Source organism: Undibacterium sp. TC9W (genome assembly GCF_049339865.1).
GTDB lineage: Bacteria > Pseudomonadota > Gammaproteobacteria > Burkholderiales > Burkholderiaceae_D > Undibacterium.
In genome coordinates, this window is record NZ_JBMPPJ010000027.1 from 1 (window position 1) to 56,656 (window position 56,656).

60 protein-coding genes, 1 tRNA gene and 1 pseudogene (1 of these 62 cut by a window edge) are annotated in these 56,656 nt (G+C 50.0%); 41 read left to right on the plus strand and 21 right to left on the minus strand.

The window, feature by feature from the left end; translation table 11 throughout:
- Nucleotides 1-128: 128 nt before the first annotated feature.
- The 9 genes and pseudogenes from ACO0LN_RS25975 to paoA form a co-directional block, all read right to left on the minus strand.
- Nucleotides 129-745 (minus strand): annotated as a pseudogene (locus ACO0LN_RS25975) (transposase); the annotation flags it as partial.
- A gap of 310 nt (nt 746-1,055) precedes the next feature.
- On the minus strand, nt 1,056-2,816 hold the full coding sequence (locus ACO0LN_RS25980; RefSeq protein ID WP_422978938.1) for an AAA family ATPase: 1,761 nt from the start codon (nt 2,814-2,816) through the stop codon (nt 1,056-1,058).
- On the minus strand, nt 2,813-3,289 hold the full coding sequence (locus ACO0LN_RS25985; protein ID WP_422978940.1) for a hypothetical protein: 477 nt from the start codon (nt 3,287-3,289) through the stop codon (nt 2,813-2,815). The genes ACO0LN_RS25980 and ACO0LN_RS25985 overlap by 4 nt, the downstream gene beginning before the upstream one ends.
- Nucleotides 3,286-4,464 carry a dsDNA nuclease domain-containing protein gene (locus tag ACO0LN_RS25990; RefSeq protein WP_422978942.1) on the minus strand — a complete coding sequence of 393 codons (1,179 nt, stop codon included), beginning with the start codon at nt 4,462-4,464 and terminating at the stop codon, nt 3,286-3,288. Before ACO0LN_RS25990 ends, ACO0LN_RS25985 begins: the two co-directional genes overlap by 4 nt.
- 503 nt (nt 4,465-4,967) lie before the next feature.
- Entirely contained in the window at nt 4,968-6,665 is a 1,698-nt protein-coding gene (pgm, locus tag ACO0LN_RS25995; protein ID WP_422978944.1) for a phosphoglucomutase (alpha-D-glucose-1,6-bisphosphate-dependent), read from the minus strand.
- 155 nt (nt 6,666-6,820) lie between these two features.
- Entirely contained in the window at nt 6,821-7,069 is a 249-nt protein-coding gene (locus tag ACO0LN_RS26000) for a hypothetical protein (RefSeq protein ID WP_422978946.1), read from the minus strand.
- A gap of 46 nt (nt 7,070-7,115) precedes the next feature.
- Nucleotides 7,116-9,314 (minus strand): aldehyde oxidoreductase molybdenum-binding subunit PaoC, encoded by a 2,199-nt coding sequence (gene paoC, locus ACO0LN_RS26005; RefSeq protein WP_422978948.1) that lies wholly within the window; start codon nt 9,312-9,314, stop codon nt 7,116-7,118.
- Nucleotides 9,315-9,318: 4 nt separating this feature from the next.
- Nucleotides 9,319-10,272 carry an FAD binding domain-containing protein gene (locus ACO0LN_RS26010; RefSeq protein WP_422978950.1) on the minus strand — a complete coding sequence of 318 codons (954 nt, stop codon included), beginning with the start codon at nt 10,270-10,272 and terminating at the stop codon, nt 9,319-9,321.
- A complete protein-coding gene (gene paoA / locus ACO0LN_RS26015) occupies nt 10,269-10,925 on the minus strand; it encodes an aldehyde dehydrogenase iron-sulfur subunit PaoA (protein WP_422978952.1) in 657 nt (218 codons plus the stop codon). Before paoA ends, ACO0LN_RS26010 begins: the two co-directional genes overlap by 4 nt.
- Before the next feature lie 452 nt (nt 10,926-11,377).
- On the opposite strand from paoA, the gene ACO0LN_RS26020 reads away from it, so the two are divergent.
- Nucleotides 11,378-11,614: a type II toxin-antitoxin system Phd/YefM family antitoxin gene (locus ACO0LN_RS26020; protein WP_422978954.1), complete on the plus strand. Its 237-nt coding sequence runs from the start codon at nt 11,378-11,380 to the stop codon at nt 11,612-11,614.
- Between the two features lie 161 nt (nt 11,615-11,775).
- On the opposite strand, the gene ACO0LN_RS26025 is transcribed toward ACO0LN_RS26020, so the two are convergent.
- The 5 genes from ACO0LN_RS26025 to ACO0LN_RS26045 all read right to left on the minus strand — a co-directional run bounded on the left by ACO0LN_RS26025 (nt 11,776) and on the right by ACO0LN_RS26045 (nt 14,819).
- Nucleotides 11,776-12,333, minus strand: a complete 558-nt coding sequence (locus ACO0LN_RS26025; protein WP_422978956.1) for a DUF4142 domain-containing protein — start codon at nt 12,331-12,333, stop codon at nt 11,776-11,778.
- A gap of 73 nt (nt 12,334-12,406) precedes the next feature.
- Nucleotides 12,407-12,832: a YciI family protein gene (locus ACO0LN_RS26030; protein WP_422978958.1), complete on the minus strand. Its 426-nt coding sequence runs from the start codon at nt 12,830-12,832 to the stop codon at nt 12,407-12,409.
- A gap of 89 nt (nt 12,833-12,921) precedes the next feature.
- The gene (locus ACO0LN_RS26035) at nt 12,922-13,626 is read right to left on the minus strand and encodes a DUF899 family protein (protein ID WP_422978960.1); all 705 of its coding nucleotides are present in this window, start codon (nt 13,624-13,626) and stop codon (nt 12,922-12,924) included.
- 35 nt (nt 13,627-13,661) lie between these two features.
- Nucleotides 13,662-14,081, minus strand: a complete 420-nt coding sequence (locus tag ACO0LN_RS26040; protein WP_422978962.1) for a VOC family protein — start codon at nt 14,079-14,081, stop codon at nt 13,662-13,664.
- Between the two features lie 210 nt (nt 14,082-14,291).
- Nucleotides 14,292-14,819: a GNAT family N-acetyltransferase gene (locus tag ACO0LN_RS26045; protein ID WP_422978964.1), complete on the minus strand. Its 528-nt coding sequence runs from the start codon at nt 14,817-14,819 to the stop codon at nt 14,292-14,294.
- A gap of 199 nt (nt 14,820-15,018) precedes the next feature.
- Here ACO0LN_RS26045 and ACO0LN_RS26050 point away from each other — a divergent pair, with 199 nt between their 5' ends.
- Nucleotides 15,019-16,290: a DEAD/DEAH box helicase gene (locus tag ACO0LN_RS26050; RefSeq protein WP_422978966.1), complete on the plus strand. Its 1,272-nt coding sequence runs from the start codon at nt 15,019-15,021 to the stop codon at nt 16,288-16,290.
- An 18-nt stretch (nt 16,291-16,308) separates the two neighbouring features.
- Here ACO0LN_RS26050 and ACO0LN_RS26055 read toward each other — a convergent pair whose 3' ends face one another.
- Nucleotides 16,309-17,049 (minus strand): hypothetical protein, encoded by a 741-nt coding sequence (locus tag ACO0LN_RS26055; protein WP_422978968.1) that lies wholly within the window; start codon nt 17,047-17,049, stop codon nt 16,309-16,311.
- Between ACO0LN_RS26055 and ACO0LN_RS26060 the strand changes: the two genes are divergently transcribed.
- The 4 genes from ACO0LN_RS26060 to ACO0LN_RS26075 all read left to right on the plus strand — a co-directional run bounded on the left by ACO0LN_RS26060 (nt 17,014) and on the right by ACO0LN_RS26075 (nt 20,634).
- The gene (locus ACO0LN_RS26060; RefSeq protein ID WP_422979053.1) at nt 17,014-17,541 is read left to right on the plus strand and encodes a hypothetical protein; all 528 of its coding nucleotides are present in this window, start codon (nt 17,014-17,016) and stop codon (nt 17,539-17,541) included. The two genes, ACO0LN_RS26055 and ACO0LN_RS26060, sit on opposite strands and share 36 nt — an antisense overlap.
- 579 nt (nt 17,542-18,120) lie before the next feature.
- Nucleotides 18,121-19,098, plus strand: coding sequence for a phosphate/phosphite/phosphonate ABC transporter substrate-binding protein (gene phnD / locus ACO0LN_RS26065; protein ID WP_422978970.1), 978 nt, complete (start codon nt 18,121-18,123; stop codon nt 19,096-19,098).
- A gap of 229 nt (nt 19,099-19,327) precedes the next feature.
- Nucleotides 19,328-19,669, plus strand: a complete 342-nt coding sequence (locus ACO0LN_RS26070) for a hypothetical protein (RefSeq protein ID WP_422950303.1) — start codon at nt 19,328-19,330, stop codon at nt 19,667-19,669.
- Nucleotides 19,670-19,935: 266 nt separating this feature from the next.
- The gene (locus ACO0LN_RS26075) at nt 19,936-20,634 is read left to right on the plus strand and encodes a transposase (protein WP_422978972.1); all 699 of its coding nucleotides are present in this window, start codon (nt 19,936-19,938) and stop codon (nt 20,632-20,634) included.
- 242 nt (nt 20,635-20,876) lie between these two features.
- Here the strand turns inward: ACO0LN_RS26075 and ACO0LN_RS26080 are convergent, their stop codons facing one another.
- Nucleotides 20,877-21,029, minus strand: coding sequence for a hypothetical protein (locus tag ACO0LN_RS26080; RefSeq protein WP_422978974.1), 153 nt, complete (start codon nt 21,027-21,029; stop codon nt 20,877-20,879).
- A gap of 56 nt (nt 21,030-21,085) precedes the next feature.
- Between ACO0LN_RS26080 and ACO0LN_RS26085 the strand changes: the two genes are divergently transcribed.
- From ACO0LN_RS26085 to tatC, 26 genes are all read left to right on the plus strand, one after another.
- On the plus strand, nt 21,086-25,774 hold the full coding sequence (locus ACO0LN_RS26085) for a glutamate synthase-related protein (protein ID WP_422978976.1): 4,689 nt from the start codon (nt 21,086-21,088) through the stop codon (nt 25,772-25,774).
- A gap of 152 nt (nt 25,775-25,926) precedes the next feature.
- A complete protein-coding gene (locus tag ACO0LN_RS26090) occupies nt 25,927-27,390 on the plus strand; it encodes a glutamate synthase subunit beta (RefSeq protein ID WP_422978978.1) in 1,464 nt (487 codons plus the stop codon).
- A gap of 377 nt (nt 27,391-27,767) precedes the next feature.
- Nucleotides 27,768-28,571 (plus strand): ABC transporter ATP-binding protein, encoded by an 804-nt coding sequence (locus ACO0LN_RS26095; RefSeq protein WP_422978980.1) that lies wholly within the window; start codon nt 27,768-27,770, stop codon nt 28,569-28,571.
- Nucleotides 28,568-29,338 (plus strand): lipid asymmetry maintenance ABC transporter permease subunit MlaE, encoded by a 771-nt coding sequence (mlaE, locus tag ACO0LN_RS26100; protein WP_422978982.1) that lies wholly within the window; start codon nt 28,568-28,570, stop codon nt 29,336-29,338. Before ACO0LN_RS26095 ends, mlaE begins: the two co-directional genes overlap by 4 nt.
- A gap of 123 nt (nt 29,339-29,461) precedes the next feature.
- Nucleotides 29,462-29,950 carry an outer membrane lipid asymmetry maintenance protein MlaD gene (gene mlaD / locus ACO0LN_RS26105; RefSeq protein WP_422978984.1) on the plus strand — a complete coding sequence of 163 codons (489 nt, stop codon included), beginning with the start codon at nt 29,462-29,464 and terminating at the stop codon, nt 29,948-29,950.
- Nucleotides 29,934-30,710 carry an MlaA family lipoprotein gene (locus ACO0LN_RS26110; protein ID WP_422978986.1) on the plus strand — a complete coding sequence of 259 codons (777 nt, stop codon included), beginning with the start codon at nt 29,934-29,936 and terminating at the stop codon, nt 30,708-30,710. Before mlaD ends, ACO0LN_RS26110 begins: the two co-directional genes overlap by 17 nt.
- 135 nt (nt 30,711-30,845) lie before the next feature.
- Entirely contained in the window at nt 30,846-31,499 is a 654-nt protein-coding gene (locus ACO0LN_RS26115) for an MlaC/ttg2D family ABC transporter substrate-binding protein (RefSeq protein WP_422978988.1), read from the plus strand.
- A 27-nt stretch (nt 31,500-31,526) separates the two neighbouring features.
- A complete protein-coding gene (locus tag ACO0LN_RS26120) occupies nt 31,527-31,802 on the plus strand; it encodes an STAS domain-containing protein (RefSeq protein WP_422978990.1) in 276 nt (91 codons plus the stop codon).
- A gap of 193 nt (nt 31,803-31,995) precedes the next feature.
- The gene (locus ACO0LN_RS26125; RefSeq protein ID WP_422979055.1) at nt 31,996-32,916 is read left to right on the plus strand and encodes an ABC transporter ATP-binding protein; all 921 of its coding nucleotides are present in this window, start codon (nt 31,996-31,998) and stop codon (nt 32,914-32,916) included.
- Between the two features lie 5 nt (nt 32,917-32,921).
- The gene (locus ACO0LN_RS26130; RefSeq protein WP_422979057.1) at nt 32,922-33,677 is read left to right on the plus strand and encodes an ABC transporter permease; all 756 of its coding nucleotides are present in this window, start codon (nt 32,922-32,924) and stop codon (nt 33,675-33,677) included.
- A gap of 81 nt (nt 33,678-33,758) precedes the next feature.
- Nucleotides 33,759-33,995 carry a BolA family protein gene (locus tag ACO0LN_RS26135; protein ID WP_162043501.1) on the plus strand — a complete coding sequence of 79 codons (237 nt, stop codon included), beginning with the start codon at nt 33,759-33,761 and terminating at the stop codon, nt 33,993-33,995.
- Complete coding sequence (murA, locus tag ACO0LN_RS26140) at nt 33,995-35,245, plus strand: UDP-N-acetylglucosamine 1-carboxyvinyltransferase (RefSeq protein WP_422950314.1); 1,251 nt, start codon at nt 33,995-33,997, stop codon at nt 35,243-35,245. Before ACO0LN_RS26135 ends, murA begins: the two co-directional genes overlap by 1 nt.
- Nucleotides 35,245-35,910: an ATP phosphoribosyltransferase gene (hisG, locus tag ACO0LN_RS26145; RefSeq protein WP_422978992.1), complete on the plus strand. Its 666-nt coding sequence runs from the start codon at nt 35,245-35,247 to the stop codon at nt 35,908-35,910. The genes murA and hisG overlap by 1 nt, the downstream gene beginning before the upstream one ends.
- A gap of 17 nt (nt 35,911-35,927) precedes the next feature.
- The gene (gene hisD / locus ACO0LN_RS26150; protein ID WP_422978994.1) at nt 35,928-37,244 is read left to right on the plus strand and encodes a histidinol dehydrogenase; all 1,317 of its coding nucleotides are present in this window, start codon (nt 35,928-35,930) and stop codon (nt 37,242-37,244) included.
- Between the two features lie 37 nt (nt 37,245-37,281).
- A complete protein-coding gene (locus tag ACO0LN_RS26155) occupies nt 37,282-38,055 on the plus strand; it encodes a DNA-methyltransferase (protein ID WP_422978996.1) in 774 nt (257 codons plus the stop codon).
- A 60-nt stretch (nt 38,056-38,115) separates the two neighbouring features.
- Nucleotides 38,116-39,192, plus strand: a complete 1,077-nt coding sequence (gene hisC / locus ACO0LN_RS26160) for a histidinol-phosphate transaminase (protein WP_422978997.1) — start codon at nt 38,116-38,118, stop codon at nt 39,190-39,192.
- A complete protein-coding gene (gene hisB / locus ACO0LN_RS26165; protein ID WP_110256500.1) occupies nt 39,189-39,791 on the plus strand; it encodes an imidazoleglycerol-phosphate dehydratase HisB in 603 nt (200 codons plus the stop codon). The genes hisC and hisB overlap by 4 nt, the downstream gene beginning before the upstream one ends.
- 67 nt (nt 39,792-39,858) lie before the next feature.
- Nucleotides 39,859-40,497: an imidazole glycerol phosphate synthase subunit HisH gene (gene hisH / locus ACO0LN_RS26170; protein WP_422978999.1), complete on the plus strand. Its 639-nt coding sequence runs from the start codon at nt 39,859-39,861 to the stop codon at nt 40,495-40,497.
- A 120-nt stretch (nt 40,498-40,617) separates the two neighbouring features.
- Nucleotides 40,618-41,409, plus strand: coding sequence for a 1-(5-phosphoribosyl)-5-[(5-phosphoribosylamino)methylideneamino]imidazole-4-carboxamide isomerase (gene hisA / locus ACO0LN_RS26175; protein WP_422979001.1), 792 nt, complete (start codon nt 40,618-40,620; stop codon nt 41,407-41,409).
- Nucleotides 41,406-42,170: an imidazole glycerol phosphate synthase subunit HisF gene (gene hisF / locus ACO0LN_RS26180; protein ID WP_110256503.1), complete on the plus strand. Its 765-nt coding sequence runs from the start codon at nt 41,406-41,408 to the stop codon at nt 42,168-42,170. Before hisA ends, hisF begins: the two co-directional genes overlap by 4 nt.
- Nucleotides 42,167-42,568: a phosphoribosyl-AMP cyclohydrolase gene (gene hisI, locus ACO0LN_RS26185; RefSeq protein ID WP_422979003.1), complete on the plus strand. Its 402-nt coding sequence runs from the start codon at nt 42,167-42,169 to the stop codon at nt 42,566-42,568. The genes hisF and hisI overlap by 4 nt, the downstream gene beginning before the upstream one ends.
- The gene (locus ACO0LN_RS26190) at nt 42,565-42,918 is read left to right on the plus strand and encodes a phosphoribosyl-ATP diphosphatase (protein ID WP_422979004.1); all 354 of its coding nucleotides are present in this window, start codon (nt 42,565-42,567) and stop codon (nt 42,916-42,918) included. Before hisI ends, ACO0LN_RS26190 begins: the two co-directional genes overlap by 4 nt.
- A 47-nt stretch (nt 42,919-42,965) precedes the next feature.
- Entirely contained in the window at nt 42,966-43,337 is a 372-nt protein-coding gene (locus ACO0LN_RS26195; RefSeq protein ID WP_422979006.1) for a histidine triad nucleotide-binding protein, read from the plus strand.
- Nucleotides 43,338-43,455: 118 nt separating this feature from the next.
- A complete protein-coding gene (gene tatA, locus ACO0LN_RS26200; RefSeq protein WP_422950322.1) occupies nt 43,456-43,677 on the plus strand; it encodes a Sec-independent protein translocase subunit TatA in 222 nt (73 codons plus the stop codon).
- Between the two features lie 46 nt (nt 43,678-43,723).
- Nucleotides 43,724-44,209, plus strand: a complete 486-nt coding sequence (gene tatB, locus ACO0LN_RS26205) for a Sec-independent protein translocase protein TatB (protein ID WP_422979008.1) — start codon at nt 43,724-43,726, stop codon at nt 44,207-44,209.
- A gap of 44 nt (nt 44,210-44,253) precedes the next feature.
- Nucleotides 44,254-45,039: a twin-arginine translocase subunit TatC gene (gene tatC / locus ACO0LN_RS26210; RefSeq protein ID WP_422979010.1), complete on the plus strand. Its 786-nt coding sequence runs from the start codon at nt 44,254-44,256 to the stop codon at nt 45,037-45,039.
- Here tatC and ACO0LN_RS26215 read toward each other — a convergent pair.
- Both ACO0LN_RS26215 and ACO0LN_RS26220 read right to left on the minus strand, forming a co-directional pair.
- Complete coding sequence (locus ACO0LN_RS26215; RefSeq protein ID WP_422979012.1) at nt 45,025-45,699, minus strand: DUF2461 domain-containing protein; 675 nt, start codon at nt 45,697-45,699, stop codon at nt 45,025-45,027. The genes tatC and ACO0LN_RS26215 overlap by 15 nt on opposite strands.
- 6 nt (nt 45,700-45,705) lie before the next feature.
- Nucleotides 45,706-46,881: a Do family serine endopeptidase gene (locus ACO0LN_RS26220; RefSeq protein ID WP_422979014.1), complete on the minus strand. Its 1,176-nt coding sequence runs from the start codon at nt 46,879-46,881 to the stop codon at nt 45,706-45,708.
- A gap of 13 nt (nt 46,882-46,894) precedes the next feature.
- On the opposite strand from ACO0LN_RS26220, the gene ACO0LN_RS26225 reads away from it, so the two are divergent.
- On the plus strand, nt 46,895-47,596 hold the full coding sequence (locus ACO0LN_RS26225) for a Nif3-like dinuclear metal center hexameric protein (RefSeq protein WP_422979016.1): 702 nt from the start codon (nt 46,895-46,897) through the stop codon (nt 47,594-47,596).
- A gap of 220 nt (nt 47,597-47,816) precedes the next feature.
- Here the strand turns inward: ACO0LN_RS26225 and mscL are convergent, their stop codons facing one another.
- Complete coding sequence (gene mscL / locus ACO0LN_RS26230; protein WP_162043482.1) at nt 47,817-48,236, minus strand: large conductance mechanosensitive channel protein MscL; 420 nt, start codon at nt 48,234-48,236, stop codon at nt 47,817-47,819.
- Nucleotides 48,237-48,636: 400 nt separating this feature from the next.
- Between mscL and petA the strand changes: the two genes are divergently transcribed.
- The 7 genes from petA (at nt 48,637) to ACO0LN_RS26265 (ending at nt 55,372) form a co-directional block, all read left to right on the plus strand.
- Nucleotides 48,637-49,251, plus strand: a complete 615-nt coding sequence (gene petA / locus ACO0LN_RS26235) for a ubiquinol-cytochrome c reductase iron-sulfur subunit (protein ID WP_162060918.1) — start codon at nt 48,637-48,639, stop codon at nt 49,249-49,251.
- Nucleotides 49,251-50,663, plus strand: coding sequence for a cytochrome b (locus ACO0LN_RS26240; RefSeq protein ID WP_422979059.1), 1,413 nt, complete (start codon nt 49,251-49,253; stop codon nt 50,661-50,663). The genes petA and ACO0LN_RS26240 overlap by 1 nt, the downstream gene beginning before the upstream one ends.
- Before the next feature lie 22 nt (nt 50,664-50,685).
- On the plus strand, nt 50,686-51,450 hold the full coding sequence (locus ACO0LN_RS26245; protein WP_422979018.1) for a cytochrome c1: 765 nt from the start codon (nt 50,686-50,688) through the stop codon (nt 51,448-51,450).
- A gap of 151 nt (nt 51,451-51,601) precedes the next feature.
- Entirely contained in the window at nt 51,602-52,213 is a 612-nt protein-coding gene (locus ACO0LN_RS26250) for a glutathione S-transferase N-terminal domain-containing protein (protein ID WP_110256517.1), read from the plus strand.
- 155 nt (nt 52,214-52,368) lie between these two features.
- Nucleotides 52,369-52,860: a ClpXP protease specificity-enhancing factor gene (locus tag ACO0LN_RS26255; protein ID WP_422979020.1), complete on the plus strand. Its 492-nt coding sequence runs from the start codon at nt 52,369-52,371 to the stop codon at nt 52,858-52,860.
- Between the two features lie 58 nt (nt 52,861-52,918).
- Nucleotides 52,919-52,994 (plus strand) — tRNA-Thr (locus tag ACO0LN_RS26260).
- Nucleotides 52,995-53,185: 191 nt separating this feature from the next.
- Complete coding sequence (locus tag ACO0LN_RS26265; RefSeq protein ID WP_422979022.1) at nt 53,186-55,372, plus strand: S9 family peptidase; 2,187 nt, start codon at nt 53,186-53,188, stop codon at nt 55,370-55,372.
- Between the two features lie 60 nt (nt 55,373-55,432).
- Here the strand turns inward: ACO0LN_RS26265 and ACO0LN_RS26270 are convergent, their stop codons facing one another.
- Both ACO0LN_RS26270 and ACO0LN_RS26275 read right to left on the minus strand, forming a co-directional pair.
- Nucleotides 55,433-56,095, minus strand: coding sequence for a glutathione S-transferase family protein (locus ACO0LN_RS26270; RefSeq protein WP_422979024.1), 663 nt, complete (start codon nt 56,093-56,095; stop codon nt 55,433-55,435).
- A gap of 14 nt (nt 56,096-56,109) precedes the next feature.
- Nucleotides 56,110-56,538 (minus strand): DoxX family protein, encoded by a 429-nt coding sequence (locus ACO0LN_RS26275; protein ID WP_162060913.1) that lies wholly within the window; start codon nt 56,536-56,538, stop codon nt 56,110-56,112.
- Between the two features lie 78 nt (nt 56,539-56,616).
- Between ACO0LN_RS26275 and ACO0LN_RS26280 the strand changes: the two genes are divergently transcribed.
- Nucleotides 56,617-56,656 carry the start of a LysR family transcriptional regulator gene (locus ACO0LN_RS26280; RefSeq protein WP_422979027.1) on the plus strand. It continues 845 nt past the right edge of the window, so the window shows 40 of its 885 coding nt (coding positions 1-40); its start codon is at nt 56,617-56,619; the stop codon falls past the right edge of the window.

The following is a 56,656-nucleotide window of genomic DNA, read 5'->3' on the forward strand; positions in this document are numbered from 1 at the left end:
ACTGGAAAGACTACCGTTACAGCCATTCAGCCGCATCAACGAATTACTTCCTCATCACTGGCAACCAGCTCCATAATTTCCAGCATCACTAATGTGCTAGGTCAAGGTGTGACGGCCGGGCGCTTACGGTTCATTGCTGCAGGCTGCACCAGAGCCTGTGGCTTTTCTCTGCTAAGCCGCTTTTTGGGTTTGATTCGTAAATTCAACTCCAACTGACGATAGATGCGATATATCCGCTTGTGGTTCCAGGTGTGACCCTGAACATTGCGCAGGTACAGGTAGCACAGGCCAAAGCCCCAATTGCGCTGATTGTGCGTCAGGCGTATCAGCCAGTCTTCGATCTGCTTGTTTTTTGAAGACAGTCGGGCTTCGTACCTATAGCAGACCTGGCTGACGGCAAACGCCGCGCAGGCTGTACGTATGCTGACAGCATGTTGTTGAACCGCCCATCGTGCCATCTCGCGCCGCTGAGATGGCTTTACCACTTTTTTTGCATGGCCTCCGCGATGATCTCCGCCTTGAGTTTCTCTTCGGCATACATCTTTTTGAGCCGACGGTTCTCGTCTTCCAGTTCCTTCATTCTGGCCATTAGGGAGGCATCCATACCGCCAAATTTGGACCTCCACTTATAGAATGTGGCGCCACTGATGCCATGCTCCCTGCATAGTTCCGGTACTGGTGAGCCTGCTTCTGCCTGTTTCAATATGGCGATAATTTGGCTATCGCTGAATCTCGATGTCTTCATGTAAAACTTCCTCAAAATCTCAATTAAGAAAATTCTACTTTTAAATGCGATTAATTTCCGGGGGGATTACCGAATCTCAGCGTCATATACTTCTACTAGAGCTACAACGTCGGAATGGTCGTCGGGAGAGTATACTCGTTCGCCCACCGTATACTTGCCAAGCATTTCTTGAAAATGATCGGCAGCCTCGCCTTTCTTGCTCCACTCGCGACCATTTGAAAGACGCACTGGTTTTGCCTTACCCATATGAACCTCTCTAATGATAGAAGAGAAATAAGTATCAATCCTCTCGAAATTCTATCAAACTGATTTAGTTGCCGACACGGAAAAACATATTTTGTTCTTCGCCTGGCTCACTTGGAACCCACTCTTCATCTTGGTCCTGAACCTTGTAATGATATTCGGTCGTAGAGAAGATAATCTGAATGCCGGATTTTTTTGAAATTTCTTTCAACGCAAGCATATATCGATTTAAGTCATCACTAGCAATTTCGTGTTGCTTAGGAGTATCTAAAACGAGAATCTTAAGTACTGATTCACTTCGACTTGCTAACAATTCTAAGACTGCAGCATGATAAGCTAAAACAACGCGGACTTTCGTACTGCCTTTTAACTGACCCACGGTTTCCGGCCCTAGTACCGGCGTAAAATCGTCTTTATAAGTTATATCAAGACTAATATTCTTGGTGCCTAATATGGTAAGCCAACGAATGAATGCAGCACGTAAGTCAGAACGAATTTTTATTAATGATGGATTGGAACTTTTATCATTCGAAAATGACTCATATTTATCTAGAGCAGCATCACGCTTAACGATCGTGTCAAAGTATCTTTTTTCAAGTGCAGCTATTTTCTTTCTGTCGGCCAACTTAATTTGCAGTGCAAAGATTTGATTTTTTAAAGTAGAAATCGTCTCAACAATTGATGATGCATCAGAACCTTTATTGGATTCTGCTTGCGCTTTTTCTAGGTCAAAATTTTGTTGAAGAAGGTCATTTCTTCGAGCCTTTAATAGTGCTTTCCTATTGCTTTCGATCTGCGAATTGCGCTCTAAATCTTTGATTTGGTCGCGCAGATAAAGCAAGTTTTTGCCATAAGATTCCGAAGTGGTGGCAAAAAGAGCGCACGAAGGAGATTTGCAAATCTCTTCAAAAGATAAAAATACTCGCCTTGCATCTTCATTTAAACTAAGAGTGTTGATTTCGATATTGATTTCGTCAATAATTTTTGTCTTACTTCTGATTCTGAAATCGGTCTCTTTCAACTCCGCATCGATATCATAAATTTTCCGAAAATTCGCATTTACCAGTCTTTGAATAGCATCGTTCGCATCATCTTTCTTGATGTCAGAATTTTTATATGACTGCAATTGTGACTCTAAGATCGATAACTCTCGCTCCGTACTCTCAACCTCCTCCTCGGATAGTCCAGATTCGGCTTTTGCTAACGATAGCTCACGCGAACGCTCATTAACTAGCTTGTCGACAAAATCAAGCGCTTCTTTGGCTAAAATTTTATCTTTTTTCTCATCAAAGAAATTTTTAATAGGCAAGCCAAATGCCATTCGCATCATTTCAGAAAATTGATCTTTGATGAAGCGATCCGGCGGTACGTAAAAATCGCTATAACCTGCATCCTGATCCAAGTAATAAATTGGTAGTAAGCTAGCCATGTAAGCGGCCCCTAACTTACTAGAAGTGGTAACTAAATTTCCTGTCCTTATATTAAATAGTTCAAACAGATAATCGGAATAATCTCTCTCATTATAGAAACGTTGATGCACACCAGATGGATCAATAACCGTTATATCCGTATCTCGGCTAAAAATTCGCGAGATATTATATTTCCCCCCATGAAGTTCCAATTTCATCGTCACATGGTTGCAGCGATGATAAATCTCGTCGCGAAAAATACTAGGAAAACCGAGGCAAAAAACTACGGATTGAATAAGTGGAGTTTTTCCACAACCATTAGGGCCAAATAGTTGAGTGACTTCAGCACCAAAATGAAATTCGTCGGAACCCCACCCATTTATTCCCTTTGAAAATATCTGTAATGAGATAAGCTTCATTCCAACTCCAAATCTAACTGTCGAGAAACGCAAATATTCCTATACGCCCTACTTATATTGGCTAAGTTGTAACTTAAGTCATTATCATCTTTCATGACTCTATTAATAACTTTTTTTCCTAGCTCCGTGATAGCTATGCGCCCCATTCTATTGTGAACTTCAGTCAGATTGGTCTGCTCCAAAAACCTCAAAGCTGCAACCGTTCGAACTCGTAGATTCGCAGACCACCCGAGCGTCTGCGAAGAACCCTTAAAACCACCTAAACTTGCTTCAATGCTTTCGCCAACAAACTGCCCAAGCTCTGGTACGCGAGGTTTTCGACGGCTACCTGACATCACTAGTATGATTAACGCGATCAACGGTATTTGAAATAGCGCTTCGTTATTTATATCTCGGTTGTTTGAATCATCTTGTCCCACGCTTAAAGCAAGATCATTTTGTTCTAATGAATCAAAGAAAAGTTCAAAATTCATGATCTCCCCTTAATTAGTTCGGAAAAAAAACCGCCTAGAATGGTATCCGTATCTAGATCGAATAGAATGTCCTCTGACTCTAGGCGAGTAATGAGAGACTTGATTGGTTTCCGTAAATTTGAGAGAAGTACAATTCCATCATAACGTACATTCTCAATGAGTAACTCAGAGACAAGTTGTGTAATAGAATTCATGTCAAGAGGCGGGATATGTAGTCGGTTTTTTCGAACCCATGTGTCCCATTTTATTTTGCATCTGGAGCAATATTCCACGCTTTCTGCCTGTCCGCCAGCTTTAGTTAAAGCACGTTGAATCATTGAAACAGATTTAATAGCTTTGGCATCCTCACCCTGTATTAATAAATCATATGCTTGTCTAGAAATGGAAAGAATCTCTAGTAAATCAGAAACTGAAATAGAGGCAAGTAGCTCAAAAGATTCTTCAGATATCTCAGTAATAATGCCTGCAGATTTTTTTTCGACTAGATCAAGCAATTTCAACAGCAGTTGATCAAGCTCGGACGGTAGTAAATCAACCTCACTAAACTCATATATTTTTTTTCGAACTGTCTCGTCAAAATTGGTGTTTTGGCCTTTCAAATGCTGAATATCTGTTTCAAAAACGATTTTACGTAAACAACTCTTTATATCGTCTATTGAAAGTGTCTTGCATTTAAGTTCATTTGAAAAACATTCGTTGAATCGATTAATCAGAACAGTCGCATATTTTGAACTAAAATTATCTACGGACATTTCATCGAATAAATCAATGACAGCGTCGTCAAGGTTTGCATTCGTTTGAAAAACTACCTCTTGGCATGACTCACCAAATACAACCGTGTGCGCCAGCAACTTTCCTACAAAACTGTCTTTGATCTTGGCGGTATCCTGCTTGCTCTGATCTTTTATTTTTACGCTAAGACCTATCAGATCATTGATAGTCCAATTCTGATTCTGCTTAGCTCTGGTTTTGACTTGGGTAAACACATATGTTGTTTTCGTCGGAGTTGTCTTACGTATGACAAAATCGTCGTGAAGATCGCAATAAACTCTGTCGATTTCTTTCGCTTCTAATATCGCTAAAGCAGCTATCGCGGCTGACCGGACCTGGGCCTTGTACCTTGCAAACGAATCTCTTCCATTTTGCTCTCGTGGCGAATTTTCGTGTAGCTTCAAAGTCTTCTTTCTGGGAACGAGGATTAATTTCCGTTAGCAAAATGATTCCCAGATGATATACACCAATGATGCATTAATGTCAAGAAATGACACCTCGACATTTAAGACGTTAACAAATCGCGACTTATTTTTTATTTTTTAAATTAACTGTATTTATATACAGTATTGTATGAAATAAGAACATAGTCAATAGGGCCCTGCCTTAACGGTAATTTGGGGGTGCCGACAAGTTGTGTATCGTCATCTCTTTGGCGATCCAGAAGAAACTCACAATTAAAAATGGAGAGAGCTTTGCAATTTAAGAGTTCTAATCTTGGATAACGCCTGATCCTGAAATGCGTGCGCGGGCTAGTTGAGACAAGCTCCGCTCGCGGATAATAAGGGAGCATTTGATACGATCAAGAAAATTGCTATTTGAAATGTATAGAAAATGATTTCTATATTCATTGAGGACGTAGCATCATTAACGAATAAGTTTTATTTAACAGTATAAAGAAAATTTTTTAAAAAACCAGCTTGTGACTTGAGGACAAAGCCAAATCCACAATACCCCGCGCCTCCGCCACAATCTCGTTCAAATGCTGTGCACCCTTGAAGCTCTCTGCATAGATCTTGTAGATTTCCTCGGTACCCGAAGGGCGGGCAGCGAACCAGCCGTTGTCGGTGATGACTTTCACGCCGCCTATGGGCTTCATGTTGCCAGGGGCGGTGGTGAGGATGTCTGTGATGTTGTCGCCAGCCAGCAATGTGCTGGTGATCTGTTGTGGGGACAGGTTGGACAGGGCTTTTTTCTGTGCGGGAGTGGCTGCGGCTTCTACGCGTATGCTGACGGGCTTGCCAAATTCTTGCGTGAGCTTTTCATATAGCTGGCCGGGGTCGCGGCCGGTTTTTGCTTTTATTTCACCGGCCAGCAGGGCGGCGACTATGCCGTCCTTGTCTGTTGTCCATGCGCTGCCGTCCATGCGTACAAAGCTGGCGCCTGCACTTTCTTCACCGCCAAAACCCAGGCTGCCATCAAACAGGCCGGGGGCGAACCATTTGAAGCCGACGGGCATGTCGTATAGTTTGCGGCCGAGTCGTTTGCTCACATGCTCTATCATGCGGCTGCTGACCACGGTTTTGCCTATACCGGGTTTGCTGCCCCAGTCCGGGCGATGCTGGAAGAGGTAGTCGATGGCGACGGCCAGATAGTGGTCTGGCGTCATCAGGCCAGCGCCGGGTGTGACGATGCCATGGCGGTCATGGTCGGTGTCGCAGGCAAAGGCGATATCAAAATCGGACTGTATGTCCAGCAGCCGTCGCATGGCGTAGGGCGATGAAGGGTCCATGCGTATCTTGCCGTCCCAGTCCAGCGGCATGAAGCGGAAGGTAGGATCAACTACATCACTGACTACCGTCAGGTCTATCTGATATTTTTCGGCGATGCGGCCCCAGTAATGGACACCAGCACCACCTAGCGGATCAACGCCCAGGCGTATGCCAGATTGGCGTATCGCAGCCAGATCGATGATCTGTTCAAGCTCGCTGACGTAGGTGTTCATGAAGTCGTAGCGATGCATCGTGTCAGCGTGTATCGCCCGCTCAAAGGGCATGCGTTTTACGTCCTGCAAATTGGCTGCCATGAGTTCATTGGCGCGTTTGCCTATCCAGTCGGTAGTGGACGTATCTGCCGGGCCACCATTGACTGCATTGTATTTAAAGCCACCATTGTCGGGTGGATTGTGAGAAGGGGTAATGACGATGCCATCAGCCAGGCCAGTGTTTTGCTCAATGCCACTAGCAATAGCAGTAGCATAACGGCGATCGCGGTTATACATCAGGATAGCCAGCGATACAGCAGGTGTGGGCGTGTATTCGTCACCGGCTGACAACATGACGTTAACGCCATTGGCCGCAAGCACTTCTATCGCGCTGATGCGTGCCGGTTCTGACAAGGCATGGGTGTCAATACCCAGGAACAAGGGCCCGTTGATACCCTGCTGCTGACGATATTCGCAAATCGCCTGGGTGATGGCGAGAACATGATGTTCATTGAAGCTGGTCTGGAACGAGGATCCGCGGTGGCCAGAGGTGCCAAATGCCACCCTTTGCGCAGCGACTTGTGCATCAGGGATTTGTTTGTAATAAGCGGCGATGAGCTGGTTAACATCGACCAGTGGAGAATCTGGTGACAGTTGACCTGCAAGCGGATGGATATGCATGGAATTCTTTCTGCGTGTTTCAACAAACGCATGGTTCTGTAAAGTTCCAGAAATTATCGGTTGTTCCCCCGGTCTGGTCTGTTCGATGACGAACACGAATTAGGTTGCCGGGCAAGCGTGAAGGTTACGGCGACAGACAATTCAGGATAGATAATTCAACCGTCTTCATTTTTCATGACACCGCGGATGTTCATTGCCGCCAGGCAGAATTGCAGGCATATCAGGGCGTAAGCATGGGCCGTCCAGCCCCAGATAATCCAGAGCAGGTTACTCACCAGGAAAATCCAGAAACCTGCCTTGCGTTTATTGACATTGCGAGAGGCAACACACCACGAGGCAACAACGGTTACTACCATGGCGGGCCATTGCAGCAAATCAAAGATGTCTGGCCAGTTCATGTGCATGGTTGTCCCTTAGTTCCTTAACTGGCCCAGACCATGTTGATGAAAGCTACACGAGCACAGGCATGCCTGGCAGCAGCTTATCCAGCGTAATTGGATAATCGCGCACGCGCACGCCCGTGGCGTTGTAGACGGCATTGGCAATTGCTGCAGCTACACCACAAATACCCAGCTCACCTACACCCTTGGCTTTCATCGGCGAGGACATTGGATCGGTTTCATCCAGGAAGATCACTTCCTGATGCGGAATGTCCGCGTGTATGGGTACTTCATAGCCTGCCAGGTCATGGTTGACAAAAAATCCAGCACGCTTATCGACCACCAGTTCTTCCATCAATGCTGCGCCAACGCCCATGGTCATGGCACCAATGACCTGGCTGCGTGCCGCTTTGGGATTGAGTATGCGTCCCGCGGCACAGACGGCCAGCATACGCCTTACCCGTATTTCTCCGGTGTGCATATCAACGCCGACTTCAACGAAGTGGGCACCGAAGGTTGATTGCTGGTATTTTTTATCCAGGTCGCCGTATTCCATTGCATCTTCTGCGGTGATGTCGCCTGCTTCAGCGGCCTGGCGCAGTGGCAGGGATTTTCCGCCAGCGCGCACCATGCCATCCGAGAACTCAGCGTCACTGCCTTCTAGTTGAAGCTTCTGCATGACCGCTTCGCGCAACTTGACGCAAGCGGCGTAGACGCCTGCAGTCGAACTATTGCCGCCCCACTGACCACCAGAACCGGCAGAAACCGGGAAGCTGGAGTCACCCAGCTTGACGACTACCTTGTCCAGTGAAACACCCATCATTTCTGCAGCGGTCTGGGCAATGATGGTGTAACTGCCGGTGCCTATATCTGTCATGTCGGTTTCGACCGTGATGATGCCATTGCGGTCCAGCCTGACCCTGGCAGCTGATTTCATGACGAGATTATTCCGGAAAGCCGCTGCCACGCCCATGCCTATACGCCATTGGCCGACCGTGGTTTTTGCAGGTTGCGGGTTGCGCTTGTTCCAGCCAAAGCGTTCCGCACCTGTGCGCAGGCAATCAATCAGGCGGCGCTGAGAAAACGGGCGGTCTGGTTTTTCCGGATCAACTTTGGTGTCATTGAGAATGCGGAACATGACAGGATCAAGCTGCAGCTTTTCTGCCATTTCATCCATGGCGATTTCCAGCGCCATCAGGCCTGGTGCTTCGCCCGGTGCACGCATGGCATTGCCTTCTGGCAGGTCCAGCACTGCGAGCCGCGTCGTGGTCATGCGGTTTGCACCTGCATACAACAAGCGTGTTTGCTGGATTGCGGTTTCGGGTTTGCCACCGGGCAGATCACCAGACCAGGTTTCATGCCCTATTGCAGTGATCTTGCCATCCCTGCCTGCACCTATGCGTATGCGCTGCATGGTCGCCGGCCTGTGCGTGGTGTTGTTAAACATCATAGTACGGGTGAGGGTGACCTTGACTGGCCGCCTGGCTGCGCGCGCACCCAGGGCAGCAAGGAGTGCATCCGCACGCACGAATAGTTTGCCGCCAAAGCCGCCGCCTATGTAGGGGGAGATCAAGCGCACATTTTCTTTGGGTATGCCCAGTGTTTTGGCGACATCGCCCTTGCCCCAGTCTATCATCTGGTTGGCTGTCCAAAGCGTCAGCTTGTCGCCTTCCCATGAGGCCAGCGTCGCATGTGGTTCCATCATGGCATGTGCCTGATCGGGCGTACTGTAGCTGGCGTCCAGACGCACCGGCGCATCTGCATAAGCACCGGCAAAATCCCCGACTTTTGAGTCAGGTTTGTCGTCCTTGGGCACGGTGGCAGTATCCTTGGCCGCCGCCAGGTCGTAAGCACCTTTTTCTTTGGTGTACTTGACGTGTATCAATTGCGCGGCTGAGCGTGCCTGTTCAAAGGTTTCAGCCACCACGAGGGCAATTGCCTGGTGATAATGCTGTATCTCCGGCCCTGCCAGCAGTTTTGCCGTGTTCATCTTGCCCTTGCCGAGTTTGCCTGCGGTGTCGGCAGTAACAATGGTGATCACTCCGGGAGAGCGTTTTGCTTCTTTCAGATCGATAGCGCTGATACGGCCCTTGGCGATAGCAGCACCTACGACATAGCCGTAGGCAGCATTTGGTGCCGCTTCATATTGTTCATAGGCGTAGGGTGCTGCGCCTGTGGTTTTCAAGGGGCCGTCAATGCGGTCGGTAGGTCGGCCAATGACTTTCAATCGGTCAATGGGGTTTGTGGTGGCGGGCGTAGTGAATTTCATGATCTTAAGCTCTCTTCGCTTCTGCCATCACTGCTTGCAAGGTGCGCTGGACCAGGGTGATTTTGTACGCATTGTCCGGGGTAGGCTTGGCGCTTGCGAGTAACTGGTCAGCAATGGATTTGGCATCGCCAGGCAGCTTTTGCTCTACCGCTTCTATCCTCCAGGGCTTGTGCGCCACCCCGCCCAGCGCCAGGCGGGCTTTGCCGTCTGGCTGTATGACGGCAGCGACTGATACCAACGCAAAGGCATAGGATGAACGGTCACGCACCTTGCGGTAGATGTGCAGGCCACCAACTGGTTTGGGCAGCGTGACTGAGGTAATCAGTTCGCCAGGCAGCAAGACAGTTTCTATGTGCGGCGTTTGCCCTGGCAGCCTGTGCAGATCAGCAATCGGTATAATGCGGGTCTTGCCATCTGGCTGTACGGTTTCCACAGTGGCATCCAGTACGCGCATGCCCACGGCCATATCGCTGGGGTGAGTAGCAATGCAGGCTTCACTGCCGCCCACGATAGCCAGTTGGCGGCTGAAGCCGCCTATGGCAGAGCAGCCACTGCCAGGGCTGCGCTTATTGCAAGCCTGGTTGGTGTCGTAAAAATAAGGACAGCGGGTTCGTTGTAATAAATTACCCGCCGTGCTGGCTTTATTGCGCAATTGGCCGGATGCACCTGCCAGCAGGGCCCGCGACAACACGCCATAATTGCGGCGTACACGTTCATCAGATGCCAGATCAGTATTGCGCACCAGTGCACCAATACGCAGGCCACCTTCTGGTGTTGATTCTATTTTGTCCAGCCCCAGACCGTTGACATCGATCAGGTGTGCCGGTGTTTCGATTTCCAGCTTCATCAGGTCCAGCAGGTTGGTGCCACCGGCAATGAACTTGGCACCAGGGATATTGAATGCGGCAGCAGCAGCCTCTGCAGGTGTTTGCGCACGCTGATAAGAGAAGACTTTCATGCTGATCTCCCGGCGACTTCGGTAATTGCATCGACGATATTGGAATACGCACCGCAGCGACAGATATTACCGCTCATGCGTTCGCGTATTTCTTCTGCAGGCACGACACTTATTGTGCTGCGCGCAGTCAGGTCAGCAGTGACATGGCTTGGTTGTCCATGTCGGATTTCTTCCAGCACCGCAACGGCAGAACAGATTTGCCCCGGCGTACAGTAGCCGCACTGATAACCGTCATGTTTGATGAATGCTGCCTGCATGGGGTGCAGATTGTCCTTGTTGCCCAGGCCTTCTATCGTTGTGACTTGCGCACCTTCATGCATAACAGCCAGCGTCAGGCATGAATTGATACGGCGGCCATCGACAATCACAGTGCAGGCACCGCATTGCCCGTGGTCACAGCCTTTCTTGGTGCCGGTCAGATGCAAATGTTCACGCAATACATCAAGCAAAGTAGTCCTGAGATCAAGATTCAAGGTTTGCGCTTTGCCATTCACATGGAAATGAATGGCAGAAGTGATCGGTGGCAAATTCTTGCTGGCAGACGCAGTATCCTGCACTGCTGCAATGGCGGGGATGTTGGCAGCAGTCACGGACAGAGCGCCAGTGATAAGCAAATCGCGCCGGGATATTTTGATGTCATGACATTCATCCATCTTGTGCTACCTCCGAAACCTAAGGTTCTGATCTTTTGCACATGCGAGCCACCTATGGCGGCAGCTAATGTACTCTTTTTTTGACAGGTAAATTTGGGGATGGCTTCTGGGTGGTTGCTGGTCACATATTTATCTGTTGATCAGTCATGATAAATCGGTCTTACAGCCAATGAGGTAAGTGCTTATTACCTGCGCTTGTAGGAAATCACCCCGGCAAGAGAGCAACAAGACTGCGACTATTGATGAAGTTTTCCAGAAGAAATGATCAGAAGAAACTCTGAGTTGCTTCCATTTTCAAAACTGCATGTTCGCCTACAAGGCAAGCGCATATTTTCCGACTTTCCATCGCCAGCTTTAACTTTATTATTGCTCCACCTATCAAGGTAAGTCGTCGTAATGAATGACGATCAATTCTTTATTAGCTTTACCTTTTTTGTGAACAGGAAAAAACCATGCATACCGATCATTCAGTCAACATTAAAAAACTGCGTCGCCATGCAAAGGCAGTGTTGAGAGAAGCTATTCTTGAACCTGTCATGATACTTGATGACGAGATCCCTGCAGCTTATCTCGTATCCGTCGAAAAGTACGATACGATGAATAAGAAGTTGCATGACATCCATGGCCTGGAACGATTAGGAAAGCTGTCTTCACGCAAACCAGCAAAAGCGTTTGCCGATGAGCTGTAAGCTGTCTTTTGCCGTGCTGGAAATTGATTGCGGCGATGGAAAAAGATCAAAACCGAAGAAAATCAAAATCTTAATGTCGTTTTGATTTTCTTTTGATTTTGCAATTGATGGCTTGCTTGCCAATTTCAATATTGAAGCCCAGTATTGAAAGCGTCGCGATTTTATTGCGCTATCTTGTTTTGCAATTCCTCAGCCATTCTCAAATGATGCTCCAGTGAGGGCAGGGTTTTCAAGGCAAAGGCTTTGACATCAGGATCTGCCGAGTTGGATGCGTTCTTGAACAGATTAACCGCCTCCCTGTGTGCTGTAACGCCTATGTCGCTCGCATATTGCTTCTCGTAATCTTTTCCTTCGAGCGTGCTCAATTTTCTGATGGTGGCACCCTGTATGCCGTCTGGCTGGTCAGAAAGCGTGATATTTTTTATTGATGCCAGTTGCTTTAACTCTTCGTTTATCCTCGTATGGTCTGTCAGCATTTGATTGGCAAAGTTCTGTACCTGGCTGGATGGCGCTTTATGTATGGCATCCTGGCTGGCGCTGATCTCTGTTGCACCGGCTCGTGCCGCAGCTATCAGAAATTGCGTATCAGCGGCGGTCAGAGGATCAAGGTTGGCAACCTGTGCAACAGCGGCAACAGAGAGACTTATGCATATGGCGGCAGCAATACAAATATCTTTGCATACAGCAGGAAATTTTCTTGAAAAAAGACTGGATTTCATTTTGACCTCTTAAAAAAGACAAAAAAGACAAAAAAGATAAAAAAGAGAAATCAGAAATTTGCCATGCAAAGTTTTAACGTTTTTCTTCAATCTGCTTGCGTAATCGCTCGTCTTGCTGGCGCAACTCTGGTGTGTATGTTTCGCCTAGATCATCTGCTTCCAGTATTTGTCTGATCTCTATGTCTGATTCGCACAGCATGGGATTGGGGCAGCGTTTTACCCATGCAATTGCTTCGTCAAGTGACTTTACCTGCCAGATCCAGAAGCCTGCAACCAGTTCGCTGGTGGCAGGAAACGGTCCTTCAATGACTGAGCGTTCATTTCCAGAAAAGCGTACACGCACACCTTTTGATGACGGTTGCAGACCATCTCCGGAAAGCATGATGCCGGCATTCACCAGTTCTTCATTGAATTTACCCATTTCTCTGAACATCTCTTCGCTGGGCATCGTGCCAGCCTCGGAATCTTTCGTTGCTTTGACCATGATCAGACATTTCATTTTCAGTCTCCGTTTTTTGTGAGTGAGGATGAATATGGGTAACAATACGGGTAGCAGTACGGGTAACTACTCGCAGGGCGCAATGAAGCCTATTCCTTGGGGTAGCTGAGTTTGGGATACCAGTCAGAACCGCGTCCTTCTGGCGTGCTGTCGATTATGGTCCAGAGTGGCATGAGGTCGGGTGCGCCACGTGGATCCTGGCCTGGGTCGGCACTTTCGGCACCCATTTCACCGCTCCAAAAATGCCGGATAGTGCCGTCGCGCCGGGTAAAGACATTGAAAGCGGGAATGTCGGCATCGTCTGCACTGACGTAATCACGGGTGTAGTTGCCACTGACATCGGAATACAGCCGCAGGTGCTGCCAGCCACGTTCTTTTTTAAAGGCAATCAGGCGCTCAATGGGGGAACGGGCGATGACCACCAAAGAGATGCGTTGGGCGACATCTGCTGCTTCGCCATCCCAGGCCGACAGTAAAGAGGTACACATGGGGCAAGGCCGTTCACGTTTTGGGCCAAACATGTAACTGTAAATCGCGAGGGTCTGCTTGTTGCCAAACAGGCTGGCGAAGTCGGCAGGGCCATCTTCACCTTCAAAGTGATATTGTTTCGGTACTTCACCACCTGCTGGCAGGGAGCGGCGCTGTTCTGCCACGCGTTCTATCTGCCGCCTTAGCTCAATCTCCTCCGCGAGCAAAGCATTCCGGGCCAGCCTGTATTCTTTGCTCTCGTTAGGGAAATGCACAGTGTTCTTGCTTGCCAATTCGATTGCGGACTTGAGTTGCGTTGTACTCATGTGAAAATCTCCTGGAGCATGCATATTGGGGGGTATCAGTTGTCCTGCGCAGCCACGTTGACCATCCATGACACACCAAAACGGTCAATGACCATGCCAGACAGGGATGTCCAGAAGGCCTTCGCCAAAGGCATCTGTACCTTGCCGCCATCGCTGAGTGCGGCAAATAATTTTTGCGCCTCGGCATCGTCTTTGGCTTCGAGGTTCAAAGTAACGCCTTTGATGTCCGGATGGGCCAGGGTCTCGATACCATCGCTTGCCATCAGCGTCGTGTTGCCTATGCGAAATGACGCATGCATGATCTTGTCTGGGTCTGACGATACCGTGCGCAGGCCTGGATCGGGGCTGTCTTTCCAGCGCATCATGATGAGCACTTCTGCACCCAGTGCCTCTTGATAAAACTTGATAGCCGCTTCGCTGTGGCCACCAAAGGCCAGGATAGTTTCAACTTGCATGAGAATTCCCTTCATCAGTGATTGAGATGGCTGCACTTTGCCACAGTAGCTGGCAAAATTAAGGGCATGATCCCGTTCACGATTGCGTATGCAACAGAGGCGACAGATGTATCAGATTTAGCGGCAAGCTTGCAGCAAGTGTGCTTGTTTGACTGTTCGCCAACTCACATAGCACGGGGTTTTGCCAGAAAGAATTGCCCGGCATCTTTGCTACAAGCGCAATTCCATGAATCGCCAGCCTGCATGCAGAACAGCAGGTACTTCGGCTGCTTCATAGGGTGGACAATCTGTAAAACCTGCCGCCTCATAAAGACGGTGAGCAGCTTGCATGAACGGCGCACTGTCGAGGCGTACTTGCTGGTATCCCAGCTTGCGTACATCATCAAGCAAGCGCTGTAGCAGCATGTCACCTAACCGCAAACCACGGAAAGCCGGCAATACATACAGCCGTTTAATTTCTGCAACGCCTGCCCCTATACCCCGGATGCCGCCCATGGCGGCATATTGCTCATCGACCTTCAGCAGATAAAACATGCCGTCAGCTGTGTTTGTGCCGCAGATTTTATCCAGCGCGCCGGGTACGTATTCCGCCAGTGACATGCCTAGTAAAGCCTCGGTCGCCATGCCAAATTCCTGCTCAATTTTTGTCGCCACCCAGCTCATGTATTCAATATTCATGCCTATGAGCACATCTTTATGCTGGGCAATGTCTGCCTTGATGAAGGTAATGATTGTCAAAATGTTCGCTCCTTAATGAGTCGCTACAGAGATTACCTTACCTGGTTTATGCTGGATGATGCGGCTGAGATAAAGCGGTTTTGCACTACAATGCGTAAGTGACGTAGTGACATCGCGGCATTAGCCATATTCTTGAGAGCGTTAATATCAATAGTGTAACGCTCTGCATGAAATTTCATTCCCCTTCTTGAACTTAACCATGAATTTTGACACTCTCGGCCTGATCCCTGAACTCTTGCAAGCGGTTGCTGCTCGCCAGTATGCGACACCAACTGCGGTGCAGGCTGAGGCTATTCCGGCGGTATTGGCTGGCGAAGATGTCATGGCACTGGCACAGACCGGTTCCGGCAAGACAGCTGCTTTTGCTTTGCCACTGTTGCAACGTATGCAAGAAGCAATGGAAGACGGCAGCAAACAGCGTAAAGTCAAGATACTGGTACTGGTACCTACCCGTGAATTATCCGGCCAGGTAGGGCAAACAATTGAGGCTTTGGCTGAGCATTTACCAAAGAAGCTGAAGGTAGCCGTAATCTATGGCGGTGCTTCCATCAACCCGCAAATGATGCATTTGCGTGGTGGGGCTGATATTGTCGTCAGCACGCCGGGCCGCTTGCTGGATTTGCTCGGTAACAATGCCCTGTCTTTAAAAGACGTGGCGACACTGGTACTGGATGAGGCAGACCGCCTGCTGGATCTGGGCTTTGCCGATGAAATCAAACGCATACTTGAGCAGTTGCCTGCCAAACGGCAAAACCTGTTTTTCTCGGCGACCTTTTCACCAGCAGTCAAAAAGCTGGCGCTAGGCATGCTGCATGAGCCAGTGCGCATTGCGATTGCCGATCTGACTGAGAACCTGCCCGATATCGCACAAAGGGCGATAGCAGTTGATGCTGACAAGCGCACCCGCCTGCTGGTGCACCTGATCAAAGAGCAGCAATGGGAACGCGTGCTGGTGTTTGTCGCCACCAAATATGCGAGCGACACCGTCAGCAATAAATTAAAAAAAGCAGGTATCAAGGCAGAGGCATTTAATGGCGATGCCAGCCAGGGAGCACGCCAGCACATGCTGACTGACTTCAAGGCAAACCGCATACAAGTGCTGGTTGCGACTGACCTTGCGGCCCGTGGTATTGATGTTGCCGGTTTGCCTGCGGTTGTCAATTATGATTTGCCGCGTTCGGCAGATGATTATATCCATCGCATAGGCCGCACTGGCCGTGCCGGTGCGAGTGGCACGGCAATCAGCTTTATCCTGGCAGAGCAAGAAATGCATTTCCGCCTCATAGAAAAACGCCAGGACAAACGGGTGCCACGCGAGATATTGGCCGGTTTTGAACCTGCGACAACCGCAACACACAATGCAGAGTCTGAAGCCAGCCCTGATGCGCCCACTGGCGGCATCAAGGGCAAGCGTAAAAGCAAGAAAGACAAGCTGCGTGAACTGGCTGCCAATGACGGGCAGATCAGCTAAAGGCCGGGCGCATATTCATTACTGGCAATGGCTCAGTGCGACATTGGCGACACCGCCTGTTGTATTCGTTACCGAGTTATTGTCACAGACGATATTGCCCGTCAGGCCCGACTGTACATTGATGCCATAACCCTTGGTATTGAGGTTAAAACGGTTGCTGCTGAATTTATTGTTCTTGCCCCAGTCAGTATAAGCCTGGTGCACTTGAAAGCCGTCCAGCAGGTTCTTGTCGCTGGAAGTGGGATGGTTATTGACGGTATTGCCAGTGATGGCGTAATTATTGCCTTTAACATCAATCACACTGTCGGCATAATTTTCACCACTGATGCCGCTGCCGTCAAAGGTATTGCCCTGTATCAGACCATCAGATGAGGCTTCCTTGATATCTATGCCCTCGGCATTGACGTTCGGGCCTATGCTGTTGGCCAGTACCTTGTTGCGGTCGCTCTTGTCCTGGTTGCATGAAGTGTAGGTGCACCAGTTGGAATTGGCTGAGCCTATATACACGCCTTCACCATAGCCGGCCTGTTTCTTGCCGGTGTTATAGATGTGGCTGTTCTTCAATACATTGTCAGTGCTCAAGGCACGAAAGTGTATGCCCTCGTCATCGACATCATGCACTGTCAGGTTTTGCAGTACGTTGTTGGTAGAGGTATCAAGGATGATACCCTTGCCTGAAATAAAGCGACGGTCATCAACCTGACTAATCACGCCTACTTCAACCTGGCAGGTGCAGGTAGCAGAGGTTTGAGTACTCACCTGTTTCAAATCCATGCCGACCGTTACACCGAAACCGACAATAAACGCATACCCACGGGGCGTATTTTACCGGTGGATGGCAGTGTGCTGGATTTGCGAAAACCCACTGCCATCACTCGCCACCTTGAACAAGGGGATGCCTTGCTGGGGCAGCCACCTGCTTATGATCACAGCCTGCTGTTTGCCAACTGGGATCAGTCCCTGCGGGCCGTTGGGCACATCTCTGAAAATGTATCTGGACGGCAAATGGATATCTACACCACAGAACCCTCAGTACAGTTCAATAGTGGTAATGGCTTTGACGGCAGCGAAGCCTCAGCCTATCAGCGTCATGACGGCTTTGCCTTTGAAACTCAGCACTTGCCCGACAGCCCGAATCACGCAAATTTCTCTTCGACTGTGCTTAATCCAGGGCAAGTGTTTAAGTCTGTGACCAGTTTTCGTTTTTCTGTGACACCGCTACCGAAAAGCAAGCAGGTGCTGCCAGGCTAAAGACATTAGAACTCATTTCATAAATAGGGTGAGATGCGTTTGCCTCATAACTTGGGCTGGCAAGACGGACGAGGCAGTCAATAGCTTCTCCTATTGACAACGAGTTCAACGCAGTCCAGCGCGCGTTATGAGGCAAACCCTTCGGGAACTGACGATTTGGGCGCATTGCAGCGTTGCGCCCTTTGCTAAGGCATGAGCCTTAGCTGCACAGGGTACACACCTTGCGCCTTGCACTGCATCCCAAATCGTCTTGTTCGCACTCATCCTATTTATGAAATGAGTTCTAAGTAAAACGCACGGCACAGCATGGCGTAATACGCGAATTACATAGCCAAGCGTCTGGTGAATTAACTCTAAAACATTTCTTGCTTTAGGGGAATTGATTGCTCAAATTCATCTAATGCTATAATAGCAGGCAATTGATGCACAAAAATTAATCAGCGTGCATCCAATCACCATCCCCCATTCCTGTCCCATAGTACGTCGCTGACGTCACTTGTTTGTTTGCTACCGCATACATGTTTGACCGGTCACAGGCACTCCCGTGCTTTGGGTATTTGCATTTTCTATTGAGGTTTTATGTTTAAAAAAATTGTCACCCTGGTACTGCTGCTCAGCGGTATGTTCATGTCTCTTGCCCACGCTGCAGAAAAAATCACTGTAGGCCTGATCGCCACTACCAGCATAGAAGATACCCGCAAGCGCTGGCAACCTTTGCTGGATGACCTGGCAAAAAGCACAGGCACTGAAGTGACTGCCGCCATTTCTTCGAATTACAGCGACATCGTTGCTGGTTTGAAAGAAAACAAGATACAAATCGCCTGGCTAAGCAGCAAGGTTGCGCTGGATGCGGTGGAAGATGGCAAGGCCACTGTCTTTGCGCAAATGGTCAAAAGCGATGGTTCACGCGGTTATAACTCGGTGTTGATTGCTTCCAGCAAAAGTGCATTGACCAGCTTTGACCAGGTTTCCGCCAAACCTGGTGTGTATATATTTGCTGATGGCGATAAAAAATCGACATCTGGCTATCTGGTTCCAGCTTATTACCTGTTTTCCAAGAACAAGATAGATCCGGCAAGATTGTTCAAGAAAGTCATCGTGGGCAATCACCAGACGAATTTTTCTTCTATTTTGCGTGGCGAAGCCGATGTCGCCACCTTTAATAGTGAAGAGATGGACAGATTGAAGAAAGAAGCACCAGATCAACTCAACAAGGTCCGTGTCATCTGGACTTCGCCTTTGATACCAAATGACCCGATTTTGTACCGCAAGGACATGTCACCTGCCCTAAAAACCCGTGTGGAAGATTTCTTTGTCAATTATGGCAAGCAAAAACAGGCGCAGGCTGTGTTAAAAGACATTTTGAATTTGTCCGGTTTCCAGCGTTCTACCGATGCGCAGTTGAAGCCTATCGCAGATTTAACATTGTTTAGCCTTTTGCGCGACAATTTGAATAACCCCAGCCTCACGGATGCGCAAAAACAAAAGAAATTTGATGAAGTTAGTGCACGTTTTGGCAAGCTGAGCTTCGTTCTTGAAGCCTCGCGCATCAAATAAGCCTGAAAAGTTCCAGCTGATTTGTAACAAAAGCTGAAATAAATGCAATAAATAGGGCATTTTTGCTCAAATTTTGCCCAATTTATTGTATTTTTATTAAATTCACAAAAAAATTTCTGACTTTTGTAACCTATCGTGTCAACTGAATCGCGAACCGGTGCGTTTTTGGACTAAAGAATCTTTGCTGACACCTTCCTTTAAGCAAAGTTTCCCTTTAAGGAGTCAGAAAATGATTTACGAAATACTGGTTCGCCCTTCGGACAACAGCAAGAAAATCACCGCCGATCATCTGATCTGGATAGAAAGCAACATGACCACCCGTTCTTTCGAGAACTGGCTGCGTGAAAAATCCTTGCTCGATGGTAGTGGCCATGCGCCTGTAGCGCGTTGGAGTATCGTGCAGACTCAACGTCCTGCGCATTTCAATCTGGCAACACAGGCAAAAGCCCTGAAGAGCCGTATTTCTGAATTGATGACTGGTACTCCAGAAATCGTCGCAGTGCCGGACGCATCCCGTGCACTCAAAGCTTTCCGCTTGAAAAGCCCGGTTCAAGAACTCATCGCGGCCTGAGTGCTGTGTGATCGCCAGGATTCCGGCCAGACCGGAAAGCTGGCGGCGGCAAAAGCTCCCTTAAAAGTCCATTGCTGATCCATGCTCCCGCAAGGCGGGCATGGTGGCGATGCTTATGGCGAATGAAAATGCCGATTCAGTCAATACCAGCTCGCTGTCAGTTAACAAGCGTTGCTGCGCTGTCGTGCATGTGCAGGCAGATAAGTTTTGACAAGACAGACTGATGCCAAGCACAATCCAGACTCTTTTGGATTGCCCGCATACCCATGGCCAGATTAGCCCGACTCGTTATCCCGCATCAGCAACATCATGTTATCCAGCGTGGCAATGCGGGTGCCGTGATTTTCCAGGATGCCGAGGATTACAGCAGCTTTCTGAACTGGCTCAGGCAAGCTGCCAAGCTGTTTGACGTTGCCATCCATGCTTATGTACTGATGCCAGATCACCTGCATCTGCTGCTGACACCTGGTGATGAACCAGGCCTGGGCAAGATGATGCAATGGCTGGGGCGCCACTATGTCCCTTATTTCAACCGTAAATACCAGCGCACAGGCACTTTATGGCAGGGCCGTTACCGTGCAACTGTCATTGAGTCAACCAACTACTTCATCCCTTGCAGTATTTATATGGAAAGCAATCCTCTGCGTGCCGGTCTGGTGCAGGATTTGCTCGATTACACCTGGTCCAGTTACCGGCACCATGTAGGCCTGCATATTGACCCCCTGATCACCGATCACAGTTGTTACTGGGCATTGGGCAATACGCCTTTCCAGCGCGAGGCTGCCTACAAGCAAAGTCTGGAGCTGGGTTTGTCTAACACACAAATCAGCGAAATCACCCAGGCTACCAGCAAGGCCTGGATGCTGGGCTCGGCCAGATTCAAGATAGAAATGAGCAAGCTGACTGAGAGGCGTGTAGAGCCAGTCAAGCGTGGTCGTCCCCGCAAGGCGCAGGAAAGCGTCTGATTTTTTCTTTTACATGAGCGGGCCTGCAGGCTGCTTCCATGCCAAAAATCCTTAATGAGCGCTGGAAACTCAACAAACATCACTTCATTTACTATGTCCCTATTTAAATATTCACGAGAATATGATTATTTTAAATTGACACTGACCCTAATTAAATCAGTTGCGCAATATTTTGCAGTGCACTATTCTCTGTCTTGTCCTGACAGGATTTACGCCAAACTGTCGTGCCAGCGCATTCACAATCAACGAGTGCATGGCACATTTGTCCAGCGTAGCGCCATGCCCTTACCCGGAAGCACGGCCAGCACGGTTTGATCACCCTTCAAACTTAATAAAGTCATCAAGCTGCCATCCGTAGCCAGCAAAATTGCTGAATAGCTAAAAGAGCTGTTCATGCCGACAGCTGTTTCACGTAAGTCCTGATATTGAAATTGTCCTCCGGAGATCCACTATGCACGCTCAAGGTTTATACGACCCATCCAATGAACATGACGCCTGTGGCGTAGGTTTTGTTGCCCATATTAAAGGCAAGAAGACGCATGCCATCGTCGATCAGGGTTTGTTGATTTTGAAAAATCTTGACCACAGGGGCGCGGTTGGTGCCGATGCCCTGATGGGTGACGGTGCCGGTATCCTGATCCAGATTCCTGACCAGTACTACCGTGAAGAAATGGCCAAGCAGGGCATCAACCTGCCGCCACCGGGTGAATATGGCGTAGGCATGATCTTCTTACCGAAGGAACATGCGTCCCGCCTGGCTTGCGAACAAGAGATAGAACGAGCCGTGCGCGCAGAAGGCCAGGTCGTACTGGGCTGGCGCGATGTGCCGGTGGATCGCGACATGCCTATGTCGCCTACTGTGCGTGAAAAAGAACCGGTCATACGCCAGATTTTCATCGGCCGCGGCCCTGACATCATGGTGACAGATGCACTGGAACGCAAACTGTATGTAATCCGCAAATCGGCTGTGCATGCGATTGAAGCCCTGCATCTTTTGCATGGCAAAGAGTACTTTGTGCCATCCATGTCTGCCCGTACCATCGTCTATAAAGGCTTGCTGCTGGCTGATCAGGTTGGTATCTACTATAAAGACTTGCAGGATGAGCGTTGTGTTTCCGCGCTGGCCCTGGTGCATCAGCGCTTCTCGACCAATACCTTCCCCGAATGGCCGCTGGCTCACCCTTACCGCATGATTGCGCATAACGGTGAAATCAATACCGTCAAAGGCAATTTCAACTGGATGCGCGCGCGTGAAGGTGTCATGAAATCTGCGGTACTCGGCGACGATCTGCAAAAGCTGTATCCATTGATATTTGAAGGCCAGTCTGATACTGCAAGCTTCGACAATGCGCTGGAATTGCTGGTCATGGCTGGATACCCCATCGCGCAAGCCATGATGATGATGATCCCTGAAGCCTGGGAAAACCACACCATGATGGATGAAAACCGCCGCGCCTTCTATGAATACCATGCAGCGATGATGGAACCATGGGACGGCCCAGCCGCAATGGCCTTTACCGATGGCCGCCAGATCGGCGGCACACTGGACCGTAATGGCCTGCGTCCGGCACGCTATATCGTCACCGACGATGACTTGGTCGTCATGGCATCTGAATCCGGCGTCTTGCCTATTCCAGAATCCAAGATCATCAAGAAATGGCGTCTGCAACCAGGCAAGATGTTCCTCATCGACCTGGAAGCCGGCCGCATCATCGATGACAAGGAAATCAAGGATACCTACGCCAATGCCAAGCCTTACAAGCAATGGATTAAATCCGTCCGTATCAAGCTCAATGAGTTGAAGGCTGCAGAAGACAAGACAGAATACTCCGCCACTTTGCTGGACCGTCAGCAAGCCTTTGGTTATACCCAGGAAGACCTCAAGTTCCTGATGGCACCAATGGCGCTGGCAGGTGAAGAAGCCATCGGCTCCATGGGCAATGATTCTTCGCTGGCAGTCATGTCGAACAAGCTCAAGCCTCTGTATAACTACTTCAAGCAATTGTTTGCGCAGGTGACTAATCCACCTATCGACCCTATCCGCGAAGCGATGGTGATGTCGCTGGTATCCTTCATCGGTCCAAAACCAAATTTGCTGGACACCAATAACATCAACCCACCGATGCGTCTGGAAGTCGCGCAACCGATACTGGATTTTGCTGACATCGCCAAACTACGTAATATCAGCGCCAATACCGGCGGCAAGTTCAAGTCTTATGAACTGGACATCTGCTATCCCATCGCCTGGGGTAAGGATGGTATCGAGGCACGACTGGCATCGATCTGTGCTGAAGTCGTTGATGCGGTCAAGTCTGGTCACAACATCATGATCATCACTGACCGCAAGATGGATGCGCACTATGTTGCCATCCCGGCCTTGCTGGCAACTTCTACCGTGCATCAACATCTGGTCAGCAAGGGTTTGCGCACCACCACTGGTCTGGTAGTCGAGACTGGCTCTGCCCGCGAAACCCATCACTTTGCCTTGCTGGCAGGTTATGGCGCTGAAGCAGTTCATCCTTATCTGGCGATGCAGACACTGGCCGACATGGCCAAGGATTTGTCGGGTGAATTGTCGGCAGAAAAAGCGGTCTATAACTATACCAAGGCAGTCGGCAAGGGCTTGATGAAAGTCATGTCCAAGATGGGTATCTCTACCTATATGTCTTATTGCGGTGCGCAGATTTTTGAAGCTGTCGGCCTCAACAAATCCCTGGTTGATAAATACTTCAAGGGCACGGCATCGAATGTAGAAGGTATAGGCGTATTTGAAGTTGCTGAGGAAGCCCTGCGTTTGCATAAAGCTGCTTTTGGTGCCGATCCGGTACTGGAAAACTCCCTGGATGCTGGTGGTGAATATGCCTTCCGTGTACGTGGTGAAGACCATATGTGGACACCGGATGCGATTGCCAAGTTGCAGCATTCCACCCGTGCGAATAACTACAATTCTTATAAAGAATACGCACAGATCATTAACGATCAAAGCAAGCGTCATATGACTTTGCGTGGTTTGTTTGAATTCAAAATTGATCCAGCCAAGGCAATATCTCTGGACCAGGTCGAACCTGCCAAGGAAATCGTCAAGCGTTTCGCGACTGGCGCGATGTCCCTGGGTTCCATCAGTACAGAAGCACATGCAACGCTGGCTGTAGCCATGAACCGTATAGGTGGCAAATCAAATACCGGTGAAGGAGGTGAAGATCCCGCACGTTACCAGCAAGAGCTGAAAGGCATCCCTATCAAACAGGGTGCGACACTGGCTTCTGTCATCGGTAAAGACCAAATTGAAGTCGATATTCCTTTGCAGGATGGTGATTCGTTGCGCTCGAAAATCAAGCAAGTTGCATCGGGCCGCTTTGGTGTCACCGCTGAGTACCTGAGTTCTGCCGATCAGATACAAATCAAGATGGCGCAAGGTGCCAAGCCGGGTGAGGGCGGCCAGTTGCCAGGGCATAAAGTCTCTGAATACATCGCCAAGTTGCGTTTCTCTGTGCCTGGCGTGGGCTTGATTTCTCCGCCACCGCATCATGATATTTATTCGATTGAAGATCTGGCGCAGTTGATCCATGACTTGAAAAACGCCAATCCAAAAGCATCGATCTCGGTCAAGCTGGTGTCTGAAGTGGGTGTTGGTACTGTTGCTGCCGGTGTGTCGAAAGCCAAGGCTGACCACGTTGTTATCGCTGGTCATGACGGTGGTACTGGTGCCTCACCTTTGTCTTCCATCAAGCATGCAGGTACACCGTGGGAACTGGGCTTGTCTGAAACCCAGCAAACCCTGGTCTTGAATGGTTTGCGTGGTCGCGTACGAGTGCAGGCTGATGGTCAGATGAAGACTGGCCGTGACGTCGCGATTGCCGCCATGCTGGGTGCCGATGAAATCGGTTTTGCGACAGCACCACTGGTTGTTGAAGGCTGCATCATGATGCGCAAATGCCATCTGAACACTTGTCCGGTAGGCGTGGCAACACAAGATCCGGTCTTGCGTGCCAAGTTCTCCGGCAAGCCAGAATATGTCGTCAATTACTTCTTCTTCGTTGCGGAAGAATTGCGTCAGATCATGGCACAGCTGGGCATACGCACTTATGACGATTTGATAGGCCGTGTTGATTTGCTGGATAAATCCAGAGCGGTATCGCACTGGAAAGCCAAGGGCCTGGATTTCAGCCGCATCTTCTATCAGCCAGAACTGGCTGAAGGTGCAGCAATACGCCATGTTGATGTACAAGATCATGGCCTGGAAAAAGCGCTCGACAATAAACTGATCGCACAGGCAAAAATCGCTTTGGAGACTGGTGAAAAAGTATCCTTCATCTCACCGATCAAAAACCTGAACCGCACGGTAGGCACGATGTTGTCTGGCGAAGTGGCGAAAAAATATGGTCATGCCGGTTTGCCGGATGACACTATCCACATCCAGTTGCAAGGTACAGCTGGCCAGTCTGCCGGTGCTTTCCTGGCGCATGGCGTGACGCTGGATCTTGTCGGTGAAGGCAATGATTATGTCGGCAAAGGTTTGTCCGGTGGCCGCATCATTATCCGCCCAAATACAGAATTCCGTGGCTGGGCAGTGGATAACATCATCTGCGGTAACACGGTACTGTACGGTGCCATCTCTGGTGAAGCCTTTATCAATGGTGTTGCCGGCGAACGTTTCGCAGTACGTAATTCTGGCGCAGTGACGGTGGTTGAAGGCACTGGTGATCATGGCTGCGAATACATGACAGGCGGTACTGTCATCGTGTTGGGCAATACAGGCCGTAACTTTGCTGCCGGTATGTCGGGCGGTATCGCTTATGTGTATGACCCTGAAGGCGAATTTGAAGCCAGGTGCAATATGTCCATGGTGACACTGGAGCCGGTATTGGCTGGTGACGTACAGGTGGCAACCCTGGACAAATCTATCTGGCATAGCCGCCTGCGTGGCGGTGACGGCGAGACTGACGAAGCCATCTTGCGCAATCTGATAGAGCGTCATTTCAAACACACAGGCAGTACCCGCGCCCGCAATTTGCTGGATGACTGGGCCCGCAGCCGTGCCAAGTTCGTCAAGGTATTCCCTACCGAATACAAGCGTGCTTTGGGTGAAATGTATGCGGCAAAACAGCTCGCAGCGAAAAAGGAAAAAGTCCCGGCATAGTTGTGTGAGCGTGCCGCAGCAGTCTGCGGTCGCGCTCTCCTGCGTTCTTCAGACTATTTAGCTTATTCAGCTTATTCAGCTTATTTCAGCTTATTTCAGCTTATTTCAGATTAAGACAGGGCAGATGCCCGCAACAAAATTGAGGTTAGAAAATGGGTAAAGTTACCGGCTTCATGGAATACCAGCGCTTGCAAGAAGCAAGCGAAGCACCACAGTCACGCAAAAAACATTACAAGGAATTTCTGGTGCATCTGGATGATGGCCAGGCCAAGGTGCAGGCTGCACGCTGCATGGACTGCGGGATTCCTTTCTGTAATAACGGCTGCCCTGTGAACAACATCATCCCTGACTGGAATGATCTGGTGTTCAACGGCAATTACAAACTGGCGCTTGATACCCTGCATTCAACGAATAACTTCCCGGAATTCACAGGCCGCATTTGTCCTGCGCCTTGTGAGTCTGCCTGTACTCTTGGTATCAATAGCGATGCGGTTGGTATCAAGTCGATAGAACATTTCATCATCGACAAAGGCTGGGAAAACGGCTGGGTCGTACCGCAAGTTCCATCCATCAAGACTGGTAAAAAAATTGCCGTGGTTGGCTCTGGGCCTGCGGGCCTGGCAGCGGCACAGCAACTGGCACGTGTTGGCCATGATGTGACTGTGTTTGAAAAAAATGACCGTGTTGGTGGCTTGCTGCGTTATGGCATTCCTGACTTCAAGATGGAAAAATCCCATATAGACCGCCGTGTTGATCAGATGGTGGCAGAGGGTGTGACTTTCCGCACCAGCGTATTCGTCGGCAAGGATTTCCCGGCAACCGTAACCAACTGGGCCAAGGAAACCATCTCGCCTGAGCAACTGCAAAAAGACTTTGATGCCGTCATCATTGCCGGTGGCGCAGAAACCCCGCGCGACTTGCCTGTGCCTGGCCGTGAACTCAAAGGCGTGCATTTCGCCATGGACTTTTTGCCCCTGCAAAACAAGGTCAATGCCGGTGACAAGGTCAAGGACCAGATCATGGCCAGTGGAAAGCATGTCGTTGTCATCGGTGGTGGCGATACCGGCTCCGATTGCGTAGGCACATCCAACCGTCACGGCGCCAAATCAGTCGCCCAGTTTGAACTGATGCCGCAACCGCCTGAGCAAGAAAACAAACCCATGGTCTGGCCTTACTGGCCAACCAAACTGCGCACCTCTTCTTCGCATGAAGAAGGTTGTGACCGTGATTGGGCAGTGGCGACCAAGCGCCTCGAAGGCAAGGCTGGCAAAGTAGAAAAACTGATTGCCTGCCGTGTGGAATGGAAAGACGGCAAGATGCAGGAAGTGCCAGATTCAGAATTTGAAATGAAAGCTGATCTTGTCTTGCTGGCCATGGGCTTTGTCTCGCCAGTACAACAAGTGCTGGATGCTTTTGGCGTTGATAAAGATGCACGCGGCAATGCCAGGGCAACCACAGATGGTGCAGGTTGCTATAAAACCAATGTTGAGAAGGTGTATGCAGCAGGTGATATGCGCCGTGGGCAGTCGCTGGTGGTGTGGGCAATACGTGAAGGGCGCCAGTGTGCTCGTGAAGTAGATGCCTTCCTCATGGGTGATTCTGTATTACCGCGCTGATTTGCCTCATTGAATCCAGCAGGACCAGAGCCCATTTCATCTTTACTGATGAAATGGGCTCTAATTATTGAAAGGTATTTGTCGCAGTGCAGGGCGGCTTGTCTTTGTGGGTAAAATTGCAGACATTGCGCTCCGGCAGGTCAGTTTTGGACAGATATTTGCAAATAACTGACTTTACGTTCATTAAAAAAATTTATTTTCGCCCCCGTCTTTCGAATTAAATTCGGAAAAATATGTATTTATCGCGTTTTGCGTGAAATAGACGCAATATTCTGAATATTCATCAATTAGTTGTTTTTTTAATATAGTTGTCTGTACAACCCTCTTTGCCTTTCTGCATTACAATCTAGTTTTTATAAACTATCTCCCCCATTGCTGTGCCAAATCTTGTAGAAATTCGCGATATCCAGTTTGGGTATGGAGACCGGACTATCCTGTCTGAACTCCGTATGGATTTCCCACGCGGTAAACTGATTGCCGTCATGGGTGGGTCAGGCTCAGGCAAGACGACAATCTTGCGTCTGATAGGCGGACAAATCCGCGCGCAGCGTGGCAGTATCAAGGTCAATGGTCAGGAAGTCAGCGAACTCGATACCCAGGGTTTGTATGCAATCCGCCGCAAAATGGGCATGCTGTTCCAGCATGGTGCCTTGTTCACAGACCTGAATGTCTTTGATAACGTCGCTTTCCCCATGCGCGAACATACCAGTCTCAGTGAAACCATGATACGTGACCTGGTCTTGCTGAAATTGCAGGCAGTTGGTCTGCGAAATGCCGCCAGTTTGATGCCTGCTGAAATATCTGGCGGCATGGCCAGGCGAGTAGCGCTGGCCCGTGCAGTAGCGCTGGACCCTGAGTTAATCATGTATGACGAGCCCTTTGCCGGGCTTGATCCTATTTCCATGGGTGTTGCTGCCAATCTGATACGGAACTTGAACGACGCTTTGGGGTCTACTTCCATCCTGGTGTCGCACGATGTGCACGAAACCTTTGCGATTGCTGACTACGTGTATTTCCTGTCCAAGGGCAAGATCGTCGCGCAAGGTACACCAGAAGAAATGCGGGTGTCACAAGACCCTTACGTAAAACAGTTTGTGCATGCAGAGGCAGATGGACCCGTGCCTTTCCATTATCCCGGCGCATCACTGCAGGCGGACCTGGGTTTGGAGAAGCGCACATGATCGTAGAAAAAATCGGCGGTTTTGTCAGATCGACCATGGCTGATGTGGGCTATGCTGCCCGCAGCTTTTTCTCGATATTGATGAATTGCGGCGGTTTGTGGCGTAGGCCGCGTCTGGTCACGGACCAGATTCATTTCATCGGCAATTATTCGATGTTGATTATCGCCGTGTCGGGATTGTTTGTCGGTTTTGTGCTGGCCTATCAGGGTTATTACACCCTGAACCGCTATGGATCGGAAGAGGCGCTGGGTCTGTTGGTGGCTCTGTCGCTGGTGCGTGAACTGGGCCCGGTGGTAACGGCATTGCTGTTTGCTGGCCGCGCCGGCACCTCGTTGACAGCAGAGATTGGCTTGATGAAAGCCGGTGAACAACTGGCTGCAATGGAAATGATGGCAGTCAACCCTATACAAAGGGTGCTGGCACCGCGTTTTCTGGCTGGCATCATCGCCTTGCCGATATTGACTTCCATCTTCAATGCCATGGGCATTATCGGTGGATATATTGTTGGCGTGAAACTGATCGGTGTCGATAATGGCGCGTTCTGGTCGCAAATGCAGGCAGGCGTTGCAGTATTCCAGGATATAGGTAACGGTGTCGTCAAAAGCATCGTCTTTGGTTTTGCAGTAAGCTTTGTAGCATTATTCCAGGGCTATGAAGCGCAGCCTACGCCCGAGGGTGTAGCGCGTGCCACGACCAGGACTGTGGTTATATCTTCATTGCTGGTGTTGTGGCTGGATTTCCTGTTGACGGCATTGATGTTCCAGTAGCCCGCCCTGATCCGCATATTTCACTGTGCGGGTAGAGCAAAATGAATTATTTGCCTGGCCTGCAAATCGGCTGTGTGCTTGGCAAAACTGTAAGAAATCGCAAGAAATAGGTGGAAAAGAAAAATGCAAAAAAAATCTCTCGACTTCTGGGTAGGCCTGTTCGTCTTGCTGGGTGCGGCTGCGCTGTTGTTTCTGGCACTCAAGGCGGGCAATTTAAGCTCTCTGTCCTTTGAGCAGACGTATACTGTTACCGGGCGCTTTGACAATATCGGCGGGCTCAAGCCCAGGGCCGCAGTGAAAAGTGCAGGCGTGGTAGTGGGCCGCATCAGCGAAATCAAGTTTGACGATAAAACTTATCAGGCAACTGTCGTCATGGAATTGGAAAAGCGTTACAAATTCCCAAAAAATTCGTCCATCAAGATCCTGACCGCGGGTTTGCTTGGTGAGCAATATATAGGTTTGACCGCAGGCAGTGATGAAACATTGTTGGCTGCAGGTGACAGGATTACATTTACCCAAGATGCCATCGTGCTCGAAAGCCTGATCAGTCAGTTCCTGTTCAGCAAAGCAGCAGACGGTAATACGGAAGAGAAAAATGACAAGAACAAATAAGTTTCCTGCAAGCAGCAGGATGTTAGCCATGTTGCTGTTGATGGCCAGTGTGTTGCTGACTGGTTGCAGCACAGTTTCGGTAGAAAAAATCAAGGATAAGGCTGACCAAACCCTTGATGTATTGAGCACCAAGACCAATATAGGTAAGAACCCGCGTGATCCGCTGGAAGGTTTCAACCGTGCCATGTTCAGCTTTAACGACACCGTCGATACGGCAGTCGTTAAACCGGTGGCGCAGGCTTACCGTGCTGCTACGCCAAGTTTTGTACAGACTGGTATAGGCAATTTTTTCAGTAATATTGGCGATGTCTGGAATGCAGTGAACAATTTGCTGCAAGGACGTGTCAATGATGGTGTCACCGACGTAATGCGTTTTGCCGTGAACACCACCATAGGTATAGGTGGTCTGATCGACATAGGTTCAGCGGCTGGCATGCCCAAGCATAATGAAGATTTTGGGCAGACTCTGGGGCGCTGGGGTGTGAAGTCCGGCCCTTATCTGGTCTTGCCTGTATTGGGGCCATCAACGGTGCGGGATGCGCTGGCGACGCCTGTCGATATGCGCGGTGACCTGTGGTATTACAAACGGCCCATGTATATCAAGAACATCGGTTCGGTAGTACGTCTGGTCGATAAGCGTGCATCGGTACTGGATGCCGGTAGCCTGCTGGAAGAAGCTGCGCTTGATAAATATGTCTTCTTCCGTGATGCCTATTTGCAGCGTCGCGCGGGACAGGTTAATCCAGATGATGGAGATTGATTTTATCTAAAAATCATTGTCTGCAAATGTAAGAATTGGTGAAGGTGTGGTGAGCTTGGTCAACCGCTGAGGCTGCTGACAAGTTAACTGCTCATGTGCGGTATTTACCGCAAAATCAGGAACAGGAACAATAAAATGAAACGAACTCTGACGAAATTTTTTAATCTGGTATTTGCCAGCTTACTCATCACTGGCCTGGCCAGCGGCGCAGCACAAGCACAGGAAGGACCTGATGCCCTGGTCAAACGCCTGAGCCAGGAAATCCTGGACACGGCAAAAAATGACAAGGATATCCAGGCCGGGAATCAAAAGAAAGTGTATGACATGGTGGAAAGTAAAATCCTGCCATACATAGACTTTCCCCGCATGACTTCGCTGGCTGCAGGTAAAAGCTGGAAAGACGCGACGCCAGCTCAGCAAAAACAACTGACCAATGAATTCCGCACTTTGCTGGTATTCACTTACTCTGGCGCGATTTCTCAGGTCAAGGACCAGCGTGTTGAATTCAAGCCTATGCGTGCTGATGCAGCTGATACAGAAGTTGAGGTACGTACCCAGGTTATACAGTCACGCGGTGAACCAATTGTCTTGAACTATCGCCTGGAAAAATTGCCAGCTGGCTGGAAGATTTTTGATATCAATGTACTCGGTGCCTGGCTGGTGGAAACCTATAAAGGCAGTTTCTCTGCTGAAATCAGCAAATCCGGCATTGATGGTTTGATCCAGACTTTGGCTGAAAAGAACAAAAAACTGGCTGCCTCCAGTGCAGCAAAGAGCGCAGCAAAATAAAATGTAAAATAAGTCCGGGAACGTATTGTGTATACAGTAACAGGTGAGCTTAGCCATGATAACGCCAATGCAGTTGCTGCTGCAGGCTTGTCTGCCATAGCTGCTGGCCAGTCAGAATTTGATTTGTCGGCACTGACTAAAATTGACTCCAGTGCTGTGGCGGTCATGATAGCCTGGCAACGTCAGGCTATCCAGAAAGGTGTGCAACTGCAGTTCAGTGGTTATTCTGCCAGCTTGTTGAGTTTATTGGCACTATACGGTCTCAACGAGCAATTCCAGCTTCATACACCAGAGCGACATTGATCGCATTCTGAGTTTCTATTTCTGTGTGGCATGCATGGTGACAATACCGGCATGCCAATTCAGATCAAATCCCGAAAATCCCCTATAATCAAAGGTTTCGTCACTCTAGTGGACTGTAATAGTGAACTAGTGACAAGAAACCGGGTTTTCCGGTTCTTAATTCCCTGATGAGCACTTAGTGCAAACACGCCAGATGGCAGCCATACAAATTAGCAACATACAAAAACGCTACCAGTCGCTACAAGCACTGGGTGGTGTCTCACTCACAATAGAAGAGGGTGAATTTTTCGGTTTGCTGGGGCCAAATGGTGCTGGCAAGACTACTTTGATTTCCATACTGGCAGGCCTGAACCGTGCTGACGCCGGTAACATCACCGTGCAAGGCCATGACGTGGTCACGGATTACCGCAATGCCCGCAAGAAGCTGGGCGTGGTGCCGCAAGAGCTGGTATTCGATCCTTTCTTCACCGTACGTGAAACCCTACGCATGCAGTCTGGCTATTTCGGCCTGAAGAACAATGACAAATGGATAGACGAGGTCATGGAAAACCTCGATCTGACCAATAAGGCTGACGTCAATATGCGCGCCCTGTCTGGCGGCATGAAGCGCCGGGTACTGGTCGCGCAAGCGCTGGTACACAAACCACCTGTCATTGTGCTGGATGAGCCAACGGCTGGTGTCGATGTGGAATTGCGGCAGACTCTGTGGCAATTCATCGCCCGCTTGAACCGCGAAGGCCATACTGTCGTCCTGACCACGCATTACCTCGAAGAAGCGCAAGCTTTGTGTAACCGCATCGCCATGCTGAAGCTCGGTAAGGTCGTGGCGCTGGATAGCACGGCAAATCTGATCAAGCGCATCTCGGGTTCACAATTGCGTATCACCCTGGCGGCGAGTGGCGTGGTGACTTTGCCTGCCAGCTTGCGCGATAAAGTCATCAGTCATGAAATCCAGGCAGACCCACGCCAGTTTGCCTTGCGCGTGACTGACTACAATCAGGTCGAAGGCATGCTGGCCGCTTTCCGTGCTGATGGTTGTGTTATCGAAGATATGCATTTATTGCAAGCTGATCTGGAAGATGTCTTCCTGCAAATCATGGAGGGCAGCAAATGAGTAGCTTGACCGGTTTTAATACCCTGTTCTACAAAGAAGTTTTGCGCTTCTGGAAAGTGGCAACGCAAACCATCACTGCGCCCATCATGACAGCCATTCTGTACTTGCTGATTTTCGGCCATGTGCTGGAAGAGCATGTGCAGGTTTATCCTGGCGTCAAATACACGGCCTTCCTGGTGCCTGGCCTGGTCATGATGAGTGTCCTGCAAAATGCGTTTGCGAATTCTTCTTCTTCACTGATACAGTCCAAGATCACCGGTAATCTGGTGTTTATCCTGTTGCCACCGCTGTCACACTGGGAAATTTTCAGTGCCTATGTATTGGCAGCGATTTTGCGCGGCGTTGCTGTAGGCGCTGGTGTCTTCATCGTCACGGCCTGGTTTGCTGACCTGCATTTTGTTGCACCATGGTGGATAGCAATTTTTGCTTTCCTCGGTGCTGCGATGCTCGGCACTATGGGTTTGATTGCCGGTATCTGGGCAGAGAAATTTGACCAACTCGCCGCTTTTCAAAACTTTTTGATCATGCCTGCGACTTTCCTGTCAGGTGTGTTTTATTCCATCCATTCCCTGCCCGGCATCTGGCAAAGTATTTCGCGTTTCAATCCGTTTTTCTACATGATAGATGGCTTCCGTTTTGGTTTCTTCGGCAAGTCCGACGTTGATCCCCTGCATAGCCTGATGATCGTTATCGTGTTCTCATTATTACTGGCGACGATAGCCATTCAGATGTTGAAACGTGGATATAAGTTACGACACTGAGTAAGACACTGAATAAGCATCAACTTAAAAACAATACGCAGTACAACAATTGCTTCACCATTTTGATCAAGAGAGTTAGCCGTGTTTCCTACGCCCGAACAAATTAAAAATTACATTGCAGCCGGTCTGGAATGTACACACCTGGAAGTCGAAGGCGACGGCCAGCACTTTAATGCCGTGATCGTTTCTGCTGCCTTTGCTGGCAAGCGTCCGATACAGCGTCACCAGATCGTCTATGCCGTTCTCGGTGACCGCATGCGTGAAGAAATACATGCCCTTTCCATGAAAACCCTGACGCCTGAAGAGTACGCTGCATAATGGATAAATTATTGATCACAGGCGGCAATCGCCTGAATGGTGACATCACTATCTCTGGCGCAAAAAATGCCGCACTGCCTATCCTGTGTGCAGGCTTGCTGACTTCCGGTAACGTCGAATTGCACAATGTGCCGTCGCTGCAAGATGTCAGCACCATGCTCAAATTGCTGCGTCAAATGGGCCTGCAAGTCACTCAGGAAAACGGTGTGACCGTACTCAATGGCGCAGCCATAGACAAGCTCGAAGCGCCGTATGACCTGGTGAAAACCATGCGTGCATCGATACTTGTGCTCGGTCCCTTGCTGGCACGTTTTGGTGAAGCGAAAGTATCTTTGCCAGGCGGTTGTGCGATAGGTTCGCGCCCTGTGGATCAGCACATCAAGGGCTTGCAAGCCATGGGTGCCGAGATCAATATTGAAGCCGGTTACATCCATGCCAAGGCCAAGAAACTCAAAGGCACACGCATCGTCACCGACATGATTACCGTGACCGGCACAGAAAACCTGTTGATGGCAGCGACGTTGGCCGAAGGTGAAACCGTGCTCGAAAATGCTGCGCGTGAGCCCGAAGTTACTGACCTGGCGAACCTGCTGGTGGCCATGGGTGCGAAGATAGAAGGCATAGGCACAGACCGCCTGGTGATACAGGGTGTAGAGAGCCTGCACGGCGCGACTCATACCGTCATCGCAGACCGCATAGAAACCGCAACCTTCCTGTGCGCAGTAGCTGCTACCGGTGGTGACATCACTTTGAAAAACACACGTAGCGACATCCTTGATGTCGCGCTTGATAAATTACGTGACGCTGGTGTAATACTGACGACTGGCCCTGACTGGATACGTGCGCAAATGAGCAGCCGTCCCAAGGCTGTGGGTTTCCGTACTACTGAATATCCAGGCTTCCCGACGGATATGCAGGCACAATTCATGGCATTGAACTGTATCGCGCAAGGCACCAGCCGCGTCACAGAAACGATATTCGAAAACCGTTTCATGCATGTGCAGGAAATGAATCGCCTCGGTGCAAAAATAGAAATTGATGGCCACACTGCCATCGTCAATGGTGTTGATAAACTCATAGGCGCACCTGTCATGGCAACGGACTTGCGCGCCTCTGCCTCGCTGGTGATCGCCGCCATGGTGGCTGAAGGTGAAACCCTGATAGACCGTATCTACCATCTGGACCGCGGCTATGACCGCATGGAAGTCAAACTCTCCGCAGTCGGTGCACAGATACAGCGAGTCAAATAATGTCTGCTCCTACAACCTCGCAATTGACACTGGCCTTATCCAAAGGCCGCATATTTGAAGAAACCCTGCCCTTGCTGGAAGCAGCAGGCATACGCGTGACCGAAGATCCAGAAAAATCGCGCAAGTTGATACTTGCGACCAATGACCCTGATGTGCGCGTGATTATCGTGCGTGCATCTGACGTGCCCACCTATGTGCAATATGGCGCGGCTGATTTTGGTGTGGCAGGTAAGGATGTCTTGCATGAGCATGGTGGTGCTGGTCTGTACCAGCCTATCGATCTGAATATTGCAAAATGCCGCATGTCAGTTGCAGTGTCTGTGGGTTTTGATTATGAAAACGCCGTGCGCCAGGGCGCACGCCTGCGCGTTGCGACCAAATATACAGAAACTGCGCGCCAGCATTTTGCCGCCAAGGGTGTGCACGTTGATCTGATCAAGCTGTATGGCTCGATGGAACTGGCACCACTGGTTGGTTTGTCAGATGCGATTGTTGATCTGGTCAGTACCGGCAGCACACTGCGTGCGAATAACCTGGTTGAGGTTGAACACATCATGGAAATTTCTTCACGTCTGGTGGTTAACCAGGCTGCATTGAAATTGAAACGTGAACGCCTGCAACCCATACTGGAAGCATTTGATCGTGCCTCCAAGGCAAATGCATAATTGACCAAGAGAACAGCATGGCATCCCTGATTACCCGGCTTGATACGACAGAGGCAGATTTTTCCAGGAAACTGAGTTCACTGCTGGCTTTTGAAGCCAGTGAAGATGAAGCGATAGACCGCGCCGCCGCGCAGATACTGGCCAGTGTAAAAGCCAGTGGCGACACTGCCGTGCTGGAAGCGACCAATCGTTTTGATCGCTTGAATGCCAGCAGCGTTGCCGCGCTGGAGTTGACGCAGAAAGAAATGCAGGCCGCACTGGCGTCATTGAATATTGAGCGCCGCACTGCGCTGGAAACGGCAGCAGCACGCGTACGCGCCTATCATGAAGTGCAAAAGACCGAATGTGGTTCGGCTGGCTTTAGCTATACCGATGCAGATGGCACCGTACTCGGCCAAAAAGTCACGCCACTGGACCGCGTTGGTATTTATGTACCTGGCGGCAAAGCCGCTTATCCTTCATCCGTATTGATGAATGCGATACCAGCCAAGGTGGCAGGCGTCAAAGAAATCATCATGGTCGTGCCTACACCAGACGGCGTAAAAAATCCCCTGGTCTTGGCCGCTGCCGCCATTGCTGGTGTTGACCGTGTCTTCACTATCGGTGGTGCCCAGGCGGTCGGTGCGCTGGCTTATGGTACGGCAACGATACCACCAGTTGATAAAATCGTAGGTCCCGGCAATGCCTATGTGGCTGCTGCCAAGCGTCGTGTATTTGGTGTGGTCGGCATAGACATGATCGCCGGCCCATCCGAAATTCTGGTGTTGTGCGATGGTACGACAGACCCTGACTGGGTTGCCATGGATTTGTTCTCACAGGCTGAACATGACGAATTGGCGCAATCCATTTTATTGTGCCCGGATGAAGCCTATATAGAAGCCGTCCAAGCCAGCATCATCAAGCTGTTGCCTGACATGCCCAGACATGAAGTGATACGCACTTCACTGGCCAATCGCGGTGCGCTGATCAAGGTGCGAGATATGGATGAAGCCTGTGAAATCGCGAATAGCATCGCGGCTGAACATCTGGAAATTTCTGCAGAAAATCCTCAGCAATGGGCAGACAAGATACGTCATGCTGGTGCCATGTTCCTCGGTCGCTATTCATCTGAATCCCTGGGTGATTATTGCGCTGGCCCCAACCATGTCTTGCCGACTTCACGCACAGCACGTTTCTCTTCACCGCTGGGCGTGTATGACTTCCAAAAGCGGTCATCAATGATTTTCGTCAGTGAGCAGGGTGCGCAAACCCTGGGCAAGGTAGCCGCCGAACTGGCGTATGGCGAAGGCTTGCAAGCCCACGCGCGCAGTGCAGAATTGCGGTTCAAGTCATGAAAGCGAAACTGCTGGCTGCTATGAATACCCGCATATGATGGCCGAATGGCGTAACCAGGTTTTTTGTGAAGATGCGCTGCAAGGTCTGGCGCGTCTGCCTGATGCCAGCATAGACTTATTGCTGGCTGACCCACCCTATGGCTTGGGCAAGGATTATGGCAATGAATCAGACAAGATGGAGTCGGCTGCCTACCTGGAATGGATGGCGCAGTGGATAGACCTGGCGCTGCCCAAGCTGAAGGCGAATGGCAGCCTGTATATCTTCCTGACCTGGCGTTATTCACCAGAAGTCTTTGTCATGCTCAAGCAGCGCATGAGCATGATGAATGAAATCATCTGGGACAGGCGCGTGCCCTCTATGGGTGGTACCGTACGGAAGTATTCATCGGTGCATGACACGATAGGTTTTTTTGTCAAAGCCAAAGATTATTATTTTGACCTGGATGCAATACGCATCCCGTATGATGCAGCCACCAAGAAAGCCCGCAGCCGCAAGATTTTTGAGGGTGCGAAGTGGCTGGAACTGGGATTCAATCCCAAGGATGTCTGGAGTGTCTCGCGCCTGCACAGAGAGCATGCCGAACGCGAAGAGCATCCTACCCAAAAACCGCTCGAAATCATCGAGCGTATGATCAAGGCTTCCTGCCCACCCGGCGGTGTGGTACTCGATCCCTTCATGGGCAGCGGCACCACCGCCGTAGCTGCCAAACGTTGTGGGCGTGTTTTTGTCGGATTTGAATTAAATCCCGACTATTGCGCAATGATAGAAAATCGCCTGGCCTTGATCGACACGGAAGAACTTTCTGCCTGATTTGTGTTGATCTGGAGTTTGCGCGATTTTTAAGTACAAGCCTGAACATGGAGCAAAGAATTGAGCATCACCAAACTGATACGCCCTGAAATCGGCAGCCTGTCCGCCTATCACGTGCCGGACGCCAGCGGTTTTGTAAAGCTGGATGCAATGGAGAATCCTTACCTGCTGCCGCCTGATATGCAGCAGGAACTGGCCAAGCATCTGGCAGGCGTGGCACTGAATCGTTATCCACAACCAGCCTATGCCAGCCTCAAGCAATTGATTGCCGATAAGCTGGGCGTGCCTGCTGGACATGACATCGTGCTGGGCAATGGCTCGGATGAACTCATCAGCATGGTCTCCATTGCCTGTGCCAGACCGGGTGCCAAGGTGCTCGCGCCTGTGCCCGGTTTTGTCATGTATGCCATGTCCGCCCTGTTTGCCGGGCTGGAATTTGTGGGTGTGGATCTGACCCCGGATTTCATGCTGAACAAGGCTGCCATGCTGGCGGCCATAGCCGAGCATCAACCCGCTATCACTTATCTGGCTTACCCGAATAACCCCACCGGTACGCTTTACGATGCTGACGACATGGTCGCCATTTTGCAGGCGGTTGGTGAAAATGGCATCGTCATCGTCGATGAAGCCTATCAACCTTTTGCCCAGGCCAGCTTTATGTCACGCCTGGCAGAATTTGATAATCTGGTCGTCATGCGTACCGTCTCCAAGCTGGGTCTGGCAGGTATACGTCTCGGTTATATGGCGGGCAATAATGCCCTGATGCATGAATTTGAAAAAGTGCGCCCGCCTTACAACATCAATGTATTGACACAGGCAGCGGCAGAATTTGTCTTGGCAAGAGTAGAAGTACTGGATGCCCAGGCAGCAGAATTGCGCCAGCAACGCACTGAATTAATGGCTGCTCTGGCAAGCTTGCCAGAGGTGCAAGTCTTTCCTTCTGCTGCCAATTTTGTGCTGATACGTGTTGCGAATGCCGAACAAGTCTTTGTGAAATTACGCGAACAAAAAATTTTAGTCAAAAATGTAGGTAAAATGCATAATCTGCTGGGACACTGTCTGCGTATCACAGTCAGCACCCGTGAAGAGAATGCTCTTTTTCTTGCTGCCCTGGCAGCATCTTTATCATCAAAATGAATAAGCCCATAGAACGCATTGCGGCGGTTACCCGCAATACCAATGAAACACAAATCCGTGTTGCCATTAATCTTGATGGCACAGGCCAGCAAAAACTCAATACCGGCGTCCCTTTTCTGGACCATATGCTGGATCAGATTGCCCGTCATGGCCTGATTGATCTCGACATAGAAGCCGTCGGCGACTTGCATATTGATGCCCATCACACGGTAGAAGACGTTGGTATTACCCTGGGCCAGGCATTTGCCAAGGCAATTGGTGATAAAAAAGGCATACGCCGTTATGGTCACGCCTATGTGCCTCTGGATGAGGCCTTGTCGCGCGTGGTCATCGATTTTTCTGGCCGCCCAGGCCTGGAATACCATATTCCCTTTACCCGCGCCATGATAGGCAATTTTGATGTCGATCTGACCCGTGAGTTTTTCCAGGGTTTCGTCAATCATGCTTTAGTCAGCCTGCATATCGACAACTTGCGTGGCGACAATTCTCACCATCAATGCGAAACTGTATTCAAGGCCTTTGGCCGCGCCCTTCGCATGGCAACTGAGCTGGATGCGCGTGCAGCAGGAACCATACCTTCGACCAAAGGCAGCCTTTGATCGTAATGCAAATACCGATACAGATACAAATCGCAGACACGAGATACCAGCTTGCTGGTGATTCATTATGAATAAAATTGTAGTAGTAGATTATGGCATGGGTAATTTGCGCTCGGTAGCGCAAGCCCTGCGTGCCGTTGCCTCAGAGGCGAATGTGCTGATTTCGGGTGACGTTGCCGATATTCGCAGCGCAGACCGTATCGTTTTACCAGGTCAGGGTGCCATGCCTGATTGCATGAGCTGCCTGCGTGAATCCGGCTTGCAAGATGCCTTGCTGGAAGCTGCCCGTAATAAACCATTATTTGGTGTTTGCGTGGGTGAGCAAATGCTGTTTGATGTCAGTGAAGAGGGTAATACGCCTGGCCTGGGTCTCTTGCCCGGTAAAGTGGTACGCTTTGAGCTGGATGGGCAATTGCAAGTAGATGGCTCGCGTTACAAAGTGCCACAAATGGGCTGGAACCGTGTGCAGCAATCGCAGTCACATGCTCTGTGGCAAGACATTGCTGATGACGCCTATTTTTATTTTGTGCACAGCTATTATGCCCAGCCAGCAAATGTGCAACATGCGGTGGGCTTGACGGATTACGGCAGCCTGTTTGCCTGTGCAGTAGCACGTGACAATATCTTTGCTACCCAGTTCCACCCTGAAAAGAGCGCCACAGCTGGCTTGCAACTGTATAAGAATTTTGTACACTGGAAACCATAAGTGGCTCTGCAGTGTCTGACTAATGTCTAATTAGTGTCTGATGTAAATTGTTTACCCTGATTTTTAACTGGTATTGTCTTTTTTTATTGTCTCATTGACGTTCCTACTTTTTCTCATATCATGCTGCTCATCCCTGCTATAGACCTGAAAGATGGCCACTGCGTACGCCTTAAACAAGGTGACATGGACCAGGCCACCGTATTTTCTGAAGACCCGGCTGAAATGGCGCGCCACTGGCTGCGTCAGGGCGCACGTCGTCTGCATCTGGTGGATTTGAACGGCGCGTTTGCCGGCAAGCCCAAGAACGAGGCGGCGGTCAAAGCCATCATACAGGCGGTGCGCGATTACGCAGAAGAAACCGATACCGAAGAAATCCCTGTGCAACTGGGTGGCGGTATCCGTGATCTCGATACCATAGAACGTTATCTTGACGATGGCCTGTCCTACATCATCATAGGCACGGCGGCAGTCAAGAACCCCGGTTTTCTGGCAGATGCCTGCAGCGCTTTCCCTGGCCAGATCATCGTTGGCATTGATGCCAAAGATGGCAAGGTAGCGACCGATGGCTGGAGCAAATTGTCTGGCCATGAAGTCATTGACCTCGCCCAAAAATTTGAGGGCTATGGCGTTGAAGCCATTGTCTATACCGACATAGGCCGCGACGGTATGATGGGTGGAGTGAATATTGAAGCCACCGTCAAGCTGGCGCAGGCCGTCAGCATCCCCGTGATTGCCTCTGGCGGCGTGCATGTGCTGGCCGACGTCGAAGCCCTGTGCGCTGTACAGGACGAGGGCATAGAAGGTGTGATCTGTGGCCGTTCGATTTACGAAGGTACCCTGGACCTGTCATCTGCACAAGACCGTGCTGATGAACTCAGCGGTGAATTCGATGATGAAGAAGAAACTGAATGAGCTTAGCCAAACGTATTATCCCTTGCCTGGATGTGACCGCTGGCCGTGTAGTCAAGGGCATTAATTTCCAGGAACTGCGCGATGCCGGTGATCCAGTAGAAATCGCCCGCCGTTATGACGGGCAGGGCGCAGATGAAATTACTTTTCTTGATATCACTGCCTCCTCCGATGGCCGTGACCTGATCTTGCCAATTATCGAAGCCGTGGCTTCGCAAGTGTTCATTCCGCTCACTGTCGGTGGCGGTGTACGCACGGTGGCTGATGTGCGCCGTTTGCTCAATGCCGGTGCGGACAAGGTAGGTATCAATACTTCTGCTGTCACCAATCCGCAACTGGTGGCCGATGCTGCGCATAAATATGGTTCGCAATGCATAGTCGTAGCGATTGATGCCAAAAATGTAGGGCCAGGCAAATGGGAAGTATTCACCCACGGTGGCCGCAATGCGACAGGGCTGGATGCAGTTGAGTGGGCGCAGCATATGGCCAAACTGGGGGCAGGGGAAATCCTGCTGACCAGTATGGACAAGGACGGTACCCGGTCCGGTTTTGACCTGGGCTTGACCCGTGCGGTGTCGGATGCAGTATCCATCCCTGTCATCGCCTCAGGCGGTGTCGGTGGTTTGCAGGATCTGGCTGATGGCATCAAGGTAGGTGGTGCCGATGCGGTGCTGGCTGCCAGTATCTTTCATTACGGACAGCACACAGTAGGCGAAGCAAAACAATTTATGGCTGCACAACATATACCGATGAGGTTGTCATGAGCGCAGCAAAATGGTTGAACAAGGTCAAATGGGACGAAAACGGCCTGGTACCTGTCATCGCACAAGAGGCCAGCAGCAACGATATTCTGATGTTTGCCTGGATGAACCGCGATGCCCTCTCCAAAACCGTAGAGCTGGGTGAGGCGGTTTACTGGAGTCGTTCGCGCAAGAAGCTCTGGCACAAAGGCGAAGAGTCGGGCCATATTCAGAAGGTCAAAGAAATCCGCATTGATTGCGACGAAGACGTGGTCTTGCTGAAGATCGAACAGATTGACAGCATTGCCTGCCACACTGGTCGCCATTCCTGCTTCTTCCAGAAGTTTGAAGGCAGTCTCAATGATGGTGACTGGCTGGCAGTTGACCCGGTCTTGAAAGATCCGGAAAGCATCTACAAATGAGTAATACACAAATACAGACTTTGCAGCGGCTGGCAGAGATCATAGAAAGCCGTAAACTGGTGAATGGCGGTGACCCGGATAAATCCTATGTTGCCCGCCTGTTTTCCAAGGGTGACGATGCCATCTTGAAAAAGATAGGTGAAGAAGCAACAGAAACCGTCATGGCTGCCAAGGATGCGCGGGTGTCAGGTGATGCGACCAAGCTTTTATATGAATGCGCCGACCTGTGGTTTCATTCGCTTGTCATGTTGGCGCAGTATGATCTTAGCCCTCAGCAGGTGCTGGACGAGCTGGCAAGGCGCGAAGGTATTTCTGGTATTGAAGAAAAGGCAGCACGCAAGGATGCGTGAGGCCATCATTTGACATCATGCGTCTTGTTGAAAAGAACGGATAAAACGTGGATAACTGTATTTTTTGTAAGATTGCTGCAAAACAAATTCCTTCTGCCAGCGTCTATGAAGATGAAGAATTGCTGGCCTTTAAAGATATCAACCCAGCTGCCCCTGTGCACCTGTTGATCATCCCCAAAGTACATATCGATACCTTGTCTTCAGTGCAAGCTGAGCATACGGTTTTGCTGGGGAAAATGCTTGCTTTGGCGCCAAAGTTGGCACAGGAGCAAGGATGCGCACCGGTGCAAGAGGCTGATGGCAGCTTAACGGGCGGTTACAAAACCCTCATCAACACCGGACCGGATGGTGGGCAAGAGGTGTATCATCTGCATATGCATGTGATAGGTGGCCCCAAGCCTTGGCGCGGACAACGCTGATCTACCAGATGACCGACAGTGAACAGATGCTGAGCTGACATTGTGATATGGCTGGGTTTGATAATCGCGGGTTTCTATTCATATTTTTCGAGAGCAAGACTCTCATAAGGAGTACATCATGGGTTCATTCAGTATTTGGCATTGGCTGGTGGTGCTGGCTATCGTTGTTGTTGTGTTTGGTACAAAAAAGATCGCCAATATCGGCCCTGATCTGGGTAAAGCCGTTAAGGGTTTCAAAGATGGACTGAAGGGTGAAGAAGACAAGGCTGCTGCAGGATCCCAGCAAGTTGCTGACAAAAGCACGATAGATGTAGAAGCCAAAGAAAAATCCAAACTGTGATTGCATTCTTTACCGGTAATCTGGATTTTTTATGTAGGTTTTACCCATGATAGACCTGGGAATCAGCAAACTCGCCTTGATAGGCGTGGTTGCTTTGATCGTGATTGGCCCTGAAAAATTGCCCAAGGTGGCAAGAATGGCCGGTACCTTGCTGGGACGTGCGCAGCGTTACATCAATGACGTCAAATCTGAAGTCAGTCGCGAAATTGAGCTGGAAGAATTGCGCAAGATGCATAAAGATGTGCACGATGCGGCGCAGAATGTAGAGCAATCGATACACAAGACCTGGTCAGAGACTGAGCAGGAATTGCGCAATCTGGGTCAGGAAACTGATACCGCCTTGTTGCATACGGCCACGCCTGAGCAACTGGCGATCAAGGCAAAAAACTTCCGCCGTAAAAAACTCGCGCGTACTTCGGCACTGCCTGCCTGGTATAAAAACCGCCACGGCCAGCGTCAGCATATCATCTCTGGATCGGCAAGAATGGCGCGTCATCGTGCCTATCCCCGCTCTGGTGGCAGCTTCTTTTAATTTTCGCTTATGTCTTTGCGTTTTTATAATCTGGCGGTATTCGCATGAGCGATCACACGGAACAGGCTCCTGAAGAAAGTTTCATCTCGCATCTGGTTGAGTTGCGTGACAGACTGGTCAAGTCCATGTATGGCCTGGTCATCGCCTGCGGTGCTTTGATGTTATGGCCGGGCCCTTCGGCTATTTACGATTTTCTTGCGCAACCCATGCTGGCATCTTTACCTGCCGGTTCAAAAATGATTGCGACTGGCGTTATCTCACCTTTTCTGGTGCCGATGAAGGTGACCTTGTTGCTGGCATTCATGCTGGCCTTGCCCTGGATTTTGTATCAGGTGTGGGCTTTTGTAGCGCCAGGGCTGTACACCCATGAAAAGCGCCTGGTCGCACCGCTGGTGATTTCTTCTTCCGTGCTTTTTCTGAGCGGTGTAGCGTTTTGTTATTTCCTGGTTTTTGGCCGTGTCTTCAAATTCATCAATGAATTTGCTCCTGCATCGATCAACGTCTCACCAGATATAGAAAATTATCTGGACTTCATCATGTCAATGTGTCTCGCTTTTGGCGTGACTTTTGAGGTGCCTGTAGTAGTCGTGGTGCTGGTGCGCATGGGCCTGGTTCCCATCGATAAGCTTAAAGCCATTCGCCCTTATGTCATCGTCGGCGCTTTCGTCATCGCCGCCATCGTGACACCGCCGGACATTGTCAGCCAATTCTCATTGGCTGTGCCCATGTGTATCTTGTATGAGTTGGGTTTGCTGATCGCCCCCATGTTTGTAAGGGTAACCCAGGCACCTGAAGAAACGTCAGGATCCAGCGGATCAAACGGGAACTGATCTCAACCAGCTTACCAATGGTATCGCGCTACGGTAAGCTGTCAGCAAGGTAGTTTTCAGCTCATCAGTATCCATGCCCTTGAGCGGGCATTCAGTCCACACCATGAAGTTCTTCAGCTTTATCTGCTCTATATGCGGCAGTTCAGCATCAAAGCCCTTGGGCGGCCGTTGCAGCTTGCCTTCTTCCTGTAAAGTACCAAGCTGTGCTTTCAGTTTTTTGTCCTTCAAGACCTTGGTAAAACCATCCGGGTCGGCGACGATGTGATTGCGGATTGCCTTCAGGCGGTCTGATGGGGGCATGTATTCGCCAACCGCATAGAACAGACGGCCAGTACCATCCATCTGGAAATAATAAGCGGGCCCACCGCCTTCGCTGGGCTTCTTGCGTCCGCTAGGGACGATGGAAGAAGAGAAGGTGGTCTTGTAAGGCGATTTGTCATGCGCAAAGCGTACGTCGCGGTTAATGCGGAACAAGGCTTTTTTAGGTTCCAGCCCCAGGATGGCAGGGTCGAACTTGCTGATCTCGGTGATCAGCTCCGTCACCAGTTGTAAAAATTCTGCCCGCAAAATGTCGTAACGCGGTTTGTTCATGACAAACCAGGCGCGGTTATTGTTGTCGCCCAGTTCGGACAAATAAGCTTGCAAGTCGATCAGATGCATGAATTTCTATTCCCGGTTTTCTTCTTTACGTGCTGAAGGGCGTTTGCCTATCAGAATTTCCAGTGTTGGTTCCTTGGTGTCACGCAAAACCGTGACCTTGGCCTTGTTGCCTGGCTTTAGTTGTGCCACCAGGTTCAGCATCTGGGTAGTGTCGCCGACAGGCTTGCCTTCAATCGCGATCAGGATGTCGCCAGGCTTCATGCCTGCCTTGTCAGCCGGGCCGCCGCGTATGACGCCAGCGATGATGGCACCGGATTTTTGTTTCAGGCCAAAACTGTCTGCCAGCTCAGGCGTGATGTCTTGCGGCTCCACACCTATCCAGCCGCGCACTACCTGGCCATTGGTGATGATGGATTCCATGACCTGCTTGACCGTGCTTGCCGGTATCGCAAAACCTATGCCTACCGAGCCACCGGTCTGTGAGTAAATTGCTGTATTGACACCAACCAAATTGCCATTCACATCCACCAGCGCACCACCAGAGTTACCTGGATTGACGGCGGCATCTGTCTGGATAAAGTTTTCAAAGGCATTGTCGGTCAGGTTATTGCGTCCCAGGGCAGAGATAATGCCCATGGTAACAGTCTGGCCCACGCCAAAAGGATTGCCAATCGCGAGCACAACATCGCCGACACTGGCCGTGTCGGAGCGGCCCAGGGTAATCGCTGGCAAGTCTGGCAAATTGATCTTGATGACGGCCAGATCAGTTTCCGGGTCGGTGCCGACTATCTTGGCACTGGCCTTGCGGCCATCCGCGAGGGCAACTTCAATATCATCGGCTGCTTCGACCACATGGTTATTCGTCAGGATGTAACCTTCAGGGCTGACAATGACGCCCGAGCCGAGGCTGGACAGGCGTTCGGCCTGCGGGTTTTGCTGGTCGCCAAAGAAACGCCTGAGGAAGGGGTCATTCAACAGTGGGTTGCGGCGCTGCCGTACCTCTTTAGAGGTAAAGATATTCACCACCGAGGGCATGGCCCTCTTGGCCGCTGCACCATATGAGCTTTGCGCGGGGACGCTGTTGGCAGGCGCTTCCTTGACGATGGCACCGGCATTCAGGGTCTGGGTTTGTCTGCTGTTATAGCCAGCTTTTACCCAGTCGGGTTTCAAGGTGGTTACAATGAACCAGAGTGCCAGACCGACAGTGACAGTTTGGGCAAACAATAACCAAAGACGACGCATAGTGAGAATCAGTATGAAATCAGTGAATCGGGACGAATTAGCGCAATTCCTGGCAAAAGAACTGCAAGTAAATTATTTTCGTGATTATTGCCCAAACGGCGTACAGGTGGAAGGGCGTAACACCATTAAACATATAGTCAGCGGTGTGACTGCCAGTTTAGCATTATTGGAAAAAGCCGTGGAATTGCAGGCAGATGCCATCCTTGTGCATCATGGTTACTTCTGGCGCGGCGAAGACATGCGTGTCATAGGTCAAAAACAGCGCCGTCTGAAACTCTTGCTGGAAAATGATATTTCCCTGTTCGCCTACCATCTGCCGCTTGATAACCATGCAGAGCTGGGCAATAACATAGGTCTGGCCCGTCGCCTGGGTCTGACAGCGGACGGGCGCTTTGGTGAAAACGATCTGGCCTGGCTGGGGACTTTGGACGACAAGGCCATTGCCACACTGGCTGACCTGGCCTTGCATATAGAGCTCAAGCTGGGCCGCAAGCCCTTGCTGATCGGTGATCCGGCAGCACCTGTGGGCCGGGTGGCCTGGTGTACAGGTGCTGCCCAGAACATGCTGGATCAGGCAATCGCTGCCGGTGCCACGGTTTACCTGAGTGGAGAAATATCTGAACCTACGGTACACCTGGCACGAGAATCAGGTGTGGCCTATATCGCTTGCGGTCACCATGCGACCGAGCGTTTTGGCGTGCAGAGTCTGGGATAATTCATTGCTGACACGTTTGGAGTGCAGCACAGCTTTGTGGATATCGATAATCCGGTGTGAGGCCAGAATTTCCCTCCCCTTCAAGGGGATGGGTAGGGAGGGGATGGGTTTCTGATGATGAGCCAAAAATGAATTTACGCGGGAAATCCGTCACACTTTCAGATCATGACAATTTGTTTTGACCCCGCCAGAACATCTGGTTTTGGGGCGATACATAGCATCACTTCCTTAAAGCGTCTCTGATCTCACGCAACAACAACACATCTTCAGGCGTGACCTCTGGTGCTGGTTCCGGTGCAGGCTCTGCCTTTTTGAGCGCGTTGACCAGTTTGACCATCTGGAAAATCACAAACGCCAGGATAACGAAACCTACGCTGACAGTCACAAAATTACCGTAAGCGATAACGCCACCTGCTTTTTTTGCTTCCGCCAGCACCAGGTGCGTGCCCTGGCCATTCAGCGGTATGTAGTAATTTGAAAAGTCCAGTCCACCAACGATACGGCCGATGACAGGCATGACGATATCGCCTACCAGGGAATCAACGATTTTGCCAAAGGCAGCACCAATGATGACGCCGACAGCCAGATCAACGACGTTGCCGCGGCTGATAAAGGTTTTAAATTCATGCAACATGGACATAGAAATTCTCCGGTTGAGAAACTGCTAAATAAATCATAAACAAGGGACGAGGCGCATATAAATACCTCATTGTGCTGCAGAATAAACGACAAAAATGCATGCACAAAATGTAATTATCCAGATTTTAATGCCCAAAGCGGGGGAAAGGCCTGCAGTTTTTTGTCAATTTTGTTTTCTCTCAAGCCTTAAATATTTATTATTGCCTATGATTTTGTGCTCAAAGCGGCATTGCGACCAGCCTGAACTTGTATTTCGGGCTTGAATTGTTGAAAAATGCCAGCAAGTTGGCGTTTCGGATATCTTTTTCTTTAAAACCATATCCGGGTCATTTATAATTTAAGGTTGCTAGAAGCTGGGTTTTGCTTCATCAGTTTTTGATTATTGACAGATTGGGGTTGGTATGAGTATCGAAAAGCAGGTCGATTCCGGCCGTCGCGGTTTGCTCGTCGCCACTTGCGCGGCGGGTGGTGTGGCAGGCTTGGCAACGGCAGGTGCGCTGGTAAGCACTTTCCAGCCATCCGAGCGTGCCAAGGCCGCAGGTGCACCGGTGGAAGTGGACATCTCGTCCTTGAAACCAGGCGAAATGCAAACGACTGAATGGCGTGGTAAGCCAGTATGGATTCTGAAGCGCACACCAGAAATGATGGCGAGCCTGGCCAAGACTGAAGACAAGGTTGCCGATCCAAAATCGGAAAAACCTTATACCATGGACATGCCAGAGTACTGCGACAAGCAAAGCCGCTCACGCAAAGAACATAGCGACATCCTGATCGCCGTCGGTATTTGCTCGCACCTGGGCTGCTCCCCAAGCTCCAAATTCCAGGAAGGTGCTCAGCCATCTCTGCCAGATGACTGGAAAGGTGGCTTCCTGTGCCCATGCCATGGTTCGACCTTCGATCTGGCTGGCCGTGTATATAAAAACAAACCAGCTCCACAAAATCTGGATGTGCCTCGTCACATGTTTTTATCAGACACCAAAATCGTCATCGGTAAAGATGAGAAAGGCGAGGCTTAATCATGGCATTTGTTGAGAAAAAACTCCCGGCAGACGCTCCTGTCGTGGACAAGGCCTTGAACTGGGTCGATTCCCGTTTCCCGCTGACCAAGCTGTGGAATGATCAATGGGGCAAGTACTACGCACCAAAGAACTTCAATTTCTGGTACATCTTCGGTTCCCTGGCCATGCTGGTCCTGGTTATCCAGATCGTTACCGGTATTTTCCTGGTCATGCATTACAAACCAGATGCGAATCTGGCGTTTGCCTCTGTCGAATACATCATGCGTGACGTGCCCTGGGGCTGGCTGGTGCGTTACATGCACTCGACCGGCGCTTCGGCCTTCTTCATCGTGGTCTATCTGCATATGACCCGTGCCTTCCTGTACGGCTCTTACCGCAAGCCACGTGAACTAATCTGGCTGTTCGGTTTCGCGATTTTCCTGTGCCTGATGGCCGAAGCTTTCTTCGGTTACCTGCTGCCATGGGGCCAGATGTCTTATTGGGGTGCTCAGGTTATTGTTAACCTGTTTGGTGCCATTCCTTTCATTGGTCCTGATCTGTCCCTGTGGATCCGTGGTGACTATGTGGTGTCTGATGCGACTCTGAACCGCTTCTTCTCCTTCCACGTTATTGCGATTCCTCTGGTTTTGCTGGGCCTGGTGGTTGCTCACTTGATCGCCTTGCATGAAGTGGGTTCCAATAACCCAGACGGTATAGAAATCAAAGAAAACCTGGGTCCTGATGGCCATCCTGTTGATGGCGTGCCTTCTCACCCTTACTACACTTTCCACGATATTTTTGGCGTGACTGTGTTCCTGACTATTTTCAGTGCAGTCGTGTTCTTTGCACCGGAAATGGGTGGTTACTTCCTTGAGTACAATAACTTTATCCCGGCAGATTCGCTGAAGACGCCTCTGCATATTGCGCCAACCTGGTACTTCACGCCTTTCTACTCGATCTTGCGTGCAACTACTTCCGAGTTCCTGTATGTGGTGCAAGCCGGAGCTGTTGCTTATGTAGCACTGATTTGGCTGACCACCAAGTTGCCACAATTGCTGAAGATCGCAATTGCCGCAATTGCACTGGTAGCAGTCGCTGGCATGATGCCTGGTGCACTCGATGCGAAATTCTGGGGTGTGGTATTGTTCGGCGGCTCTGTCGTGATCCTGGCTTTCCTGCCTTGGCTCGATGTTTCTCCGGTCAAATCCATACGTTATCGTCCTGACTGGCACAAATATGTGTATATCGTGTTTGGTATCGCCTTTGTTGCCCTGGGTTACCTCGGTGTTGAGCCACCTTCACCAGTTCGTGAGCGTGTTTCCCAGGTTTGCGCGATCATTTACTACGGCTTCTTCCTGTTGATGCCATGGTGGAGTGCGATGGGGACATTCAAGCCCGTGCCTAAGCGCGTAACATTTGCAGCGCACTGAGTAAAAGCGAGGAAGAATAAGCATGAAATTACTTAAAAAACTGATCGCTGTGCTGGCATTTGCTCCTGCAATGGTATTGGCCAATAGCGGCACTTTCCCTCTGGACCGTGCACCTGATCGCTCTACTGACATGGCAGCATTGCAAAATGGTGCCAAGCTGTTCGTCAACTATTGCCTGAACTGTCACTCTGCTTCGGCCATGCGTTATAACCGCTTGAAAGACATCGGTTTGACAGATGAGCAGATCAAGCAAAACCTCTTGTTCACTGGCGAAAAAGTCGGCGACTTGATGAAAACCACCTTGTCCGCCAAGGATGCCAAGGATTGGTTTGGCGCAGTGCCTCCAGATTTGTCCGTGATTGCCCGTGCCAAGGCATCTGGCGACGGCACAGGTGCAGACTGGATTTACACTTACCTGCGTACTTACTACAAGGATGAATCCCGTCCTACCGGCTGGAACAATATGGTGTTCCCTAACGTAGGCATGCCGCATGTACTGTGGGAATTGCAAGGTACGCGTACCGTCAAGATGGTAGAAGAAAGCGACCCGCATGATGAATCCAAAAAGGTTCACAAGTTTGCTGGCTTTGAAACGGTAACGCCTGGCACTTTGAACAAGATAGAGTATGACAATGCGGTTGGTGACCTGGTCGCTTATCTGCAGTGGATGGGCGAACCGGCGCAAAGCACACGCAAGCGTCTGGGCGTCTGGGTCTTGTTGTTCCTCGCTACACTGGCTACGCTGGCATGGCTTCTGAACGCATCGTACTGGAAAGAAGTAAAATAAATGTAAGGTTTCTGGCTTGTGCTGCTAGCGGCATGAGCCCGGAATTTTTTGAGATCGTCCGTTTTTCTCCGTCGTAAACGGACGTGTAATCCCTGGGGTGAGGTGCGCAAAACTGGCTCCTCGCCCTGATCGTTTCTAAGGAACTATAAAAATGATGGTTCTCTATTCGGGTACAACCTGCCCATTTTCTCAACGTTGCCGCCTGGTCCTGTTTGAAAAAGGCATGGATTTTGAAATCCGTGATGTTGATCTGTTTAACAAGCCTGAAGATATCTCGACCATGAATCCTTATGGTCAGGTACCTATCCTGGTTGAACGTGAATTGATATTGTATGAATCCAATATCATTAACGAATACATCGATGAGCGCTTCCCGCATCCGCAACTGATGCCGGCAGACCCGCTGCAACGCGCCCGCGCCCGTTTGATGTTGTTCAATTTTGAAAAAGAATTGTTCATCCACGTCCACACTCTGGAAAACGACAAGAACACCGCGTCGGCCAAAGTACAGGACAAGGCCCGCGCAGAAATCCGCGACCGCCTGACCCAACTGGCACCTTTGTTCGTCAAGAACAAATACATGCTCGGTGATGAGTTCTCCATGCTCGACGTGGCCGTTGCCCCGTTGTTGTGGCGTCTTGATCACTACGGTATAGAATTGTCGAAGACGGCAGCACCTTTGATGAAATATGCAGAACGTATATTTTCCCGTCCTGCCTATATCGAAGCGCTGACACCATCTGAAAAAGTCATGCGCAGATAAGCAAGGCAATTTCAGGATAAGATAACAAGGCTGATGCATATCAGCCTTGTTGTTTTTGGGCACTACGCCTATGCTTGAGTAAGTTTTACAGTATTCGCAAGTACCACCTAAAGTACATTTCCATCTATCGCAGCTATCGCATTTATCGTATACACATGCAAGAAATATCCACCAAACCTTATTTTATGCGTGCCATCTATGAATGGTGCACCGACAATGGCTTTACCCCCTACATGGCGGTCAAGGTCAACCATGCTGCGCGCGTGCCTATGGAATTCGTCAGGAATGGTGAAATTGTACTCAACATCAGTTTTGGCGCGACCAGTGGTCTGAAGATGGATAACGATGCAGTTGCCTTCAAAGCCCGCTTCGGTGGTGTGTCCCGCGAAATCTATGTGCCGGTAGAAAATGTGCTGGCCGTGTATGCCAGCGAAAACGGCCAGGGCATGGCATTTGAAGTTGATCTCAGCGAAGCGCAGGAAGAAAGCGAAGAAGCTGTCGCAGAAGTCGAAGAAATCAGCAAGCCTGTGCTGGGCCTGGCATCGGTAAAAAGTGCCCCTGTCCCAGTAGAAAACCAGCTTTCTGAAGAAGAACCAAAAAAATCTGAAAAAAAATCAGAAAAGCCCTCGCTAAAAATAATAAAGTAGCCTATAATCTTGGTCTTCGGGAATGCAACGGCAACGAAGCAAAAACGAAAAAAGTTTCGCCGACTTAGCTCATTTGGTAGAGCAGTTGACTTGTAATCATCAGGTGGCCAGTTCGATTCCGGCAGTCGGCACCAAATTAAAAACCCATCGTTAGCAATAACGGTGGGTTTTTTCTTTTCTATTCATTTTTCGTCTCATACATATTTATTCCATAAACTGTTTTTTCATGAACTGCTCAAGCTAGGCACGGTCAGAATCTCTGACTGCCAGATACCAGGGCAGGGCTTTGACTCAATCTTTCTTAAATTTACGGTCTGGGAGTTTTATGCGAACTTGTATCGCGTCTTTGTTGTTGGTGATTAGTCCTGTACTTGCGGCCAGCGCTGCTCAAGCCCAGGATGGCATGCTCAGCCTCGAAATGCTGTACCACCCGACAAAAAAAGAAAAATTCGACACCAGGCCACTGACACGCCTGGCCTGGGATGCGCAAAACCGCCTGATAGAAACGCAAAGCAAGGATGGCGTAGTCCAGCAATTTGTAGTGAATCCTGCTACCTGGGACAAACAGGTGTTAAGCCTGGATGGCAATATTCTGGCGATGATGACAGCCGCGGGCATACCAGAAAAAGAAGCCAAAGCACAAATAGACAAACTGACACCGCAAATCAAGCCGGACCTGAAGTCTTACCTGTTCACTTATAAAAATGACTTATGGCTGCTGGACCTGCAACAAGGCAAGGTCAAAGAACTTAGCCATACACCAGACCTGGCAGAGGATGAAGCGATACTGTCACCTGACCTGCAATCGGTTGCCTATCTGAAGGGCAATGATATTTACCTGACCGATATCGCCACTGCCACAGAAAAACGCCTGACCACCGGTGGCAATGAAACCACCTTCAATGGCCGCCTGGACTGGGTGTATATGGAAGAGATTTATGGCCGTGGCAAATTGCGGGCATTCTGGTGGGCGCCCGATTCCAAAAAGATCGCTTACCTGAGTTTTGATGAAAGCAAGGTGCCGGTATATACCTTGAGCGGGGACCATGTACAGCCTATCAAGAGCGAGCACACCCGCTATCCCAAGGCGGGTGACCCCAATCCTGAAGTCAAACTGGGTGTCGTTGATATGAGCGGCCAAACCAGCTGGACTGAAAACCCTTATGCCGGCAAGGAAACCCTGATCGTACAGGTAGGCTGGACACCAGATGGCAAGTTGCTGGCATCCTGGCAAGACCGTGTGCAGACCTGGCTGGATTTGCGCCTGTATGATGCCCAATACCGCAGCAGGCAATTGCTGCGCGAGAGCAGCCCGGCCTGGGTAGAGCGCTTGCCTTTGCCACAGTTCTTGAAAGATGGCAGCTTTGTCTGGGAATCTGATCGTACAGGTCACCATCACCTGTATCGCTATGACCAGCAATATCAGTTCAAGGGCGCGATCACCAAAGGTGACTGGGATATACGCAGTGTCTATGGTGTAGATGAAGCAAAAGGTAAAGTTTTTTTTGCAGCCAATGAACGTAATCCCATAGGCAACGATGTATATGCCGTCAATCTCGATGGCAGCAAGCTGCAAAGGCTAACGACAGAATCCGGAACCCACAATGCACGCTGGAATAGTGCATATACCCATTTCATCGATAGCTGGAGCAGCCTCAGGCAGCCACCAAGGCAGGCCGTGTTCAATGCAGACGGGGTTTCATTAAAGCTGGTTGATGATGTTGGTGTGCCTGAGAAAATGCAGGGTCTGAAACTGGCCAAAGTCACCCAACAACAAATCAAGTCGCGTGATGGCTTCCTTATGGAAAGCCTGCTGTTCCTGCCACCAGACTTTGATCCTAATAAGAAATACCCAGTTTATCAGCACCTGTATTCCGGCCCCATGGCGTCTCAAGTGGTCGACCGCTGGAACAGCAATCTCTGGCATCACTTCCTGGCGCAGCAAGGTTATATCGTCTGGATAATGGATAATCGCAGTGCCAGCAACAAGGGCCTGGCCAGCGCCTGGCCCATACACAAAAAACTCGGCCAGCTTGAATTGCAGGACCAGCTCGATGGCCTGGAATGGTTGCGTAAGCAGGGCTGGGCAGATATGGACAGGATAGCCCTGAATGGCTGGAGCTATGGCGGCTATATGACTTCGTATGCGATGACCCACAGCAAGGCCTGGAAGATAGGTTTCGTCGGTGCGCCAGTCACGGATTATCGCCTGTATGACAGCGTGTATACCGAGCGCTACATGGGCCTGCCGCAAGACAATGCAGAAGGCTATGACAAGGGCAGCGTGTTGAAAGCCGCCAAGGACCTGAGCGGCAAGATCATGATCATGCATGGCACCATGGATGATAATGTCCATCCGCAAAATACCATCATGTTCATTGATGAACTGATCAAGAATGGCAAGGACTACAGCCTGCAATTGTATCCCGGGGCAGGCCATGGCCCGCGCGGTGACTGGGTGGTTTGGTCGCAGCAAAAAGCCAAGTGGGAATTTTTGAAAAACAATCTCTGATTCTTTTTTGACCTTCGAGACGTGATAATGAAAACGGTGCAGAAAAATCTGCACCGTTTTTTATTGCATTAAAGCTGACAAGGCAGAATGACGTGCATGCAAGAAAGCACGCAATAAAGTTGAGTAGTCTTCACTGACAGCAGTCTGCACTGAAGTCCGTGCCTGCAGGGTTTGCCGCCATGCTTTTAGTTTGGGAAGGTCGGTGAAAAATCCGAAATTTGCTATGTGCTCAAACACATCAAAATAGCGAAATACTGGCGCAAATGCCGCATCTACCAGACTGAAGTTATCACCTGAAAAATAACACCCATAGCCTAGCTGTTTTTCCAGTTGTACAAACTTTGTTCTTAACTCGGCGGCCTTGGCATGTAATATCTGCGCATCTGCGGCATTGTAAAAACCGCCTATGCTATTCAGAGTGGCGGAGGAAAATTCTATCCAGGCACGGTGTTGTGCTCTTTCCAGTGCTGCTTCCGGGTGCAGGCGGTGTGGCGTGGTTTCATCGAGGTATTCGCAAATGACTGCTGATTCAAAGATGGCCTGTCCATCTACCAGCAACACTGGCGTCTTGCCCAGTGGTGACACTTGCAGGAACCAGTCAGGCTTGTTCGCCAGGTCTATGTCTATACGTTCAAACTCCAGACCTTTCTCGGCGAGGGTAATGGCCGCACGTTGCACATAAGGGCAAAGCTTGTGGCTGACCAGGGTATATGTATTGCTCATGATTTACCCCTCTCTTATGCCAGTGAAAAGCGTGAACTACGACGCAGGGCAAAAGCACCATCACCGAGTAGCCAGAGCGCGATTGAAGTCACGATCAGAAACACCGGATATTCCCAGCCACCGTTAGGACTGGTATGCACCCAGCCATTGCCAAAATGCACGGTAGCGGCAACTACCATGATGGGTACCAGCGCCAGTGCAACCTGCCGGCTGTAGATGCCGAGTACCAGCGCCACACCGCCGAGTAATTCCAGTGCAAACACGGGATAAGCGAGAAAGCCCGGATAACCTATGCTGATAAAAAACTGCGCGGTGCCGGGCAGGGTAAACACAAACAGTTTCAGCAGGGCATGGGCTATCCACATGATGCCCAGGCTGATGCGCAGCAAAGTGATACCGTAGGCATTGTTGCTGTGGTCTGCAAAGGGATTTGAATGAGTCATTTTGTTCTCCAAAAAAGTGGTTGATGGAGCTACTATATGATTTCGCATTTGCAATGAAAATAGGCGGTAGTGCAAACTATGAATGCAAAAACGCAATACAAGCTAAATGCTGTTGACC

Excerpts from the sequence above, each read along its gene's own strand:
- tatB (WP_422979008.1), top strand. The coding sequence starts at position 43,724 with ATGATAGACCTGGGAATCAGCAAACTCGCCTTGATAGGCGTGGTTGCT.
- ACO0LN_RS26270 (WP_422979024.1), bottom strand. The coding sequence starts at position 56,095 with ATGAGCAATACATATACCCTGGTCAGCCACAAGCTTTGCCCTTATGTG.
- ACO0LN_RS26275 (WP_162060913.1), bottom strand. The coding sequence starts at position 56,538 with ATGACTCATTCAAATCCCTTTGCAGACCACAGCAACAATGCCTACGGT.
- ACO0LN_RS26090 (WP_422978978.1), top strand. The coding sequence starts at position 25,927 with ATGGGTAAAGTTACCGGCTTCATGGAATACCAGCGCTTGCAAGAAGCA.
- ACO0LN_RS26125 (WP_422979055.1), top strand. The coding sequence starts at position 31,996 with ATGGCAGCCATACAAATTAGCAACATACAAAAACGCTACCAGTCGCTA.
- ACO0LN_RS26010 (WP_422978950.1), bottom strand. The coding sequence starts at position 10,272 with ATGAAAGTCTTCTCTTATCAGCGTGCGCAAACACCTGCAGAGGCTGCT.
- ACO0LN_RS26020 (WP_422978954.1), top strand. The coding sequence starts at position 11,378 with ATGCATACCGATCATTCAGTCAACATTAAAAAACTGCGTCGCCATGCA.
- ACO0LN_RS26075 (WP_422978972.1), top strand. The coding sequence starts at position 19,936 with ATGGCCAGATTAGCCCGACTCGTTATCCCGCATCAGCAACATCATGTT.
- mscL (WP_162043482.1), bottom strand. The coding sequence starts at position 48,236 with ATGTCCATGTTGCATGAATTTAAAACCTTTATCAGCCGCGGCAACGTC.
- tatC (WP_422979010.1), top strand. The coding sequence starts at position 44,254 with ATGAGCGATCACACGGAACAGGCTCCTGAAGAAAGTTTCATCTCGCAT.
- ACO0LN_RS26225 (WP_422979016.1), top strand. The coding sequence starts at position 46,895 with ATGAAATCAGTGAATCGGGACGAATTAGCGCAATTCCTGGCAAAAGAA.
- hisI (WP_422979003.1), top strand. The coding sequence starts at position 42,167 with ATGAGCGCAGCAAAATGGTTGAACAAGGTCAAATGGGACGAAAACGGC.
- ACO0LN_RS26245 (WP_422979018.1), top strand. The coding sequence starts at position 50,686 with ATGAAATTACTTAAAAAACTGATCGCTGTGCTGGCATTTGCTCCTGCA.
- petA (WP_162060918.1), top strand. The coding sequence starts at position 48,637 with ATGAGTATCGAAAAGCAGGTCGATTCCGGCCGTCGCGGTTTGCTCGTC.
- hisH (WP_422978999.1), top strand. The coding sequence starts at position 39,859 with ATGAATAAAATTGTAGTAGTAGATTATGGCATGGGTAATTTGCGCTCG.
- ACO0LN_RS26025 (WP_422978956.1), bottom strand. The coding sequence starts at position 12,333 with ATGAAATCCAGTCTTTTTTCAAGAAAATTTCCTGCTGTATGCAAAGAT.
- hisG (WP_422978992.1), top strand. The coding sequence starts at position 35,245 with ATGTCTGCTCCTACAACCTCGCAATTGACACTGGCCTTATCCAAAGGC.
- hisD (WP_422978994.1), top strand. The coding sequence starts at position 35,928 with ATGGCATCCCTGATTACCCGGCTTGATACGACAGAGGCAGATTTTTCC.
- ACO0LN_RS26085 (WP_422978976.1), top strand. The coding sequence starts at position 21,086 with ATGCACGCTCAAGGTTTATACGACCCATCCAATGAACATGACGCCTGT.
- ACO0LN_RS26155 (WP_422978996.1), top strand. The coding sequence starts at position 37,282 with ATGGCCGAATGGCGTAACCAGGTTTTTTGTGAAGATGCGCTGCAAGGT.
- ACO0LN_RS26110 (WP_422978986.1), top strand. The coding sequence starts at position 29,934 with ATGACAAGAACAAATAAGTTTCCTGCAAGCAGCAGGATGTTAGCCATG.
- ACO0LN_RS25980 (WP_422978938.1), bottom strand. The coding sequence starts at position 2,816 with ATGAAGCTTATCTCATTACAGATATTTTCAAAGGGAATAAATGGGTGG.
- ACO0LN_RS26255 (WP_422979020.1), top strand. The coding sequence starts at position 52,369 with ATGCAAGAAATATCCACCAAACCTTATTTTATGCGTGCCATCTATGAA.
- ACO0LN_RS26040 (WP_422978962.1), bottom strand. The coding sequence starts at position 14,081 with ATGCAAGTTGAAACTATCCTGGCCTTTGGTGGCCACAGCGAAGCGGCT.
- phnD (WP_422978970.1), top strand. The coding sequence starts at position 18,121 with ATGTTTAAAAAAATTGTCACCCTGGTACTGCTGCTCAGCGGTATGTTC.
- ACO0LN_RS25985 (WP_422978940.1), bottom strand. The coding sequence starts at position 3,289 with ATGAATTTTGAACTTTTCTTTGATTCATTAGAACAAAATGATCTTGCT.
- murA (WP_422950314.1), top strand. The coding sequence starts at position 33,995 with ATGGATAAATTATTGATCACAGGCGGCAATCGCCTGAATGGTGACATC.
- mlaE (WP_422978982.1), top strand. The coding sequence starts at position 28,568 with ATGATCGTAGAAAAAATCGGCGGTTTTGTCAGATCGACCATGGCTGAT.
- ACO0LN_RS26035 (WP_422978960.1), bottom strand. The coding sequence starts at position 13,626 with ATGAGTACAACGCAACTCAAGTCCGCAATCGAATTGGCAAGCAAGAAC.
- ACO0LN_RS26000 (WP_422978946.1), bottom strand. The coding sequence starts at position 7,069 with ATGCACATGAACTGGCCAGACATCTTTGATTTGCTGCAATGGCCCGCC.
- paoC (WP_422978948.1), bottom strand. The coding sequence starts at position 9,314 with ATGAAATTCACTACGCCCGCCACCACAAACCCCATTGACCGATTGAAA.
- mlaD (WP_422978984.1), top strand. The coding sequence starts at position 29,462 with ATGCAAAAAAAATCTCTCGACTTCTGGGTAGGCCTGTTCGTCTTGCTG.
- paoA (WP_422978952.1), bottom strand. The coding sequence starts at position 10,925 with ATGGATGAATGTCATGACATCAAAATATCCCGGCGCGATTTGCTTATC.
- ACO0LN_RS26265 (WP_422979022.1), top strand. The coding sequence starts at position 53,186 with ATGCGAACTTGTATCGCGTCTTTGTTGTTGGTGATTAGTCCTGTACTT.
- ACO0LN_RS26030 (WP_422978958.1), bottom strand. The coding sequence starts at position 12,832 with ATGAAATGTCTGATCATGGTCAAAGCAACGAAAGATTCCGAGGCTGGC.
- ACO0LN_RS26050 (WP_422978966.1), top strand. The coding sequence starts at position 15,019 with ATGAATTTTGACACTCTCGGCCTGATCCCTGAACTCTTGCAAGCGGTT.
- tatA (WP_422950322.1), top strand. The coding sequence starts at position 43,456 with ATGGGTTCATTCAGTATTTGGCATTGGCTGGTGGTGCTGGCTATCGTT.
- ACO0LN_RS26215 (WP_422979012.1), bottom strand. The coding sequence starts at position 45,699 with ATGCATCTGATCGACTTGCAAGCTTATTTGTCCGAACTGGGCGACAAC.
- pgm (WP_422978944.1), bottom strand. The coding sequence starts at position 6,665 with ATGCATATCCATCCGCTTGCAGGTCAACTGTCACCAGATTCTCCACTG.
- ACO0LN_RS26190 (WP_422979004.1), top strand. The coding sequence starts at position 42,565 with ATGAGTAATACACAAATACAGACTTTGCAGCGGCTGGCAGAGATCATA.
- hisF (WP_110256503.1), top strand. The coding sequence starts at position 41,406 with ATGAGCTTAGCCAAACGTATTATCCCTTGCCTGGATGTGACCGCTGGC.
- ACO0LN_RS26250 (WP_110256517.1), top strand. The coding sequence starts at position 51,602 with ATGATGGTTCTCTATTCGGGTACAACCTGCCCATTTTCTCAACGTTGC.
- hisA (WP_422979001.1), top strand. The coding sequence starts at position 40,618 with ATGCTGCTCATCCCTGCTATAGACCTGAAAGATGGCCACTGCGTACGC.
- ACO0LN_RS26070 (WP_422950303.1), top strand. The coding sequence starts at position 19,328 with ATGATTTACGAAATACTGGTTCGCCCTTCGGACAACAGCAAGAAAATC.
- ACO0LN_RS26080 (WP_422978974.1), bottom strand. The coding sequence starts at position 21,029 with ATGAACAGCTCTTTTAGCTATTCAGCAATTTTGCTGGCTACGGATGGC.
- ACO0LN_RS26220 (WP_422979014.1), bottom strand. The coding sequence starts at position 46,881 with ATGCGTCGTCTTTGGTTATTGTTTGCCCAAACTGTCACTGTCGGTCTG.
- hisB (WP_110256500.1), top strand. The coding sequence starts at position 39,189 with ATGAATAAGCCCATAGAACGCATTGCGGCGGTTACCCGCAATACCAAT.
- ACO0LN_RS26115 (WP_422978988.1), top strand. The coding sequence starts at position 30,846 with ATGAAACGAACTCTGACGAAATTTTTTAATCTGGTATTTGCCAGCTTA.